Origin of the sequence: Saccharospirillum alexandrii (assembly GCF_043641555.1) — a bacterium.
GTDB lineage: Bacteria > Pseudomonadota > Gammaproteobacteria > Pseudomonadales > Natronospirillaceae > Saccharospirillum > Saccharospirillum alexandrii_A.
In genome coordinates, this window is the sequence record NZ_JBHZRJ010000002.1 from 919319 (window position 1) to 962416 (window position 43098).

At 57.4% G+C, this 43098-nt stretch carries 42 protein-coding genes and 1 tRNA gene (1 of these 43 running past the window's edge); 23 read left to right on the top strand and 20 right to left on the bottom strand.

The window, feature by feature from the left end; genetic code table 11:
* The 4 genes in view from glnD to dapD are tightly spaced (at most 41 nt apart) and all read left to right on the top strand, a layout consistent with a single transcriptional unit that may run on beyond the window.
* Nucleotides 1-84: the end of a [protein-PII] uridylyltransferase gene (gene glnD / locus ACHUE7_RS10155; RefSeq protein WP_394169843.1), read on the top strand. It extends 2598 nt beyond the left edge of the window; 84 of the gene's 2682 nt are visible here — the last part of the coding sequence; the start codon falls outside the window, past its left edge; its stop codon occupies nucleotides 82-84.
* Complete coding sequence (gene dapC, locus ACHUE7_RS10160) at nucleotides 81-1268, top strand: succinyldiaminopimelate transaminase (RefSeq protein WP_394169844.1); 1188 nt, start codon at nucleotides 81-83, stop codon at nucleotides 1266-1268. The genes glnD and dapC overlap by 4 nt, the downstream gene beginning before the upstream one ends.
* A gap of 41 nt (nucleotides 1269-1309) precedes the next feature.
* Complete coding sequence (locus tag ACHUE7_RS10165; RefSeq protein ID WP_394169845.1) at nucleotides 1310-1663, top strand: arsenate reductase; 354 nt, start codon at nucleotides 1310-1312, stop codon at nucleotides 1661-1663.
* Between the two features lie 39 nt (nucleotides 1664-1702).
* Nucleotides 1703-2734, top strand: coding sequence for a 2,3,4,5-tetrahydropyridine-2,6-dicarboxylate N-succinyltransferase (dapD, locus tag ACHUE7_RS10170; RefSeq protein WP_394169846.1), 1032 nt, complete (start codon nucleotides 1703-1705; stop codon nucleotides 2732-2734).
* A gap of 199 nt (nucleotides 2735-2933) precedes the next feature.
* On the opposite strand, the gene ACHUE7_RS10175 is transcribed toward dapD, so the two are convergent.
* Together ACHUE7_RS10175 and ACHUE7_RS10180 are read right to left on the bottom strand one after the other, a co-directional pair.
* Nucleotides 2934-3722 carry a DeoR/GlpR family transcriptional regulator gene (locus ACHUE7_RS10175; protein ID WP_348477857.1) on the bottom strand — a complete coding sequence of 263 codons (789 nt, stop codon included), beginning with the start codon at nucleotides 3720-3722 and terminating at the stop codon, nucleotides 2934-2936.
* Between the two features lie 6 nt (nucleotides 3723-3728).
* Complete coding sequence (locus tag ACHUE7_RS10180; protein ID WP_394169847.1) at nucleotides 3729-4619, bottom strand: hypothetical protein; 891 nt, start codon at nucleotides 4617-4619, stop codon at nucleotides 3729-3731.
* Between the two features lie 198 nt (nucleotides 4620-4817).
* On the opposite strand from ACHUE7_RS10180, the gene ACHUE7_RS10185 reads away from it, so the two are divergent.
* A complete protein-coding gene (locus ACHUE7_RS10185) occupies nucleotides 4818-5399 on the top strand; it encodes a superoxide dismutase (RefSeq protein ID WP_127554816.1) in 582 nt (193 codons plus the stop codon).
* A gap of 81 nt (nucleotides 5400-5480) precedes the next feature.
* Here ACHUE7_RS10185 and ACHUE7_RS10190 read toward each other — a convergent pair whose 3' ends face one another.
* Nucleotides 5481-5795, bottom strand: coding sequence for a YqcC family protein (locus tag ACHUE7_RS10190; RefSeq protein WP_394169848.1), 315 nt, complete (start codon nucleotides 5793-5795; stop codon nucleotides 5481-5483).
* A 437-nt stretch (nucleotides 5796-6232) separates the two neighbouring features.
* Between ACHUE7_RS10190 and ACHUE7_RS10195 the strand changes: the two genes are divergently transcribed.
* The 3 genes from ACHUE7_RS10195 to moeA all read left to right on the top strand — a co-directional run bounded on the left by ACHUE7_RS10195 (nucleotide 6233) and on the right by moeA (nucleotide 9011).
* Nucleotides 6233-7267 carry a DUF3549 family protein gene (locus ACHUE7_RS10195; RefSeq protein ID WP_394169849.1) on the top strand — a complete coding sequence of 345 codons (1035 nt, stop codon included), beginning with the start codon at nucleotides 6233-6235 and terminating at the stop codon, nucleotides 7265-7267.
* Nucleotides 7264-7695, top strand: a complete 432-nt coding sequence (locus tag ACHUE7_RS10200; protein WP_394169850.1) for a YchJ family protein — start codon at nucleotides 7264-7266, stop codon at nucleotides 7693-7695. The genes ACHUE7_RS10195 and ACHUE7_RS10200 overlap by 4 nt, the downstream gene beginning before the upstream one ends.
* Before the next feature lie 83 nt (nucleotides 7696-7778).
* Entirely contained in the window at nucleotides 7779-9011 is a 1233-nt protein-coding gene (moeA, locus tag ACHUE7_RS10205; protein ID WP_394169851.1) for a molybdopterin molybdotransferase MoeA, read from the top strand.
* Nucleotides 9012-9115: 104 nt separating this feature from the next.
* Here moeA and ACHUE7_RS10210 read toward each other — a convergent pair whose 3' ends face one another.
* The 3 genes from ACHUE7_RS10210 to ACHUE7_RS10220 are packed head-to-tail and all read right to left on the bottom strand — an operon-like array spanning nucleotide 9116 to nucleotide 11004.
* Nucleotides 9116-9667 carry a biotin transporter BioY gene (locus ACHUE7_RS10210; protein ID WP_394169852.1) on the bottom strand — a complete coding sequence of 184 codons (552 nt, stop codon included), beginning with the start codon at nucleotides 9665-9667 and terminating at the stop codon, nucleotides 9116-9118.
* 9 nt (nucleotides 9668-9676) lie between these two features.
* A complete protein-coding gene (locus ACHUE7_RS10215; protein WP_394169853.1) occupies nucleotides 9677-10309 on the bottom strand; it encodes an energy-coupling factor transporter transmembrane component T family protein in 633 nt (210 codons plus the stop codon).
* Nucleotides 10306-11004: an energy-coupling factor ABC transporter ATP-binding protein gene (locus tag ACHUE7_RS10220; RefSeq protein ID WP_394169854.1), complete on the bottom strand. Its 699-nt coding sequence runs from the start codon at nucleotides 11002-11004 to the stop codon at nucleotides 10306-10308. The genes ACHUE7_RS10215 and ACHUE7_RS10220 overlap by 4 nt, the downstream gene beginning before the upstream one ends.
* A 197-nt stretch (nucleotides 11005-11201) precedes the next feature.
* On the opposite strand from ACHUE7_RS10220, the gene ACHUE7_RS10225 reads away from it, so the two are divergent.
* Nucleotides 11202-11963, top strand: a complete 762-nt coding sequence (locus tag ACHUE7_RS10225; protein WP_394169855.1) for a sulfite exporter TauE/SafE family protein — start codon at nucleotides 11202-11204, stop codon at nucleotides 11961-11963.
* A 34-nt stretch (nucleotides 11964-11997) separates the two neighbouring features.
* Here the strand turns inward: ACHUE7_RS10225 and ACHUE7_RS10230 are convergent, their stop codons facing one another.
* The 5 genes from ACHUE7_RS10230 to ACHUE7_RS10250 form a co-directional block, all read right to left on the bottom strand.
* Nucleotides 11998-12861, bottom strand: coding sequence for an alpha/beta hydrolase (locus tag ACHUE7_RS10230; protein WP_394169856.1), 864 nt, complete (start codon nucleotides 12859-12861; stop codon nucleotides 11998-12000).
* A 162-nt stretch (nucleotides 12862-13023) separates the two neighbouring features.
* Nucleotides 13024-14508 (bottom strand): 2-methylcitrate dehydratase, encoded by a 1485-nt coding sequence (locus ACHUE7_RS10235; protein ID WP_394169857.1) that lies wholly within the window; start codon nucleotides 14506-14508, stop codon nucleotides 13024-13026.
* Nucleotides 14509-14584: 76 nt separating this feature from the next.
* Nucleotides 14585-15709, bottom strand: coding sequence for a bifunctional 2-methylcitrate synthase/citrate synthase (prpC, locus tag ACHUE7_RS10240; RefSeq protein WP_394169858.1), 1125 nt, complete (start codon nucleotides 15707-15709; stop codon nucleotides 14585-14587).
* Between the two features lie 102 nt (nucleotides 15710-15811).
* Nucleotides 15812-16702: a methylisocitrate lyase gene (prpB, locus tag ACHUE7_RS10245; protein ID WP_348477843.1), complete on the bottom strand. Its 891-nt coding sequence runs from the start codon at nucleotides 16700-16702 to the stop codon at nucleotides 15812-15814.
* A complete protein-coding gene (locus ACHUE7_RS10250; RefSeq protein ID WP_348477842.1) occupies nucleotides 16699-17358 on the bottom strand; it encodes a GntR family transcriptional regulator in 660 nt (219 codons plus the stop codon). Before ACHUE7_RS10250 ends, prpB begins: the two co-directional genes overlap by 4 nt.
* Before the next feature lie 199 nt (nucleotides 17359-17557).
* On the opposite strand from ACHUE7_RS10250, the gene ACHUE7_RS10255 reads away from it, so the two are divergent.
* Nucleotides 17558-18232, top strand: coding sequence for a hypothetical protein (locus tag ACHUE7_RS10255; protein ID WP_394169859.1), 675 nt, complete (start codon nucleotides 17558-17560; stop codon nucleotides 18230-18232).
* 4 nt (nucleotides 18233-18236) lie between these two features.
* On the opposite strand, the gene ACHUE7_RS10260 is transcribed toward ACHUE7_RS10255, so the two are convergent.
* Nucleotides 18237-19682 carry a sensor domain-containing diguanylate cyclase gene (locus ACHUE7_RS10260; RefSeq protein WP_394169860.1) on the bottom strand — a complete coding sequence of 482 codons (1446 nt, stop codon included), beginning with the start codon at nucleotides 19680-19682 and terminating at the stop codon, nucleotides 18237-18239.
* Nucleotides 19683-19993: 311 nt separating this feature from the next.
* Here ACHUE7_RS10260 and ACHUE7_RS10265 point away from each other — a divergent pair, with 311 nt between their 5' ends.
* Nucleotides 19994-21232: an MFS transporter gene (locus ACHUE7_RS10265; protein ID WP_394169861.1), complete on the top strand. Its 1239-nt coding sequence runs from the start codon at nucleotides 19994-19996 to the stop codon at nucleotides 21230-21232.
* 5 nt (nucleotides 21233-21237) lie between these two features.
* Here the strand turns inward: ACHUE7_RS10265 and ACHUE7_RS10270 are convergent, their stop codons facing one another.
* A complete protein-coding gene (locus tag ACHUE7_RS10270; RefSeq protein WP_394169862.1) occupies nucleotides 21238-21573 on the bottom strand; it encodes a chaperone modulator CbpM in 336 nt (111 codons plus the stop codon).
* A complete protein-coding gene (locus ACHUE7_RS10275) occupies nucleotides 21570-22541 on the bottom strand; it encodes a DnaJ C-terminal domain-containing protein (RefSeq protein WP_394169863.1) in 972 nt (323 codons plus the stop codon). Before ACHUE7_RS10275 ends, ACHUE7_RS10270 begins: the two co-directional genes overlap by 4 nt.
* Before the next feature lie 204 nt (nucleotides 22542-22745).
* On the opposite strand from ACHUE7_RS10275, the gene ACHUE7_RS10280 reads away from it, so the two are divergent.
* Nucleotides 22746-23786, top strand: coding sequence for a GGDEF domain-containing protein (locus tag ACHUE7_RS10280; RefSeq protein ID WP_394169864.1), 1041 nt, complete (start codon nucleotides 22746-22748; stop codon nucleotides 23784-23786).
* A gap of 15 nt (nucleotides 23787-23801) precedes the next feature.
* Here the strand turns inward: ACHUE7_RS10280 and ACHUE7_RS10285 are convergent, their stop codons facing one another.
* On the bottom strand, nucleotides 23802-25133 hold the full coding sequence (locus ACHUE7_RS10285) for an amidase family protein (protein ID WP_394169865.1): 1332 nt from the start codon (nucleotides 25131-25133) through the stop codon (nucleotides 23802-23804).
* A gap of 49 nt (nucleotides 25134-25182) precedes the next feature.
* Complete coding sequence (locus tag ACHUE7_RS10290) at nucleotides 25183-26679, bottom strand: adenylate/guanylate cyclase domain-containing protein (protein WP_394169866.1); 1497 nt, start codon at nucleotides 26677-26679, stop codon at nucleotides 25183-25185.
* Nucleotides 26680-26786: 107 nt separating this feature from the next.
* On the opposite strand from ACHUE7_RS10290, the gene ACHUE7_RS10295 reads away from it, so the two are divergent.
* Nucleotides 26787-27380 (top strand): nitroreductase family protein, encoded by a 594-nt coding sequence (locus tag ACHUE7_RS10295; protein WP_394169867.1) that lies wholly within the window; start codon nucleotides 26787-26789, stop codon nucleotides 27378-27380.
* Between the two features lie 137 nt (nucleotides 27381-27517).
* Nucleotides 27518-27605, top strand: a tRNA-Ser gene (locus ACHUE7_RS10300).
* A 292-nt stretch (nucleotides 27606-27897) separates the two neighbouring features.
* Here the strand turns inward: ACHUE7_RS10300 and queF are convergent.
* Genes queF through ACHUE7_RS10315 form a run of 3 tightly spaced genes read right to left on the bottom strand, consistent with a single transcriptional unit; the run spans nucleotide 27898 to nucleotide 30452 of the window.
* Complete coding sequence (gene queF, locus ACHUE7_RS10305; protein ID WP_394169868.1) at nucleotides 27898-28728, bottom strand: NADPH-dependent 7-cyano-7-deazaguanine reductase QueF; 831 nt, start codon at nucleotides 28726-28728, stop codon at nucleotides 27898-27900.
* Between the two features lie 24 nt (nucleotides 28729-28752).
* Entirely contained in the window at nucleotides 28753-29523 is a 771-nt protein-coding gene (locus tag ACHUE7_RS10310; RefSeq protein WP_394169869.1) for an ABC transporter permease, read from the bottom strand.
* Nucleotides 29520-30452, bottom strand: coding sequence for an ABC transporter ATP-binding protein (locus ACHUE7_RS10315; RefSeq protein WP_394169870.1), 933 nt, complete (start codon nucleotides 30450-30452; stop codon nucleotides 29520-29522). The genes ACHUE7_RS10310 and ACHUE7_RS10315 overlap by 4 nt, the downstream gene beginning before the upstream one ends.
* A gap of 167 nt (nucleotides 30453-30619) precedes the next feature.
* Between ACHUE7_RS10315 and ACHUE7_RS10320 the strand changes: the two genes are divergently transcribed.
* Both ACHUE7_RS10320 and ACHUE7_RS10325 read left to right on the top strand, forming a co-directional pair.
* Nucleotides 30620-31507 (top strand): TIGR01777 family oxidoreductase, encoded by an 888-nt coding sequence (locus tag ACHUE7_RS10320; RefSeq protein WP_394169871.1) that lies wholly within the window; start codon nucleotides 30620-30622, stop codon nucleotides 31505-31507.
* A 90-nt stretch (nucleotides 31508-31597) separates the two neighbouring features.
* The gene (locus tag ACHUE7_RS10325) at nucleotides 31598-32209 is read left to right on the top strand and encodes an HAD family hydrolase (RefSeq protein ID WP_394169873.1); all 612 of its coding nucleotides are present in this window, start codon (nucleotides 31598-31600) and stop codon (nucleotides 32207-32209) included.
* A 5-nt stretch (nucleotides 32210-32214) separates the two neighbouring features.
* Here the strand turns inward: ACHUE7_RS10325 and ACHUE7_RS10330 are convergent, their stop codons facing one another.
* Complete coding sequence (locus tag ACHUE7_RS10330) at nucleotides 32215-33234, bottom strand: asparaginase (protein ID WP_394169874.1); 1020 nt, start codon at nucleotides 33232-33234, stop codon at nucleotides 32215-32217.
* Between the two features lie 153 nt (nucleotides 33235-33387).
* On the opposite strand from ACHUE7_RS10330, the gene ACHUE7_RS10335 reads away from it, so the two are divergent.
* The 7 genes from ACHUE7_RS10335 (at nucleotide 33388) to ACHUE7_RS10365 (ending at nucleotide 42814) form a co-directional block, all read left to right on the top strand.
* The gene (locus tag ACHUE7_RS10335; RefSeq protein ID WP_394169875.1) at nucleotides 33388-33840 is read left to right on the top strand and encodes a dCMP deaminase family protein; all 453 of its coding nucleotides are present in this window, start codon (nucleotides 33388-33390) and stop codon (nucleotides 33838-33840) included.
* Nucleotides 33841-33949: 109 nt separating this feature from the next.
* On the top strand, nucleotides 33950-34921 hold the full coding sequence (locus tag ACHUE7_RS10340; RefSeq protein WP_394169876.1) for an ABC transporter substrate-binding protein: 972 nt from the start codon (nucleotides 33950-33952) through the stop codon (nucleotides 34919-34921).
* Between the two features lie 444 nt (nucleotides 34922-35365).
* Complete coding sequence (locus ACHUE7_RS10345; RefSeq protein ID WP_246026184.1) at nucleotides 35366-36181, top strand: carbohydrate ABC transporter permease; 816 nt, start codon at nucleotides 35366-35368, stop codon at nucleotides 36179-36181.
* A gap of 3 nt (nucleotides 36182-36184) precedes the next feature.
* Nucleotides 36185-37036, top strand: a complete 852-nt coding sequence (locus ACHUE7_RS10350; protein WP_127554786.1) for a carbohydrate ABC transporter permease — start codon at nucleotides 36185-36187, stop codon at nucleotides 37034-37036.
* A gap of 2 nt (nucleotides 37037-37038) precedes the next feature.
* The gene (locus tag ACHUE7_RS10355; protein WP_394169877.1) at nucleotides 37039-39144 is read left to right on the top strand and encodes an alpha-galactosidase; all 2106 of its coding nucleotides are present in this window, start codon (nucleotides 37039-37041) and stop codon (nucleotides 39142-39144) included.
* A gap of 143 nt (nucleotides 39145-39287) precedes the next feature.
* A complete protein-coding gene (locus tag ACHUE7_RS10360; RefSeq protein ID WP_394169878.1) occupies nucleotides 39288-40505 on the top strand; it encodes an ABC transporter substrate-binding protein in 1218 nt (405 codons plus the stop codon).
* Between the two features lie 137 nt (nucleotides 40506-40642).
* Entirely contained in the window at nucleotides 40643-42814 is a 2172-nt protein-coding gene (locus ACHUE7_RS10365) for a LemA family protein (RefSeq protein WP_394169879.1), read from the top strand.
* Nucleotides 42815-43098 lie beyond the last annotated feature (284 nt).

Genomic DNA, 43098 nt, shown 5'->3' on the forward strand with positions numbered 1-43098 from the left:
AATGAACCGCTGCACGACTCCCATCGCGTGGCTGAATTGCAGAAACAACTGACCGAGACCATCGACCAGGGACAACACCCATGAATCCGTTAATGGCACGGCTGATGCCGTACCCCTTCGAGAAACTCAAGCAGCTGACAGCCAACATCACACCGGCCAGCCTGCCCGAGGTCGCCTGGTCCATCGGCGAGCCCAAACACGCTGCGCCGGAGTTTCTCAGCCCTGTTTTGAACCAGAACCTGGGGGGCTTTTCCCAATACCCGGCCACCAACGGATTGCCGGCATTGCGTGAAGCGATCAGCCAGTGGTGCCAGCGCCGCTTCCAATTGCCCGATGGCAGTCTAACCGCCGACAGAAACGTTCTGCCGGTCACCGGCACCCGCGAAGCGCTGTTTTCGGTGGTTCAGGCCCTGTTCGATGCCAGCTCCGCCAAACGCGACGTCTGGATGCCAAACCCCTTTTACCAGATCTACGAAGGCGCCACCTACCTGGCCGGCGGCGAACCGCGCTACCTGCCCTGCCTGGCAGAAACCGGCTACCTGCCCGACTTTAGCGGCCTGACCGACGCCGACTGGGACAACTGCCAGATGCTGTTTCTGTGCACCCCGGGCAACCCCTCCGGCCAGCCATTATCGCTGGAGCAGTTGCAACACCTGATCCGCAAAGCCATCAACCACGATGTGCTGCTGATCAGCGATGAATGCTACAGCGAGCTCTACCGCGATGAAGCAAACCCGCCGCCCGGACTGTTACAGGCCGCAGCGGCCATGGGCCACACCGACTATCGCAACTGTCTGGTGTTTCACAGCCTGAGCAAGCGCAGCAACCTGCCCGGCTTGCGCAGCGGTTTCGTGGCTGGCGATGCCCGCCTGATCGCCGAATTCCTGCGCTACCGAACCTATCACGGCTGTGCCATGCCGCTGCCACATCAGCAGGTTTCCATCGCCGCCTGGCAGGATGAAAGCCACGTTGCTGCCAATCGCGCGCTCTACAACCAGAAGTACCAGGCGCTGCACGACATCCTGTCCGACAAGATGCCGGTGCGCATTCCCGAGGCCAGCTTCTACCTCTGGCCCAATCTGGAGCGCGACGACACTCAGGTTGCCTGTGACTGGCTGGAACAATCCAACATCCGGGTCTTGCCGGGTCAGTACCTGTGCCGGACGATCGACGGCGTCACCCCGGGGTATGGGCACGTTCGCATTGCTCTGGTCGCCGAACTGGATGCCTGTATCGACGCCGCCGAACGCCTGCGCCGCCTGCTCTGACTCGCAGGCCACACCCTTGCACGAAAGGAAACCGAACCGCCATGATCCGTATTTACGGCATTCGCAACTGCGACACCATCAAGAAGACACTGGCCTGGTTTGCAGACCAGCAGCTCGAGATTGAGTTCGTCGACTACAAGAAAACCCCGCCGGACGAAGCGCTGCTGCGCACCTGGCTAACGCAGCTAGACTGGGAACAACTGGTCAACAAACGCGGTACCAGCTGGCGCAAACTGCCTCAAGAACAGCGCGACACCCTAACCGAGGCCGGCGCCATCGAACAGATGATCGCCAACCCGTCTTTGATCAAACGGCCACTGGTCGAGTATCAGGGCTCTGTGAGTGTCGGTTTCGATGAAGCGCACTTCGCACACTTGGCAGCGCGGGCTCGCTGACACTTTTAAAACGCTAAAACGACATTGAGAGGACAACACATGAGCTATTTTGCAGTGGCGATCGGCACCGCCACCCGAAACAAAGACGGCAAGATCATTGAAGCCTGGTACCCCCAACCGATTCTGACCCCGTCTGACGACCTGATCACTACTCTCAGCCAGGTCGCCAAGCTCAACGGCGGCAATGAAGCGCTGGTGGTCGAGAGCGCCCTGATGAGCCCCCTGGCCGATGGCTTCGACAAAGCCGGCTACCGCGAAAGCGCCCAGTTCTGCCGCGCTGCAGAAAGCAGCCGCCAGACTATCGTACTGACCGTACTGGAATCCGATGCCGCACCGGTGTCTGTCGCCGAAGGCTATCTGAAGCTGCACCTGCTGTCGCACCGCCTGATCAAACCCCACGGCTGTTCACTGGACGGCTTGTTCGGCCTGCTGCACAACATCGCCTGGACCAACGAAGGCCCGATCGACCTGCCAGAACTCGCCGACCGTCAAATGGAAGCCCGGCTGGCGGGCCGCACCCTGGATGTCCAGTGCGTCGACAAGTTCCCGAAAATGACCAACTATGTCGTGCCCAAAGGCATTCGTATTGCCGATACCAGCCGGGTTCGGCTTGGCGCCCACATCGGTGAAGGCACCACCGTCATGCACGAAGGCTTTGTGAACTTCAATGCCGGTACCGAAGCGGTATCCATGGTCGAAGGGCGCATTACCGCCGGTGTCATGGTAGGCGACGGCTCTGATGTGGGTGGCGGGTCATCGATCATGGGCACCCTGTCAGGCGGCGGTAAAGTCGTCATTTCATTGGGCAAGAACTGCCTACTCGGCGCGAACTCCGGTATCGGCATCCCGCTGGGTGATCGCTGCACCGTTGAAGCTGGCTTGTACGTCACCGCCGGCACCAAGGTGGCCATGCTCGACAACAAGAAACAGCTGGTCAAAACGGTTAAAGCGCGGGAACTGGCGGGTCAGTCTGATTTGCTGTTCTGGCGAAACGCCGAAACCGGTCGGGTAGAATGCCTGTCGAACAAAACGGCGATTGAATTGAACAGCGAGTTGCACAGTAATAACTGAGTTAAATATTTTATAGTTCGCAACCAAGTGAGTACCAGGTACCGGGTATACCTCTCCGGGGGAGTCCGCAGCATGGATGCTGCGGTCTAGGCCCCATGGAAGGGTTCACGCCGAGCGAGATGTCGCACCACCCGAGAGGTATGCCCGGCACCTGGTACGGACCCACGGCAGCAAGACAAACCCAAACTCCGAATTTTAACTAGTCGCAGACAAACAGTCTGACCTGATGCTCGGTGAGCAGATCCTGGAAGACTTTTGGGGGTGGGCTGTCGGTGTAAAAGGCGTCGGCCTGGGCAATGCTGCCCAGACGAACCATGGCCTGGCGGCCAAACTTGCTGTGATCGGCTGCCAGTAACACCTGGCGGCTATGCTCGATAATGGTTTGGGCAACGCGGACTTCCCGGTAATCGTAATCCAGCAGGGAACCGTCATCGTCGATGCCACTGATGCCGATGATGCCGTAATCGAGTTTGAACTGGCGAATGAAATCCAATGTCGATTCACCGACGATGCCGCCATCGCGGGCACGCACCTCACCACTGGCCACAATGACCCGAAAATCTTCCTTGCCGCTCATCAACGTCGCCACGTGCAGATTGTTGGTCACAATTTGCAGACCCTTATGGTGCATCAGGGCATGGGCGATGGTCTCGGTTGTGGTACCAATGTTGATGAACAGGCTGGCATGGTCCGGAATCTGGTCTGCCAGTGTGCGGGCGATGCGGTCCTTGGCAGACTGGTTCAGAATCTGCCGGTCGAAATACGGCAGGTTCTCCGTGGAATTAACCGGGCTGGCCCCGCCGTGAAACCGCACGATGAACCCGCTGTCTTCCAGTAACGTCAGATCCCGGCGGATCGTCTGGGGCGTTACGCCAAAGTCTTCGACCAGATCGTCGATGGTCGCATGACCCTCTTTCTCAACACGCCGCACTATGGCGGATTGTCTTGGATTCAGCGGTTTGTCCAGTCGGGCATCACGTAGTGTCATGCGAGCTTATTGCACCCCCCCGGGCATACGGTCTTCCAGCGCATCCACCCGCTCGCTGACAGCGACCAGGCGGCGATTGGCTTCCAGCCTGCCCGCGTCGATAGAGCGCAGAACCTCATTGAGTTCATCGACTTCATCTTGCAGCAGCTGCTGGTTCATGGTCGCCGTGCCCTGCTCAACCAGCAGGTTTTCCTGAGTCAGCGTCAACGACAGTAACCGCTCTTCCAGACTGGCCGGGTTCAGGTTCTCCAGGCTTGCCTGCAACTCGCTGAAGGCTTCAGACGTCTGGTCCAGTTCAGTCTGCAACGCAGCCAACGACTCCGACTGGGAACCATTGGCAACCGCCTGCTCCTCTAGCTGGCTGGATAGCGCTGCGAGCGCCTGTTCACGGGCCTCGATCTGACTTTGTACATTGGACTGCAGCTGCGCAATATTCTGCTGATTGGTTTCAATCCACTCCCGGTTACGCTCATTGGCGACTGCCCAGAGTTTGCGAATTTCGCTCATCTGCATATCGGTTTCAGCCTTGATGGCCCGAAACTGATTGTTGATGGCCGTTTCATTCATCACCACCGATTCATCGGTCTCGGTCATCGAACGCTGCACCGATACGATTCGGTCATCCGCCAGTTGTAGCCGCTCATCAAACATCGCCAGCGTCTGTTGCTGGCTATATGCCAATAGCCCAAGACCCGCGCTGATGGCAAACAACACCAGCACAAGCCCCCACAGCAGCGTTGGCGTATTGCCGCCACCACTGCGCGCTGACGGCTCTGAACGCCCCGCAGACGCAGTGTTGCGTGGTGTGGACGAGGCGGTCGTCGACTGACGACCGCGGATCTGATCACGGTCTGGTACCATTTTGGGCAGGTCACTGCCCGGTTTGGAGTCCGACATTGAAACAACCTGTGTATTAAATAAGTAGGGTCATTATAGGGACAGCCCCCCGATGAACAAGAGAGGCTCGGTAATTGTGCCCAATCGCATTAAAATAGCCGCCCGGTCGCACTTGAAACCGGCCCCAACCGACCAGATAGTACAGTCACGAATGACAACGTGCTAATACACCCATCGAAAAGACAGAGGGAGAACACCATGGCTTTTGAACTGCCAGAACTGCCGTACGCGATCAACGCACTTGAACCCCACATTTCCCAGGAAACCCTGGAATACCACCACGGCAAGCATCACAACACCTATGTGACCAAGCTGAATGGCCTGATCCCGGGCACCGAGTTTGAAGGCAAGAGCCTGGAAGACATCATCAAATCCTCTTCCGGCGGCGTGTTCAACAACTCCGCTCAAATCTGGAACCACACCTTCTACTGGCACAGCCTGAGCCCGAATGGCGGTGGTGCTCCTACTGGCGCCCTGGCTGACGCCATCAATGCCAAATGGGGTTCATTCGAAGCCTTCCAGAAGGAATTTGACGAAAAAGCCGTCAACAACTTCGGTTCAAGCTGGACCTGGCTGGTCAAGAACAGCGATGGCTCGCTGGAAATCGTTAACACCAGCAACGCCGGCACCCCTATCACCGAAGGCCAGACACCGATCATCACCGTCGATCTGTGGGAACACGCCTACTACATCGACTACCGTAACCTGCGCCCCAAATACCTGGAAGCGTTCTGGAAACTGGCAAACTGGGACTTCGCAGCAGAAAACTTCGCCAAATAAGGCGACGTTCAGCGAACCGTCCACCCGGCCCGCCTTGCGGGTACGGGCCCTGAAAGGTGGCTTCGGCCACCTTTTTTGATGTCAGGGCTTGCCCAGACAGCCATCAATCCGGTCAATAATCACCAGCAGCTGCTGAGTCGATCGCTTCTCAAACTTCAGCGCCTCTTCAGCATAAGGTCTTACCTGAGCCCCGGTGGGCAGCGGCAAATCAGCCTCAATCAACGCACGCAAGCGCTGCAAATAGATCCACTGCAACCACTCCGGCAAGGTTAGTGTATCTACCGCAAACGGCTGGGCACTTGCCAGCGCCTCGGGCGACGGCGGTACATCACTCCAGAACCCCTGCTCTCTCAGCTCCGCTTCCAGTTCGTCCAACAGCGTCGACAATTCAGACAAAAACCTTCCTCCCGTTCCGCGATACTCTGGCGGATAAGTAAAAAACGCGCAGTGTAGACGCCTGATCAGGTGAAGCAAAGCATCACTAAAACCTGAGCAGCATTTAGTAACAAACGGGCAACAATCCGAGTGTTGGCCATCGGGTAGGCCTCTCCGGGAAGTCTGAGGCATGGACTAAAACGCCTGGAGCGTTTTAGAACGAGCGAAGCGAGCCCAAAGGGTGAATCCCATGGAAGGGATTCATATCCCGAAGCCTAGGCCCCATGGACGGGTTCACGCCGAGCGATGTGTCGCACCACCCGTAGAGGCCTACCCGGTGGCCAGCACGAGTTCAAGGCAGAAGAGCCGACCCGACCAACAGGTTCAACCTCCGGGATTAATAACAAGACTCATATCCGGTACACTGCGCCACCCATGACCGATACCAGAGCCGCTGTATGAGCACCTCAAATACCCAGACCACACCCGGACTTGTTGATTTTCTCGAGCGCAGCGGCGCCCGTTACCGGGCCTTTGATCTGGGCAGTCAGTTGCGTAACCTCAGCAAGGACCAGTTTGCCCGGTTCGACCAGGGACAGCCCTACCCCTACCCGCATCTGAGTCATGCGTGGTTGATACTGCTGCTGTGGAACCCCGAGCAGCGCGAGCAACACAGCATCTGGTTTATGAAACTGCCACTGGACGAACAGGGTGGGATGCCCGCCGCCGTCATGACGGATGTTCTTGACCGGCTGTACCGCTCGCTCGCCACTGCTGACCCCAAAGAGCGCCAGCGCCTGCTGACCGACCACCCTTACCAGTTCACGCCCCCCGACCACAAAATGGCCGCACTGCACGCCCGTGCCAGCCGCATTCTGGGCGCGCCACCCAGTGCTTTTTACGCCGATGCCCAGCGACTGCTGACACAGGAAGGCGCATCGGAAGACTGGGCCAACATTGGCCTGCAAGGCCTGTTCGACGTGCTGGAACGGCGCAGCCCGGCCGATGAGCAAGCACTCACCCGCCAATTGCCCGCGATACCCGACTTCGCACGCCAACAGGTGCTGAACGCCCTCGAACACCACAAACCGGGTGTCGCCCTGACTGAACGCATTATCGAACTGGGACACCAGCATCAGGACGTCGCCACACGCGTCGCGGCGCTGCGCGCTCTGTCTCAAAGCCCGGCAACAGGCCTGGTAGACGCCTTCGTCAGCGACTCGCTGAACCACTTTAGCGACGAACTGGATGTGGTACTGGCCGTGCTCAGCCGGCACCCCGGCCTGCTGGCCAATACCGACCTGGCGCTGGTGGCACTGGACCGACTGGCCGAACTGGCCGATACAGACGGGTTTAACCGGGTCGTTCAGGGGCTCGCCTTGCAGCCCGGCTTGTCGGGCCTGATTTTACAGGCATTGCGCCACCCGCATCGCTCTGACGCGCTGGCAAGCGCTATCGGCCAACTGATCAATAGCACCCGGACGGTACAATGAGCGACGATCCCAACAAAACAGCCTCCGTTTCAAACCCTGTATCCGCCCACTGTCATTGCGGCCAGCCAGTACCCTATCTTAGCTGTTGCGGTCGTTTTCTTGAGGCCGGTGCCTACCCGCGTGATCCGGAAACGCTGATGCGCAGTCGCTTCACCGCCTACCGGCTGCAACGACTGAATTATCTGATCAGGACCTGGCATCCCGACACCTGCCCGGCGCTGACCGCCGACCACCTTGAGGGCACCGACTGGCAACGGCTGCAGGTCATCCGCAGCAAAGCGGGGTTAAAGAAAGGCTGGGTGGAATTCATCGCCCATTATGTGGACGAGCAAGACAAGCCTGAACAATTGCACGAGATCTCGGAATTCCGCAAAGTGAAAGGTCGCTGGGTCTACCATTCAGAACTGGAAAGCTGGCCCGGCGAATAGGCCCGGGGAGTGGTTTTTCACCGAACACCCGGCCACAATGCCCTGCTGCAACAGTACCGATTTATCCGCCGACGGAGCCTGATATGAGCTGTTACGACCTGCCCGGATTGTTGCCCTTTGACCAGGCGCTGACGCGGATGCTGAGCCAGTTAACCCCCGTAGAGGGCGAATCGACGCTGGCGATTACCGATGCAGTCGGTCGTGTAACGACCCAAGCCGTGCGGGCACAAATAAACCTGCCTGTGTTTGATAACTCAGCAATGGACGGTTATGGCCTGCGACATCAGGATGCCGTCGATGGCAAGCCGCTACCGGTCCAGGGCCGGGTGCTGGCTGGCGAGGCGCTGGACGACCCTTTAACATCGGGCCATTGCGTGCGCATCATGACCGGAGCCCCCATACCAGAAGGGTGCGATACGGTGGTAATGCAGGAGAATGCTCGGGTTACGGAGCAGGGCATCCTCTTTGACCCGCTGCCGGAACAAGGCGCCAACGTTCGTCTCAACGGCACAGACCTGCTCGCAGGTGACGTCGTCTTGCCTGCCGGTCATCGTCTGCGCCCTATCGATGTGGCACTGCTAACAAGCGTTGGCCTGGCCGACGTAACTGTACGCAGACGCCCGAAAGTCGCCGTCTTTGCCAGTGGTGATGAACTGCAACCGGCCGGCACCAGGCTCGCACCAGGTCAAATATACGACTCCAACAGACCGGGCCTGCATGCCATGCTCGTCAAACTCGGTGTCGAGGTATTGGATCTCGGCGTCATCCCCGACGACACAGATGCCCTGCGCCAGGCCTTCAGAACCGCCAATGAATCCTGCGATCTGGTGATCAGCAGTGGGGGCGTCAGCGTGGGCGAAGCCGACTTCACCCGCGACATCCTGGACGAAGAAGGCAATATTGAATTCTGGAAGCTCGCGATCAAGCCCGGCAAACCCCTGGCCTTTGGCCGCCTAAGCCAAGCCTGGTTTGTCGGCCTGCCGGGCAACCCGGTCTCGTCGCTGGTGACCTTTCACCTGATTGCAGTGCCTGCCCTTCGCTGCCTGATGGGCATGCCCCACCAACCGCTCGCACAACTGAACGCCATCACACGGGAACCCTTGCATAAAACGCCCGGGCGTATGGATTTTCAGCGGGGATATTGGGATCTTCAGGATGGCACGGTTCAGGTGCGCTCCACCGGCTCCGGCCAGGGCTCACACCAGCTAAGCTCACTGACCGAGGCCAATTGCTACATAGCGCTGGAGCAAGACCGCGGGCCGGTTACAGCAGGCGAGACGGTCACGCTCTGGTTGTTTGATGATGTTATGGCCTGACTCGAATTGGCTGCTGTTGCTTTTAACGACATTGTCAGTGTTTGCAAAGTGCGAGCGTCGGATGCCGGTGGTGCCTAACCAACCCGAACTCTGAGACTTGAGTATTAAGCCTGTCGGGTAGCCACTGCCCCGGGCAGCCCTTTGTAAACCGATTGAGCCACCAGCGCTGTCAACACGACTTTAACGCTGTCACCGGGCACATACACGGCCATCACCTGGACCGAACGCAACCACTCACTGCCCGTCACCCACTTGAACCCGACGATGCCAAAGACGTAGAGCACCAGTATCCCGCCGACAAAGGCTCCAATGCCCGCCGCGACCAGAATCGATTGGCGCTGCAGCAAACGGGCGATGTAACCAGCCACCAGTGCCGCCACCGGGAACCCGACGATAAACCCCGCCGTAGGGCTGGCAAAGACACCCAATCCACCGCGTCCACCCGACAGTAAAGGGGCGCCCAGAGCCACAACACCCACAAACAACAGCATCGACAGAAAGCCGCGCCAAGGGCCGAGCATCACACCGGCCAGCATGACGCCCAGGGTTTGTGCGGTAATGGGAATGCCGGTCACAAAAGGCACAGGCGGAATCAGGCCGAGGGCCGCGACAAGGGCGGCGTACAAGGCCATTTGCACAAGGGCTTGGTCTTTCACTGCTATCTCCTATTGGGGTTGAACCATTGAAACGGGGGTTTCGGGTGATCGCACACCGCCCCGGGCGGCGAGTGCCTGGGCAACGTGGTCGGACATGCGAATGGCATTGATCAGCATGGGGATCGCCAGGCGCCAGACCGCGCGGCCACCGCCACGCGATTTCCAGGCGTCGAGCAGACTGTTAAGCACCGCCATCAATACCGGTACAAAACGCACGAACAACGCCACGGTAAAGGCAATGCGGTGTGGCGCCACACCGACCCGCCTGAGGGGCGACAGCAAGGGCATCACCGCATCCATCATGGCGTCCATCCGCGTGGTGAGGGTGACCAGGTTGGCCAGCCAGATCAGCGTCAGCATGCGCAGCAGCATCAGAATGGCGGCACTGACAGACTGACTCCAGGTCTGCACCACGAAAATTAGAATGAACATTGGGAGAAGCGGTTTGACCACCCAGAGGTATGACCAGCCGGCCGGCCCCAGACTCCGGTACGCGAGAATGACTGCGATCAGCGCAGCCCCGGCGGTCCACAGTGACGTTAGCGCGTAGAGCGCAACGCTGGTTACCATCAGCACCAGTAATTTTAGCCCGGCTGGCTGCCGGTGCAGCCAGGATTGCCGGTGCACATAGAGCGTCATCATAAGCTGAACGCCCCGTTACAAGCGGCCCGGTAGTCGGCAATTACGGTCTCTGGGCTGCCATCCCCCCGAACCTGGCCCTGTTCAAGCCAGAGCACACGGTCAAACGCGGCCAGTACGTCGAGATCGTGGCTGATCATGATCAGTTGTTGCGGCAAGCCCAGAAGCCAGTCGGTCAGAAATTGACGGGTGGGTAGGTCCAGTGCCGAAAAGGGTTCGTCCAGAATCAGCACGGCCGGGTTCATGACCAGCACCGCCATGATGCAGACCCACTGCTTTTGCCCTTCCGATAGGGAGTGCACCGGCCTTTCAGCCCAATCGAGCCGGTGGTGTTCCCGCAAGCAGTGCTCGGCACGTTCACGCGCATCCGACTTGCTCAGGCCCTGGTTGCGCAGCCCGAACATCAACTCTTCAATCACGGTGGGGAAAATCAGTTGGTGGTCCGGGTTCTGAAAGATAAAGCCAACCTGGTCGGCCATGGCTTCAGGCCCCTCGACCGGGTTATGGCCCCGCACCTGCAAGTGGCCCTGGCTGGGTTGTAACAAGCCATTGAACAGGCGCACCAGAGAGCTCTTACCCGAGCCATTGTTGCCGATCAGGCCGATGCGGCGCTCGCTCAGCGTCAGGTTGAGGTCACTCAGCACGGTTTGATCGTCGCGCGTCAGAGTCACCTGGTTCAGCTCAATGGTCAGGGTCATGCCGTGTCGGGCCTGGTTCAAATTTGATACGGAGCATACCAAACTGAAAAATAATATAACCCCAGCATTTATCAAGTGATTACTATTTAACCTAATCATATCTTAATGCGCTGAACAACACTGCGTTGCCAAAGCAGGCACTGCGTCCGTGCACCAATACGGTACACTGTGCACCACTCTTTGGGACGCGACGACCGATGTACGAACTCACCCCCTTTTTCATTGCCCTGCTGCTTTCGACGGGCTTGTTGGCCGGCATCATCAACGTGATGGCAGGCGGCGGCTCCAATCTCACCCTGCCCGCGCTGATGGCGATGGGCATGCCCGCCGATGTGGCCAACGCCACCAACAGAGTCGGGGTTTTCCTGCAGGGCATCGTCGGGTTGCGCGGCTTTCATGCCAAGGGCAGGCTCGATACCGACGACAGCAAGGCGATTCTGATTCCGATGATGGCCGGCGGCGCCGTCGGAGCAGCCTGTGCCTCCTTTCTGCCCAACACCCTGCTTAAACCCATATTACTGATCACCATGATTACGCTGGCGGTGATCATGCTGGTGCGACCCAGCATTGTGATTCCCGGCCCCGATGAACAGCCCTACACCGTCAAGCAACGCCCCAGAGCGCGTTGGGGGCTGTTTTTAACCGGTGTTTACGGGGGCTTTGTTCAGGCGGGCGTTGGTTTTTTACTGATCGCTGCAGTGGCAGGCGCCTTGCGCTATGACCTGGTCAAGGCAAATGCCTATAAATTGCTCGGCACCGTCGCCTTCACCACCGTGTCGCTGGCGATCTTTATTGCCCGGGGTCAGGTCGCCTGGGTACCGGGCCTGGTGTTGGCGGTCGGCACCATGATCGGCGCTCAGCTCGGCGTACACCTGGCGATCAACGTCAGTCAGCGCACCATGAAGTGGTTTCTGCTGATCATGACACTGGCCGCCAGCGCGGCGGCTGTCTGGCTGTAAAGGCCGCCACCCGATTGGCCAGGTTTCGGGCTTGTCACCGAAGCTGCCGCAGGTAGCTTAACGTATCGTCAAAACCCGGGGACCGGTCACGCAAGCGCACCGAAAACGAGGCGACTGTATCGTTGTGATTGACGCCTTCATAGCGGTGCGTCTGCACCGGCACGCCATTGTGACGGTAGGCTTCCGCCAGATTAGGTAAATTGCGCGGGCGAACAATGCTGTCATCAAGCCCGTCGATCAACAGAGCTCGGGGGTCATCGGCGCTGACAAAATTAATCGGCTGCGTTTGGGGAATTCCGTCGGCTCCGCCAAAGAGGTCGATTAAATTCGGGTTCGACAGCGGCAGGAAATCATAGGGGCCGGATAACCCGACCCAGGCTAGAATCCGCGAACGCTCAACACCGACCTTGTTCAAATACTGCTCATCCAGCGCCAGCATGGCGGCGATGTGCGCCCCAGCCGAATGCCCCATCAGCACCAGTCCGTCATCAGCCAGGCCTTCGTTCACCGTCCAGGCAACGGCCTGCGCGCCATCTTCAACAAACGCTGGAAACGTCACCTCCGGGTACAGCCGATAATCCGGCACAACAACACGATACCCTGCATCGGCCAGCGCCTGAGCCACAAATCGATAACCTCCTTTGTAACCTTCCTGCCAGGAACCGCCATAGAAGAATATCAACGCAGGAGCGCCTGCTTCCGGTTCCGTCGGCTGGTAGACATCCAGCCTCTGGCGCGGCTGGTCACCATAGGCGATGTCGGCAGCGCGCTCATAGCCGTGGTGAGGCGTAATCAGATTAAGTGCAGGCAAGGCACACCCGCTCAGCAAGAGCGTCAGCGGAATCAGCCCAAAAAAAAGCCGGTACCGCCAGGTACCGGCCAGATCATGCAGAAACATCGAGGGGAACCTGAAATTGCGTATCTAAGCTACTATACGCTCTTCGGACGAATCCGGATGCGTACTAGCGTGCTAAATCTCAAGCTTAAGAGCTCGCTTGGATGACAAACGGCGGCCGGTGCGGTCCCCTGCCACCAACCGTCCCGAACATCGAAACTCGCCTTAAATCACCATCAGGTCCATAAAGCGGTGCACCGGGGTTTTCTGCAGGCGTTCGGCATCTTTGCACAACTCGAAGATTTCTGCGGTGCGGCTTGCCGGGAAACGGGTGGCCAGATTGGCCCGGAATTTCTGCTCCAGCAATGGAATGCCCTCGGCACGGCGACGACGGTGTCCGATGGGGTATTCCACCGCGACCTGCTCGGTACTGCTGCCATCCTTGAAAAAGACCTGAATGGCGTTGGCAATGGAACGCTTGTCCGGCGCGTGGTACTCGGCGCTGTAGCGCTTGTCTTCGACGATTTCCATTTTCTCGCGCAAGGCATCAATGTCCGGGTGGGCCGCGTGAAAATCATCTTCATACTGCTCAGCCACCAGGTTGCCAAACAACAGTGGCACCGCCGCCATGTATTGCAGGCAGTGATCACGGTCGGCAGCGTTCGCCAGCGGGCCGACCTTGCTGATGATGCGAATCGCCGATTCATGCGTGGTGATCACAATGCGGTCGATCTCATCGATGCGGTCTTTCACCTGGGGATGCAGGGTAACGGCCGCTTCAGCCGCTGTCTGAGCATGGAATTCAGCCGGAAAGCTGATCTTGAACAGGATCTGCTCCATCACGTAGCTGCCGTAGTCGCGCTGGAACTTGAACGAGCGGTCGGCCTCGGGTTTAACTTGCTGATCCTTATTTGTTTTACTGAACAGCACATCGTAAAACCCCCATTGTGGCGCAGTAAGCGCACCGGGAATGCCCATTTCACCGCGCAAGGCAATGTCGACCAAACGCACGGCCCGGCTGGTGGCATCGCCCGCCGCCCAGCTCTTGCGTGAGCCGGCATTAGGAGCATGACGGTAGGTGCGTAGCGCCTGGCCATCGACCCAGGCGTGCGACAGCGCACTGAGCATTTGCTCGCGGTTGGCGCCCATCAGTTTGGCCACCACCGCCGTAGAGGCGACTTTTACCAACACCACATGGTCCAGACCCACACGGTTAAAAGAATTCTCTAGAGCCAACACACCCTGAATTTCATGCGCCTTGATCATCGCTTCCAACACGGCGTCCATCGTCAACGGCGCTTCACCCCGACTGACCCGCACCTGCGACAGGTGATCGGCCACGGCCAGAATGCCGCCCAGGTTGTCCGAAGGGTGGCCCCATTCCGCAGCCAGCCAGGTGTCGTTGTAATCGAGCCAGCGCACAATGGCGCCGATATCCCAGGCGGCTTTAACCGGGTCAAGCCGGAGTTGCGTTCCCGGTACGCGCGCGCCATTAGGCACAACGGTACCTTCAACAATAGGCCCCAGGTGTTTGGTGCATTCAGGGAAGCGCAATGCCAGCAGGCCACAGCCGAGTGTGTCCATCAGGCAATTACGAGCGGTATCCCAGGCTTCGTTGCTGTGGATTTTGTAGTCGAGTACATAATCGGCAATGGCCTGTAAGACGTCGTCGTATTCCGGGCGGTTATTCAGGTCTACGTTGGAACTCATGGTCGGGTCCTGTTTCAAATAACATTGTACAAATAAAAAAAATGAGGCTAACAGTTCAAGTTTCTGCAGAGATCAGTTAGCGTTTTTCCAACGGCACAAAATCACGCATTTCCGGGCCGACGTAATCCGCATTCGGCCGGATAATCCGGTTTTTGGCGCGCTGCTCTTTAATGTGCGCCGTCCAGCCACTGACGCGGGCCATCACAAAAATGGGCGTAAACAATGGCGTTGGAATACCCAGGGCGTGATAGGCCGGTGCGTGGAAAAAGTCAGCATTCGGAAAGAGTTTTTTCTCGTCCCACATGACTGTTTCGCACCGTTCAGCAATGTCGTACAAATGGCTGTCGCCACTTTGTTCGGCAAGCCGTTTAGCCCAGGCTTTGATAATGGCATTGCGCGGATCGCTGGTGCGATAAACCGCATGGCCAAAGCCCATGATCTTTTCCTTGCGCGAGAGCATGCCCTGCAATTGCTGTTCAGCGTCGTCCGGGTCTTTAAACCCTTCGATCATCGCCATCGCCGCTTCGTTGGCGCCACCGTGCAGAGGCCCTCGCAAGGTACCGATGGCACCGGTCACTGCGCTGTAGATATCCGTCAGGGTACTGGCGGCGACTCGGGCAGCAAAGGTTGAGGCATTGAATTCGTGCTCGGCATACAGAATCAGCGACGCATGCATGACCGCGACGTGCACCGGATCGGGTATTTTCTGATGCAGTAACGTCAGAAAATGCTCGGCAATGCTGTCGGCATCGCTGAAGGTTTCTATACGGCGGTTGAAATGCGAAAAGTGATACCAGTAGCAGATGATTCCCGGAAAAGCGGCCAGCATGCGCACAATCTCGGCATCCTGATCATCGAAACTGTGTTCGGGTTCCAGCACACCCAGCATGGAGCAGCCGGTGCGCATCACATCCATTGGGTGAGCACTGGCCGGAATGCGCTCCAGCGTCTCGAGCAAAGCCTGCGGCAGTTCGCGTTTTTCTTTCAGACTGCTGGCGTAATCGGCCAGTTGTTCAGCTGTTGGCAATTCACCAAACTGCAGCAAATAGGCAACCTCTTCGAACTGGGCATTGTCGGCCAGGCTTTGAATATCGTAGCCCAGGTAGGTAAGGCCACTGCCTTCTTTACCGACCGTGCACAGCCGGGTTTCTCCGGCCACCTGGCCGCGCAGTCCGGCCCCGGATACGGGTTTGTCCACCATGATCAGCCTCCTGTACGTATCGTAATATCTGTGTTTTATATTGAGTTCTGAATCCGTTTTGAGCCTTCACCATAAGGGCTCGCGGAATACTTAACGCCTCAGCTATCGAGCGCTGCCTTCATTGAACAGGGCATCGAGCTTCGCTTCGAAATCGTGATAGTTCAGCACATCGTACAAATCCATGCGGGTTTGCATCATGTCGACCACGGCTTTCTGGTCGCCCTCTACTTTAATGCTCTGATACACCTCCAGTGCCGCCAGGCTCATCGCGCGGAAAGCACTCAACGGGTACAGCACCATGGCAACGCCGGTGCCGGCCAGCTCTTTCTGGTTAAACAGGGGGGTTTGCCCGAACTCGGTAATGTTCGCCAGAATGGGCACATCCATGGCATCGGCGAATGCCTTGTAGTCATCCAGGGTGTGAACGGCTTCAGCGAAAATGCCGTCTGCACCGGCGTCGACACAGGCTCGGGCCCGGTCGATGGCCGCTTGCAGGCCTTCCTGGGCAAAGGCATCGGTGCGGGCCATGACGAAGAAGTCATCGTCCTGACGCGCATCCACACAGGCTTTGATGCGGTCAGCCATTTCCACCTGGCTAACGATGGCTTTGTTGGGCCGGTGACCGCAGCGTTTCTGCATCACCTGGTCTTCGATATGAATGGCCGCCACTCCGGCCCGTTCCATCTCGCGAATGCAGCGGGCAATGTTAAAGGCACCGCCGAACCCGGTGTCGATATCCACCAACAGGGGCAGGTCACAGGCGCCGGTAATGCGCCGCGCATCTTCCAAAACATCATTCAGGGTAGTGACACCCAGGTCGGGCAAGCCAAAGGAGGCATTGGCCACCCCTCCACCCGACAAATAAATCGCCGAATGACCGGCCCGCTCTGCCAGCATGGCCGTGTAGGCATTGATGGTGCCAACGATCGGCAAGGGGGTTTGTGCCGCCAGAGCATCGCGGAAGCGGCGGCCGGCCGTGGTTGCAGCCTTCATAGCAGAGTCTCCTCAGTCGTTTGTTCGAGTACCCGGCGTGCCGAGCGAATGTGTCGTTTCATCAGCAACGAGGCGAGTTCCCCATCGCGTTGCTGCAGTGCTTCAAAGATGCGCTGGTGTTCTTCCAGTGCCTGGCGGGGTCGCCCGCGGCGGTGTGCAGACTGAAACCGGAACATGCGCACTCGCTGGTAAAGCTCGTCACACAACAGGCTGATCAGCCAGCGGTTACCGCTTGCCTGAATGATGTTGAAATGAAAATCCAGATCCCCTTCCTGCTGTATGTAAAACTGGTCGTTCTGGTCATCCAGGTAACGTTCGTGCCGGGCGAGTACCGCGCCCAGTTCCTGCAAAGCCTCGTCGGTCATGTTCTTCGCCGCCAGCTCACAGGCAAGCGACTCGAGATTTTCCCGAATCTGATACAGCTCGATCAGCTCCTGACGATCCACGCCGACCACCTGGGCTCCGACGTGCGGCACTTTGCGCACCAGCCGACGGCTTTCCAGACGATGCAGCGCCTCACGCAGCGGGCCCCGGCTAATGCCCAGTTCAGTCGATAACTCCGACTCGCGCAACCTTTCATTGGGCGCGATATCGCCGCGCACGATGGCTTCCAGCAGTTGCTGGTAAATGCGGTCAACCTGAGTGCGTGCTTCCATATATTGTCTACAATGAAACGATAATTAACCTATTAAACGGCTATAACGTCGTATTTTCAACCTTAATTGTAAACAATGAGACCAATGGACGACCCTCCATCGCTCGTTGAGTACCGAAGAGACTGTGGCCGGGGTCACTGACACCAAAACCTGTAATCCTCTATACTGCCCACAGGCTCCCAGCGACAGGACCAGCACCATGAGCGAGGCGCGTTACGACATCTATTTCCGGGGCGATCTGCTCGAGGGGTTTTATGCCGACTTCGTGAAAGCGGATATGGCGCAGCTGTTCAAGACAGACCCCGCCCGACTGGAGGCGTTTTTTTCAGGAAAGCCGCAACCGGTCAAACTGAAGGTAGACCGGCCGACGGCGGCCAAATACAAGGCAGCGCTTGAGAAGATCGGGGCCAAGCCGATTATTGTGCCCATGGGGGAAGCCATACCGGCAGGAGCCGCGCGCCCTGAGGTATCCGCGTCAACACCGCAACAACAGGGTTCCAACGCCGGGTCTGTTAACCAGCCGGTAACAGAGCCCGGCAGCACCTCCGACTGGACGGTCCTTCCGGCGGGCAGCGACATCGGCGAACACCGGGACATCCAACCGGTATCGGTCGATACTACAAGCTTCAGCCTTGCGCAGACGGGCGCCACCCTGGTTGAACACCCGGAACGCCCTACTCCTGTTCAGGTCGATATTTCAGGATTGTCGCTGGATGAACCCGGGGTCACCCTGGTGGAGAACCCGGAACGGCCGACGCCGGCCCAGGTCGACCTGTCCGGTTTGTCGCTGGATGAACCCGGCGTCACGCTGGTCGCCAGCGATCGGACTGTGCCACCACCGCCCCCGGATATTTCGCATTTGAAGCTGGAATAGCGACTCAGCGGTACCGACTGCGCTCGCGGTACCAGCGTTCCTTGTCGGCATACATTCGCTCGTCGGCCAGTTTCAATACGTCTTCCGGCGGCACCTGATCGGAACTGGCAAGGCCGACACTCATTTGAATGGGGGTTTCTACCTGGACACCGTCATCGGTGGTCAGGCTGATGTTTTTTTGTTTCACCTGGCGATCAATTCGCTGCATCAATGCTGTCGCTCCGCTCTCATCTTCACTGCGACACAGAATCACAAACTCATCACCCCCGTAGCGGAAGACTTGATCCTGATCGCGGCAGATGCTCTTTAGTGCATCGGCGACAAAGCGTATTAGCTCGTCTCCCGCAGCATGCCCATGCTGATCGTTGACGGCTTTCAGGCCGATCAGATCGATCAGAATCACGGAAAAGTGATCACTGGCATCGTCTTTCAGGCGGTTTTGCGCTTCCGCCAGTTCCGATTCCAGACGCCCTCGATTGTAGATCCCGGTCAGCGCATCCCGCTCCGCAGCGGCCTTGAGCTCAAGCGTCAACAGCTTGTTGGCAACCGCCGTGCCCAGTTGCTTGATCAGCAGTTGCAATGCCTGACGTTCCTCCTCGGAAAGGGTTGCTCCCTGTATCAACAGCAAGCCCTGAAACCGGTCAAAGCGCTCGCGCAAGGGAAACACAAAACTGCCGGTATGTTGATCGGTGGTATTCAGAAAGTACCCTTGCGGCAGGTGCTCTCTGGAGCGTGCCAGACGGCGCTTGAGAATGGTCTGCTGCTCCTCATCCAGATCCGGCGTGAAGACAGCAAAGTAAAGGCCATCGTGATCCCGCGGGTCTTTCAATACAAAACCGAACGACTGGTCCGGGTAGAGTCGTTGCAAAACATCCAGTGCGGCGACCACCAGTGACTCGAAGGATTCAACCTGATCATTCAGATCGCTCAATTCAAGCATGGCGCTAAAAACCACGTTCTTTTGCTCGGCGTACTTTTTAGTGCTCACCAGCCGGGATTTCTGGGTATAAAACACCCAGGCGATGCTGAATATATAGAGTTGAAGCGAAGCCATGGTCAGCACGTTGATTCCCATGGGAGCCTCCGGAGACCAAGCGACCCCTGAAAAAAAGGCTATCAGAGCAATACCCAATACAAAACAAATCAGAGCCAAGGCACACTGACGTATACCACCGGTCATGGTATTGTTAAGAATGACCGCAGCGAGCAAGGTAAAGGATATCCAGCCAGAAAAGTTGATGTGGGCACACCAGGCACCCAGCACCAGCCCGTCAAACATCATGGCGCGGCGCTCGCTGCTGACAGTCGACTGACGCCAGTGGTCATACCAGTACACAAGATGGGGGTAAATCAGAAAATAGAGTGCGGCGAGGGGCAGGTTCCAGTAAGACCAGCCTCGCTCCAGCGTCAACCACGCAATAGCAACAAAGGTGGCACCAAACCCCAGCACCCTCGGGGTATAGTTGACCCGAGTTAGCCTGGGCAGTCGATACTGAGTTGCTGAAGCAATAGACGTAGGCAGAGTGAAATCTCCAGTGACGAATCGCTACTTAGCCTTCCGTGCCCTAACACACCAGCCATTGAGGCCCGGCCCCAACAAAAAGGTGGCCCTGTGAAGACGCTTCGTTGCACCCTTGGCAGGGCCCGTCTGCGTTATACTGATGAATACAGTGTGGTCCATGCACCAGGCCGGGGCAAGCGGGCCACACATTGCATCCATGTAAACCTCGGGAACCATTGTGCACCAGCCTAATCCTACCCATGACAAGTAATCCGGGCGGCTCTGCCAAGCAACCACCGTCGCGTTCGGCACTCTCGTCCCCCATTTTCCGGGACTATTTCATTGCCACCAGTTTCGCCACCCTGGGGATCTGGATAGCCCGCTTCCTGATCGGCTGGAGCGTCTGGGAAGTCACGCTGTCTCCCTTATGGGTCGGTGTAACCAGCGCCATCCTGCTGGCCCCGACCTTTCTGCTGTCACCCATATTCGGGGTGATTTCCGATCGCATCGATCCGCGCGGTGGCGTCGTCACCACCGCATTACTCAACACCCTGATTTGCGTTGCCATTGCGGTGCTGTTTTTCCTGGATGCAATCAATCTCGCTGCGTTGCTGACTTCCGCTCTGGCGTTTGGGTGTGTCACCGCAGCCCATCATCCAATGCGCCTGGCCCTGGTGCCCAAAATTCTGAGCCGACACCTGTTGCCCAGCGGCATCGGAATGACGGCCATTGTCTTCAATGTCTCGCGGATCATCGGCCCGGCGCTGGGCGCTGGCATCATCAGCATTGCCAATGTCGGGGTTGCCTTTGCCCTCTCGGCCCTGTGTTTTTCCGGAACCCTGACGTTTCTGTTGCGCGTTCCAAAAGTCGCCCCGGCTGCCCGGGACCGCAGTATCAGCCTGCTGGGGGATCTTCTAGCCGGCTTTCGCTTCATTCGACAGGCGCCGCTGGTGCGACTGGTATTGCTCATGACGCTGACCAACGGCCTGGTTGGCCGCTCCGTGCTGGAGCTTCTGCCTGCCATTTCCGGTGAACTGACCAGCGGCAGTGCGCAGAACCTGGCCGTGCTGACTGGGGTCGCTGGTGCCGGCTCCATCATTGGCGGCGTTATTGTCTCGCGCCAGCGAGGCGACCTGGCCCGCATCAGCCGACTGGTGCTGATGGGCCTGGTGATCAGTTCGGCGGCCATACTGCCCTTGCTCAAGCTGAACAGTCTGGTGTGGCTGATCGGCATTATCTGCCTGTGTAGCCTGGCCATGACGGTCATCGGCACCGGTTGCCAGGCGCTGATCCAGATGATGATAGATGACCAGTACCGGGGGCGTGTCATGAGCATCTGGACAGTGGTCAGCATGGGTAGTCCAGCCATTGGCGCTCTGGTAATCGGGAGCCTGTCGGAATGGTTCGGTCTGGTACCCACTCTGGTCAGTCTGGCTGCCCTGGCCCTGGCTTTCAGCCTGAACCTTACCCGGCAACGCCGGCGGTTTGCCGATGTCTGAGCAAGCTACCTGACGCCCAACTGCCGCTCCAGGGAGTGCACCTGCTGTCGCAGAGCCTGCAATTCTTCAAGCAGGTCCATCGCCACTGCCACCCCTTGCCAGTCGAGATCCAGCTCCCGTTTGAGGCGAACCGCCTGATGCAAGGTCGGCACCACCGACACCTGAAATTGCCAGCGATCGGCAGCGACGGTTTCTGGTGCAATCAGCCCCAGTTCCACCAACTCAACCACCATAGTCTGCTTGAGTCCGCAACGTTCGCAAACGTCGTTCAAACTCAGCCAGACCCCGGATTCATGTAATTGTTGCTCATCGATAATGACGGTGGTGATGTCTTTGCTCATAACCCTTTCTCCAGCGATTTTCTGGGGTTAAACCCCGACTCCGCTTCGGCCAGCTCCCGGTACAGCGCTTCCGCCCTGGCCGAGTGATGGGCAGGCAAGGTCACCTGCACAGTAACGATCAGGTCTCCGGTCGGATTTCGACCCAGGCCCCTTCCTTTTAGGCGCAGCTTTTTACCGCCCACCGAGCCTTTGGGTATGGTCAGGTTGACCGACCCGGTGAGCGTCGGGACTTCTACCTTTGCGCCCAACGCAGCTTCCCAGGGGGCTAGAGGGAGCGTCAACAACAGATCACGCCCGTCGACCGCGAACAATGGGTGTGGCACCAGCTCAATCTCCAGAAACAGATCGCCAGCGGCACCCCCGCTGTGGCCCGGGCCACCCTGACCGGCCAGACGGATACGCTGTCCGGCAACGACGCCGGCCGGTATTTTCACATTCAGCGTTTTGGTTTTGTGATACATCTGCCCACGGGCATCGGCTGCCGGCATTTCCAGCTTCAGGGTGCGCTGAACCCCTTGCACCGCCTCTTCCAGAAACAGGGCCAACCGATGATGCATGTCCTGCCCGCGATGACTGAAAGAACGCCCTCCCCAATCACTGGCACCCGCCTGACGAAACCCGCTGCCAGCCATACCCTCTCCCGCCATGCCACCGCCAAAAACGGACCTGAAAAAGTCGCTGAATTGCCGGCTGGCTTCGTCGTCACTCATGCCGGCACCGGCGCCTGCAGAGCGGCGGCCACCTCCGGCAGCGCGCAAAGCCCTGATTTGATCGTATTCAGCTCGCTTTTCGACATCGCTGAGCACTTCGTAGGCCTCTCCGACTTCCTTGAATTTCGCTTCGGCGTCCTTTTCCTTGCTGACATCGGGGTGGTATTTTCTGGCCAGTTTGCGATAGGCCTGTTTGACTTCGGCCTGGGTCGCCTTGTCCGCAAGGCCCAGGACCTTGTAGTAGTCTTTAAATTCCATAATCTGAGCAATGCTCCTGAATCATCTAACCAACCGGACGGTTGGCATAGAGGGACACCCTGAATAAGTCCCCACAGTTAAGCCTCTGAAAGCAAAAACAGCAATGCCCGGGCTGGATTATGAAAAAGCCTCACCTGCAGCACGACTGTCAATTAGCCGCTGGAATGCTATTGTTTACAAAACGGAGCCTGAGACCTTTCCAGCGTGCAATTGGGTAGTACACCAGAACAGATCGAGTTAAAGCGCACACTGGTGCTGATGCGCTTTTTCGCGGTAGCCGGCAATATGATCATGGTGCCCTTTGCCTTACTGGCAGTCTGGCAGGGCCTCTGGATCCGGTTCTGGATTCTGTTGCTGGTCGTATGCGTGATCACCACCCTGGTCGTGACCGCCCATGTTCGCCAGCAGACAAGCCTCGCCAGAGTCGCACTGGCAAGCGTGCTGTGTCTGTTCGCCCTGTATCTTACTGTCTCTGGCGGCCAGGATGGCACGGGAGTCTACTTTGCCTTTACACTAATCCCGATGATGATCGTCATTGCAGGCTGGCGATGGGGCCAGATTCTGGGTGGCCTGTACACGCTGATGCTGATCGCCGCCATTCTGGTCGACTGGCCCTGGCTCTACCCCTATACCCTGGAAGCCGTGCCCCGCCTGATCGCCGCAACGCTGTTTATTGTATTGCTGAGCCTGCTGATTGAATGGACCCATGTGCAATCCTACCTGGCGATTAAACACACGGCTGATATGCACCGGAAGAACTCCCTGACCGATCCGCTGACTGGCCTGATGAATCGGCTTGGTCTCGAGCGGCAACTGTTAAAATGGGAACAGACTGATCAGCCGGCCGTTGTTGCACTGATCGACATCGACCATTTCAAAGCCGTCAATGATCGCTATGGCCACGACGTGGGAGACCGCGTGCTCTCCACCTTTGCCAAGGTTTTGCGCAACAACCTCAAGGAATCCGACAGCGTCTGCCGCTGGGGTGGCGAGGAGTTTGTGCTGGTGATGATTGGCCTGACAGAAGCGGAGGCGCTGCCCATCGTCGACGAACTGCGCAAACTCATCGCCAATCGCCGGTTTCAGTTCGACGAGCACCTCATCAGCCTGACTTTCAGTGCCGGGCTGGCGGCGTTTAACGGCGAATCGGAATTCAAACGCGCGCTGAAACTCGCCGACCAGCGGGTGTATCTGGCCAAATCCGATGGACGCAACCGTGTTTTCTCCGGCGAGAGCGACAACTGACGGGTTGAATTCTGCTTACTGGCACGCCAGCACAACCCGCTTTAGATGCTCATCCTGACCGGCAAGCCCCATTAGCTGAACGCCAATGTGTTGCCCAAGAGTATCCACCCCGGCGGGTACAGTAATAGCCGGGCTGTCGAGCAAACTGGCCACCATACTCAACCTGAGGCAGGCTGTATTGGCCGCCCGGTAGGCTTCATCGTCCTGTACCAGAGGCGCCAGTATGGGGGCCGTTTGCGCCACCGTCGGTGACAGCAACACAGCCGAACCCAACTGCTCTTTTAATGCCTGCTGCAGTGCGCGCCGCTCACGATACAAACACACCACATCGGCCGGAGAACGCTGCTCAAACGCCAGAATCCGGTCCCGAACCCGCGGGTCGAACCGGTCTGCAGGAACCTGTTCGAGCAATTCCTTGTATTCAGCGAGGGCTTCAAACCCACCCAGCCAGCCAAAACGGGCGGTTAGCTGATGACATTGGCTGACAACCGGCACGGCCTTGCGCACAACTCTGATGCCCATCGATTCCAGTTGATCGGCATACTTCCGTGCTGCCATACGGACAGCGTCTTCCAGTCCATCATCGTCCAGTGCCTGTTCATCCAGCACGACGGTTACCTGGTCGGATGACAGAGGCTGGCGAGGCTCGGTGACCTGGCCGCGAAAGGCATCATCCGTCGCCAGGCAGTCGTCCAGCGTTCGGGCGATGACGCCCGGCGTGTCCAGGCTGCGTCCCAGAGGCACCACGCCGCGGGTCGAGTGCTGGCCTGTGGTCGGCCGGTAAGACACCAAACCATTAAAAGCCGCGGGTATGCGCAGCGAACCGGCGGTATCGGTACCCGCCGCTACCGGAACCAGCCCCATGGCAACGGCAACGGCCGAGCCGCTGCTGGAGCCGCCGGGCACGCGGGGTTCACCGCTGCCAGGCGTCGCATCTGGTGTGCCGTAGTGCGGGTTCATGCCCAAACCGGAAAACGCCAGTTCCGTCAGATTGGTTTTGCCGATGCTGACCAGGCCTGCCTGGCCGGCCCGGTGCACAACATCGGCATCCCTCGACGCCGGTTCGCTGAACACCCGCCCCCCGGCGGTGGTGACTTCACCGGCCACATCAAACAAATCCTTCCAGGCGATCGGCACGCCATCCAGAGGGCCCAGACGACAACGATGCGCTTGTCGCCATGCCGATTGCTCCGCTTCGCGGCGAGCCCGGTCATGCAGAACCTTCAAATAAATGGCAGGGTATTGGTCTGCCTGTTGGAGCGCTTGTTCGGCTAGCTCGACCGGGCTCACCTCGCCTTGTGCTATGGCTTCCCCGAGTTGCAGTGCAGTTGGAAACTGAATTGACATGAGAGGGCTCCAGGGTCAGGCGACCGGAGCAGAACGCCGGTTGCTCCGCTCAGGGCGTAAGATTGTTGAGTGACTGTTTGACTTTGTCGATGGCATCCATGATGCGGTCGCGGTCATAGTTGCGCACTTTTTCAACGTCCATCGACAGCGAAAACCCTTCCAGATCCACTTCGGTGTAGCTGTGACGTGCCCCCAGATCCTTGCGGAAATCGACGACCTGATAGACCGGCACGGGACGGGAAAACCCCTTGGCATTTATCCGGCCTTTCTCGCGGCACAGAATGGTGTCTTTTATCAGGGCATAGGTTTCATAGGAAACCAGAATTTCACCGGGCTCAGCAGAGGATTCAAGCCTGGAGGCCAGGTTAACCTCTTTGCCGAGAATGGTGTAATCCATACGGGTTTCGGCGCCAAAGTTGCCCACGGTACAATAACCACTGTTAATACCCATGCGAATTTCCAATGGGTGCTGTATGCCCTGCGCTCGCCAGCGCTGTCGCAATATACGCATCAGCTTGCGCATCTCGATCGCCATGGATACGCAAGCCAGGGCATCCTTGCGCACCCCTTTGGATTCCGGGTCGCCAAAGAACACCATGATGGCATCGCCAATAAACTTGTCGATGGTGCCGCCGTATTTCATGACGACGCGACTCATTTCGGTCAGGTAGGTGTTGATCAGTTCGGTTAGCGCTTCGGCTTCCATCATTTCCGAAATCTCGGAAAAGCCTTTGATATCGGAGAAAAATACCACCAGCCGCTTGCGCTGGGTTTCCAGTTTCACATCCCGTTTGCCCCGGAAAATGGTCTCCCAGACTTGCGGCGACAGGTATTTCGACAACTTTTGAGACAGCCCCCGGTATTGCTGGCTTTGGCGCTGAAGCTCCTGTCGCGTCATTTTCAGGTAACGGGCTTGCTGCGCCGTGTAATAGGCATTCACACTGACATGCAGGCCCGCGCCAAAGGCCGCTATCACATTGGTCAGCACGGTGGTTTCAGTGAAGATAGGCTGCGGTTCGATTATGTACATCACCCCCGCGCCCAGTGCCACAAACAGCAAACACAGCACGTAAGACGAGGTTCGCCCCACACAGATGAAACTGGCATTGGCCATGATCAGCAACAGCATGGTCGGAACCAGCGGTGACCCCATGGCAACCAGGATGGCACCGATAAAAAACGCATCGAACAACATCAGCGTATAACCGACATGCTTCGGGAAGCGCCGGCGCATGGGAAGGCTGAGAAAGCGGATCAGGGTTGGGTACAACAAACAGAACCCGACAATGATCGAGAACTGATTGGAAATCTGGCCCGCATACAGAATACTAACCAGGGTGCCGGCCAGAGTCAGGTAGATCAGCGAGCGGGAATTGAATTCGGCCGAGATCGGCAGAACGGTAAAATCATCGGTCAGTTCAATATCGGCAACCGATTGGGTATCTGCACCCCGGGAAGGCACCTTGCCTTTCGGGTCTGTTGCCCGACGCCCTCGAATGGGGGCCGACGGCTTGGGTGTGCCATTCTTTTTATTGTCAGTGGCCATGTGCCGTTTCTGCATCCCGTAGCAACCCCAGTAGGCTCAAGGGCTTATGTTAAACGAATCAGATGGGTACGATAACTGAAAATGTGCGTTAAATCACTGAGTGGACCATGACCCAAAGCCCCGACTCCAAAGCTCCGGCACAGCCGGCACTTGCCCTGCTACAGCAGCGCGTTTCACACCCACGGCTGACCGACCCCGGCCCCAGCCAGGCACAAATGGCCGACCTGTACAGGGCCGCGATGCGCGCACCAGACCACGCCTGGCTGCGCCCCTGGCGATTCATTGAAGTCAGTGGCAACGACCGCACTCGCCTGGGAGAGTACATGGCCCACAGCGCCCGGCAAGACGACCCCGACCTGGCCGACAAGCAATACCAGAAACTCCTCAATAGCCCTCTGCGGGCGCCCCTGGTGCTGATCGCCTGGGCAAAGATAAGCGAACACCCCAAAGTCCCAGCGATCGAACAGGTACTTGCCACCGGCGCCGCCGTTACCAACCTGATCAACGCCGCCCACGCCCTCGGCATAGGTGCCGTCTGGCGCACCGGCGCACCAGCCTACAGCCCCGCGCTCAAGCAGACCCTCGGACTGACGGCAACCGACCACATAGTCGGCTTCATATACCTCGGCACGCCTGCAGGCGAAGACAAGCCCGTTCCAGCCCTTAACCCCGCCGATTTCATCAGCCCACTACCGACTTAAGCAACCCCGCACAGCGCGGTCATAGGGACCGCGCTACTTCAGACCTAACTGGTTGTTTTACCTCAAAAACTTGCAAAACCACCAGCCATCCTATAACCTTCGCCGCCGTTGTTTGCCACTGCGCAAACAACCGATATGGTGAGGTGGCCGAGTGGCTGAAGGCGCACGCCTGGAAAGTGTGTATACGGAAACGTATCGAGGGTTCGAATCCCTCCCTCACCGCCAGATTCCACAAAAAAGCCCCCGCTCCGCAAGGAGTGGGGGCTTTTTTGTGGAATCTGGCGGTGCGGGCGGTGTGGACGAACCCTCCGGTTCGACTGAACGCCAGGAGCGTTCAGGGCCGCCAAAGGCGCACGCAGTGCGGGGCACACGGATGTGCCCCGGCCAATCCCTCCCGGGTCGGCCTCCGCTACCGTGCCAACTCATCTCCGCAGGGAGTGGGGGCTTTTTAGTGGAATCCCGGCCGCTAAGGCGATATGGATGAACCCGCCCGTTACAGTCCTAACCAATAAAACGCTTACTGCCGAACCAACCGCCGATTATCCACCACAAACCCGTCATCATTCGACCGATACGGATTAATATCCAACCCACCCCGTCGAACATACCGTGCATAAACGGTCAACCGCTTGCAGCCACAATGCTGGCTTAAATCCTGAAATATCCGCTCAACGCATTGTTCATGAAACTCATTGTGCTGGCGAAACGAAATCAGATACTTCAGCAATGATTCACGATCGATGCGCGGGCCGCGGTAATCAATGACCACACTGCCCCAATCTGGCTGCCCTGTTACCAGGCAATTGGATTTCAGCAGGTGGCTGTGCAGCACTTCCTCGACATCCCGGGTAGCGTCTGCTTGCAACAAATCGGGCTTGGTCTGGTAGTGTTCAACCTCGATGTCGAGTTCATCCAGGCAATCACCAGGCAAAGTGGTGATGTCTGCACTGTGACCCATCTGATTCAGGGGTACCAGCGTTACCCTCACCGGCGCTCCGGCGGCTGACGACAGGTCACGTTCCAAAAGATCGGCCACGGCGCGCACGCTGTCAAACCGGGTCTGATTAAACGAATTCAGATACAGCTTGAACGATTTTGACTCAATCAGCCGCGGAGACTCGGCCGGTATGAATATCTCACCCATAGCCACCAGCGGCTTGCCGCGATTGTTCAACCAGGACAACTCATACGCATTCCACACATCAACGCCACGAAAGGGAAGCTGTTGCGAGTCGATGCCGATTTCATCACGCTTGCCCTGTCGCTCTATCGGAAACAGCAGGCTCGCATCGTAGTGATCGATGTAGGCGCTGGTCTTTCCCAGCGGCGAAGCTTCAGGGGTAGCCATGGTCAGTCTCCGTCGTCGAACATTTTAGCTGCGCAGGCCTCGCCCGGTGTGCAACAGGTAGAGTGCCCAGCTCATCAGCAGGGCAACAAACATCAGCAACATTCCATAAGCCGCCAGCACCGGTATGTCGCTGTGCCCGATAATGCCATATCTGAAGGTGTTTACCATGTACAGAATCGGGTTGAGCTTGCTGACCCATTGCCAGAAGTCGGGCAACAGTGACACCGAGTAAAACACACCGCCCAAATACGTCAGTGGCGTCAGAATGAAGGTGGGCACGATGGTGACATCATCGAACTTGGTGGCAAAAATTGCGTTGATGAGACCGGCGGTTGAGAAGACAACAGCCGTCAGCAAAATAACACTGATCGTGACAAAGGCATTGTGCACTTGCAGGTCGGTAAACCACAGGCTCAGTAGCGTCACAATAAAGCCACAGGCCAGCCCACGGGCAACACCGCCGACCACGAAGCCGAGCATAATGACCCAGTTCGGAACCGGTGCCACCATCAGCTCTTCAATGGATTTTTGAAATTTGTTCGAGAAAAAGCTGGAACTGACGTTACCGTAACTGTTGGTGATAACGGTCATCATGATCAGGCCGGGGACGATGAACTGCATGTAATCGTAACCGTCCATGGTACCGATCCGGCTACCAATCAGATTGCCGAAAATAATGAAGTACAACACCATGGTAATGGCCGGTGGCAGCAAGGTTTGCATCCAGATACGGGTAAAACGGCGAACTTCTTTATAAACAATGGCCGAAAAAGCGACCCAGTACGGATGATTCACGCGTCGGCCTCCTGTTTGCTGTGGGTGGTCAGGTCAACAAAGAGTTCTTCTAGCCGGTTCGTCTTCGGCCGAATGCTGACAACCTCCAACCCCTTGGCTTCCAACTGGGAAAACACCTCATTCAGAGTTTGCTCACGACTCAGATCAAACTCGATGCTGTGCTCGTCCAACAGCCGGCTGCTGAAACCATCCAGTTCAGGGGCAATGGTCAGTGTGCCCCGCACATCGACCACATAGGTCGAACGTTGCTTGCCTTTCAACAGGGTTTTTGTTGGTGCCTGCGCCACGATTTCGCCGTTATCGATGATGGCGATGTTGCGGCAGAGGCTTTCCGCTTCTTCAAGATAGTGGGTCGTCAGAATAATGGTGGTACCCTGCTTGTTCAGCCGCTTTAGAAACGCCCACATGGACCGGCGAATCTCGATATCGACGCCCGCGGTCGGTTCATCCAGAATCAGCATGCGGGGCTCATGCACTAGCGCCCGGGCAATCATCAGGCGTCGTTTCATGCCTCCGGAGAGCATGCGCGCCGGCACGTCGCGCTTGTCCCACAAATCCAGCTGTTTCAGGTAGGTTTCAGACCGGGCTTCGGCCAGTTTGCGCTTGAGACCATAGTAGCCCGCTTGCTGGATGATGATGTCCTGCACTTTTTCGAAGGAATTGAAGTTGAATTCCTGAGGCACGACACCGAGGCTGCGCTTTACGGCTTCTCGCTCGGTCGCCAGATCAAAGCCACACACCTTCACAGTGCCTTCGCCTTTATTGACGAGAGAAGACACGATGCCCAGGGTGGTCGATTTACCGGCCCCATTAGGGCCGAGCAGGGCAAAAAAATCGCCCTCTTCAACGCTCAGGTCGATGCCCTTCAGGGCGACAAAACCATTGTCATAGACCTTGCGAAGCTGTTGGATTTCGAGCGCTTTAGTCATGAAAGTCCTGTTCTGGTAGTCAGTCGCCACGCGGCGCCAGTATCAACAGGGTGATCGTGGTGGCACGGCGATTGAATCTTTGCTGCTATGCTGGGTGATCAGGCAACCTGACCGGCAATGTGGTGCGTATAAGTGGTTGCTAAAGTCATTATTTCAATGGAGCCAAGATGAAAGTCCTGATTACCGGTGTCACTGGCCTGCTGGGCTCGCAACTCGCGCGGCATTATTCCCAACACGGACACGAGGTCTGGGGACTGGTACACAGCACTCCCGTACCCAGTGATCTGGCCAGGTACTTAACCCAGGTTCGGGCGCCCAGTGAACTGACCGGAGATTTTGACCTGGCCATCAATCTCGCCGGGGCCAGTATTGCCGGAGGGCGGTGGTCGGCCAAACGCAAGCAACTATTACGAGACTCGCGCATCGGCTTCACCAACTCCCTGCTCGCTCCGCTATCGGCCGCACAATACCGCATAGACCACCTTATTAGCGGTTCCGCCATTGGTTACTACGGTTCCACCACTGAGACAGTTACGGAACAGTCATCAGCCGGGTCTGATTTTTCCGCCCGCATGGTGGCTGACTGGGAAGCCAGTGCTCTGGCAAGCCAGGCGCACATAGACAACATTACCCTGATCAGAACCGGTCTGGTGCTCAGCAACCGGGGCGGGTTGTTGAAACAGCTGGCGTTGCCTGCCCGGTTGGGTCTGGCGGCCAGACTGGGCAAGGGGAATCAGGGTCAATCCTGGGTTCATGAAGCCGACTGGCTCGCAGCGGTCATCTGGTTGCAGGAACAGCGCCATACCGGAGCCTTCAACCTAACGGCACCCGGGCCGGTATCACAGGATACGTTCAGCCGCACACTGGCCCGGCAGTTGCACCGCCCTTATTGGCTGAAAGTCCCAGCTGCGCCTTTGCGCTTGGGTATGGGCGAACTGGCTGACCTGGTGCTAAATGGCCAATGGGTGATCCCCGCCCGGTTAAAGGAGCAAGGCTTCAACTTTGCATTTCCGGATCTGGAATCGGCCTTGCACGATCTCTTTGGCGCGCACTGATTAGCGTCCCTATTTGCCGTATACTCCCGCCCTTCAACAGCCCGGCTGACTGTAAATAAACCGGGCTACTACGTCGTTCAGGAACTCACAATGTTTGATGTCACGCCGTTTCGCGGCCTTGTTTTTGATATGGATGGCACCCTGGTCGAAAGCGGCCCGTTGCATGAAATCGCCTGGCGGGAAACATTAGCCAAGTACAATCTTCCGGTAAATGCCCGGCTGATGCATAGCCTGGCCGGTGTTCCCACGCGTGAAACCTTGCTGCGGGTAGCGGCGGAAACCGGGCATCCATTGAGTGCTCCAGTGGAGGAGATGAACGCCTTCAAGGAGGCTCTGGTCGCCGATTTGGCCCCCCGCTACGTTAAGGCCACACCACTGGCAGAGCTGGCCCGCCAGCAGTTTGGGGTCTTGCCCATGGCCGTGGGAACCGGTGCCTATACCGCCGAGGCGCGGGGCATCCTGAAGCACTGCGGTATTTTATCGTTATTCGACATCGTCGTCGGTGCCGATCAGGTAACGCACCCCAAGCCAGCAGCGGATACCTTTCTGGCCTGTGCTGCCCACCTGGGATGCGAACCGGGCGACTGTGTTGTCTTTGAAGATGCAGATCTCGGGCTTGAAGCCGCCAGGGCTGCCGGCATGACAGCGGTGGACGTACGGACTGAGTTTCAGTTCATCAACGACTACTTCCTGGCCGGCTAACGCCTCTATGCCCGCCGGGAAAGCGGTGACAGACTGGAAAAACTCGTGTCGACCGGTCGCCAGTAACCGGTCAGGCGCTGGTTCCAGTTACGGATTTCCGGCGCCATTCGCATGTCACTAACGGGCAGCCCGAGCCGGGCCAGTATAGCCGTGAGGGCGGTTTCGGCCGCTGGCGCTGATCCAGTATCCATTTTCAGGGCGATGCCGGCATTCAATTCCGGAATAGCCGCGATGTAGACCCCTTCGGCACCCACTTTAAGAAACGCTCTGCCATTCAATTCCACCATCACTTCACTGCAATAACGACCGGTACCGGCCACCATCACAGGTTCGCTGACGGCCGCGTCGTACAGTTGCAGGGCGGCCTGCTGATACATGCCTGGCAGCTGATCCGGGTCGCCAAAGCGGGCAAATCCAAGGGCCAGGTTTTTCAGTGGCATGGCCCAGGTAGGAACGCTGCAGCCATCTGGCGCCATGGGCGCCCCTTCGAGACGGGCATCGCAACAGGTTTCAATGCACTCGCGAATGGCGATTTGCACCGGATGATCCACTTCAATATAGCCCTCAATGTCCCAGCCCATATGACGGGCCATGGCCAACATGCCGACATGCTTGCCAGAGCAGTTGTTGTGTCTGGCTCCCGGCGTTTGCCGATCCCAGGCCAGGTCGATCAGCGCCTGCTTTTGCATAGGCCAGTGTGCGCCACATTCCAGCGCCGGCTCGGACAGCTCCAGCTTTTCCAACATGGCCAGGGCCGTGTTCGTGTGAAGCGCCTCGCCGTTGTGCGAGGCGCAGGTCAGCGCCAGTTCCGCTGGCGTAAAGCCAAAGGCTTTGGCGGCACCACTGGCCACCATGGGTAACGCCTGGAATGCCTTAATCGACGAGCGCGGATACGTCAGCGCATTCACATCCCCCACGGACCACAGCGTCTCGCCGCTGCTGCGCACGATAACTGCCCGTCCGCGATGGGTGCTTTCAACGGCATCACCACGAACCACTTCGACCAGAACAGGGTTGGCTGACATGAATTTGAACTCCAGCGACTAATAACAACGAAAGGACGGTCACAGTACCAAAATTCGGCAGAGACGAGTACGAATTACCGGATCCAACGGGACAGCATCGCGCCACACCGGTAAACTGATTCACGGTACTTTCCCGGCAAAAAGGAGCAACGTATGGCGAGCAAGTGGGCACAGCGGTTTTTCCAGATGGCGGAGCTGGTCGGCTCCTGGAGCAAAGACCCGTCTACACAGGTGGGTGCAGTGATAACACAAGGCAACCGGGTCGTGTCACTGGGCTTCAATGGTTACCCGCACGGTGTGTCAGACCGTGCCGACACCGATGACCGCGAGATGAAATACGCCAAGACCATTCACGCCGAGGAAAACGCCATCCTTTTTGCCAAGCGGGATCTGGCCAACTGTGAAATCTGGGTCACGCACTTTCCCTGCCCAAATTGCGCCGCCAAGATCATACAAACCGGCATTACCATGGTGCACTGCCCGGTTCAGACCGAAGACTTTCTGTCGCGCTGGGGAGAAAAAATCACCATCAGTGAATCCATGTTTGAAGAAGCCGGGGTCCAGGTACACTGGGTCAAGGAACCCCTCACGGACCCGTCGAGCTAACGTCCTCCTACCAATAACCTAGGTTTGCCCGGCGGCGGTTTCGTTATGCTCAGGCTCCCTGTCAGAGCACTGCTGTTCTGCAGAACAACAATAATAGCGGGAGCCAAAGATGATAAGAACAACCTGCCTTGCCCTATTGTGGCTAGTCTGCACACCGTTGTGGGCGGCGACGGTTCTGGTGATTGAGAGTTACCACCCCGAATACCCCTGGGACGCCGACTACCTGAGATCGATAAATGAAGTGTTGGGGGCCAGCAATACCATCGAAACGTTTTATCTGGATACCAAACGGCTACAACCTGCCGAGTTCGATGCACGAGCAGACCAGCTTGCCGAGCAAACATTGGCATTGGCGCCAGACGTTATTCTAATGGGTGACGACAACGCCCTCGCCTACATGGGCCCGCGCCTGAAAAACGCGGGCATTCCGATTGTGTTTTTTGGTGTGAATGGCACTCCGGAGCAGTATGACCTGGGTGATATGGAGCTGCTTACCGGCGTACTCGAGCGCCCCCTGTTTCGCCAGACGGTGCGCCATCTGCGCAAGGTATTAAGTCAGAAAGACCGCTTTCTGGTGCTGATGGACGACTCCGAAACCATGCGCAATGCCGTCAATGAAGCCTGGGGAGACGTTCGCGAAATCGACATCCAGGGCAGCCAGCTAGACCTGCTACTGACCAATGACGCCGAACTCTGGCAGGAAGCCATACTCACGGCTCATGAAACCTACGATGCGGTGATCTTTGGCACACACCACACCATTCGCTACCGAGACCAGCGCTACGCTGAACCCAGCGATCTGATGGCAATGGCTTACGGGGAGTCCCGGGTTCCCCTGTTCGCGTTCTGGGACTTTTTTGTCGGTGAGGGCATGACAGCAGGCGGCTATGTGCTATCGGGCTACGATCAGGGTAAAACAGCGGCGCGGATGGCCGACCTGATTCTTCGGGATATTCACCCTGGCAGCATTCCCATCATTCGCGGCGAGACAGGGAACTATCTGTACAGTCGGTCGGGCATGGAACGCTGGAACATCCGATTGTCGACCCTGACGGCGACACAGACGACTTTCATCGACTGACACATCACTGCCAAGGCGCCTTCAGTCCTGATCGCGCCGATTTCACCCTCGCTCCACTCGCATAGCGCTCCTACTGCTACCTGACAAGCCCTCATCCGGGTTCCAATTCATTCTAAACAGCCACTACCAGCAGAGGCACCCCTTGGCGCCTGAAACGAGCAGTATTCCATCTCAAGAAAACGATTTCAGTCATCTTGCTGTGCGGGTAGGTCCTCACTATGCGGGGCTATCAGCCTTGTTCTTCAAGCTTGATCACTTTCTTAAAAAATTTTCTTGAAAACGTTACCAAGCGTGCTCATACTCTCTTCCAATCTAGAATTAAAAGCGTCGGTCACAGTCGCTAAAAATAACCACAAGAAAGTAAACGAGGTATTGCACGTGCAGGAGACATCTGGTCAAAGCAGATGGCATGCACTGACGCCATGGCTGTTTATGTTGCCTGCCATGTTGCTGTTCGCTGTTTATGTCATCATTCCTATCTTTCAAAGCATCTGGATCAGTTTTTTCGACTGGGACGGCATTGGCGATAAAGTCTTCATCGGTTTTGGCAACTACGCAGAACTGATGGACGACCCCCAGTTCTGGACAGCCCTGTGGAACAACGTCCTCTGGCTGCTCTTTTTTATGCTGGCCGTTCCCATCGGCCTGGGCGTCGCTCTCTTTCTGAACCAGCAGGTGCTAGGCATTCGCGCCGTCAAATCGTTGTTTTTCTTTCCCTTTGTTATCTCCCAGGTCATCGTCGGGGTGGTCTTCTCCTGGTTTTACGACCCAAGTTCCGGCCTGCTGCAAGACATTATCGGCATCTTCGGGTTCGAGCCCCTGCCCATTCTTGCCAGCGAATCCATGGCCACCTACGGCATCATTGCCGCCGGTCTCTGGCCACAAATCGCCTATACCATGATTCTCTACCTTACCGGCCTCAATAACCTGAGCCCGGACCAGATCGAAGCGGCCCGTATGGACGGTGCCCACGGCTGGAGCATGCTGTGGAAAGTCATCATTCCGCAATTGCGCCCGGCGACCTTCATTGCCGTGGTGGTTACCGTCATCGGTGCGCTGCGCTCCTTTGACCTGGTCGCTACCATGACCGGTGGTGGCCCCTATGGCAGTACCACGGTATTGGCTTTCTTTATGTACGAGCAGTCCATCTTCAGTTACCGCATGGGGTACGGTGCCGCCATCGCAACCGTTCTGTTCCTGCTGATGCTGGTGTACATCGCATTTTTCCTGTGGCGCATGCTGCGTGCGGAACGAGGATAAGACATGTTTCCGACTCCCATACAACAAACGTCCCGCTTTACCCAGATCAGCTACAAGGTCGCGCTGCCGCTGACCATCCTGATCTGGCTGCTGCCACTGGCCGCCATCATGATGACCTCGGTGCGCTCCATTGCCGACATCAATGCCGGCAACTACTGGGGCTGGCCCGAGCAGTGGATGCTGATCGAGAACTACACCGAAGTCTTCGCCCGGACTAACATGGGTCGCTACCTGCTGAACAGTGTGCTGATCACAGTGCCGGTCATGATCTTTTCGGTCGGTCTGGCCACCATGGCTGGCTTTGCCCTGGCCAAGTACAAGTTCCGGGGGCGCATCGCCATCTTTGCCGTCTTTATCGGCGGTAACTTTGTTCCGTTCCAGATTCTGATGATCCCGGTTCGCGACCTCACCATTCAAACTGGCCTGTACGACACCATCTGGGCGCTGATTATCTTCCACACAGCCTTCCAGACCGGCTTTTGCACGCTGTTTATGCGTAATTTTATCGTCGGCTTACCGGATGAATTGTTTGAATCCTGCCGCCTTGAGGGCGCCAGTGAATGGCAGATTTTCACCAAGATCGTGCTGCCGCTGGTTCGGCCAGCACTGGCGGCCCTCTCGGTGCTGATTTTCACCTTCATCTGGAACGACTACTTCTGGGCGCTGGTGCTGGTTCAAAGCGATGAGGTCAGGCCAATAACCGCAGGCATCAGTGCGTTGCGAGGCCAATGGCTGGCGTCCTGGCAACTGATTTCAGCGGGCTCCATTGTGGCTGCACTGCCACCAGTAATTCTGTTTTTCGCCATGCAACGCCACTTCATTGCTGGCCTGACGTTGGGCGCAACCAAGGGGTAAACATGACGGTTCACGCACTGCATTCAGAGCGGTCTACCCTGCTGATCGAGGCACAGTCTGACGATGCGCCTGTCGTTCGCTACTGGGGCGCCCGACTGCATCAGTTGCCGGACCCTGTATTGTGGCAACCCGCGCTGCCCCAGGCAGGTTTGGATGAAGTCCGGCCATTGAGTATCGCGCCGACATTGGCCGACGGTACCTTTCTGGAACCCGCCTTGCGTTCGCATCAGCATGGCCAGGGCTGGGCCGAGCAGTGGCAATTGACCGCCACTCAGGCAACAGACGCTGAACTGGCCTTCGTGCTCGTCAGTCGTTCAGGCCTGGTCCGGCTCAACTGGCAGGTCACCCTGGATACAGCAACCGATGTACTGTCTATACATACTACCCTGACTAACCAGAGCGATGCCGAGCTCGCCCTGGAGCAGTGGCTGACCACCTGGCCACTGCCTCGTGAGCACAACGACGTTCTGTCGTTTACAGGCCGCTGGGTCAACGAATTTCAGCCGCGCCGTCAAGCACTGCCCATTGGCGCACTGGAACTGACCAACCTCAAAGGCCGTACCTCGCACGACCACTTTCCAGGTCTGCTCACCGGGACTCCGGGGTTTACGTCGGAGCAAGGCGACGTCTGTGCATTTCACTTGGGCTGGAGCGGCAACCACCGCCTGCGCGTTGAACGAAATCAGCAAGGCCACACCCAGTTTCAGGCCGGAGCGCACTTGCTGCCCGGTGAAATACGGCTCGAGCCCGACGCGCACTTTACCGCGCCGGTACTCTACGCCACCCGATCGTCATCCGGCTTCAATGGTATCGCTGCTAATTTCCAGCAATTTGTACGCAGTAACCTCCTGAACTGGCCCGGCAACGGTCCGCGCCCGGTTCATATCAATACCTGGGAAGCGATTTATTTCGATCACACCCAGAAGGCGCTGGATGACCTGGCCGAGGCCGCCGCTGCCGTTGGTGCTGAGCGTTACGTACTCGACGATGGCTGGTTTCAGGGGCGTCGCGACGATACATCGGGGCTTGGCGACTGGACGGTCAACGAAAGTATCTATCCGGAAAAACTGCACCCTCTTGCAGCAACCCTGCAACGCACCGGTCTTGGGTTCGGTCTCTGGGTTGAGCCTGAAATGGTAAACCCGGATTCCAACCTGTATCGCAATCACCCGGAATGGGTGCTCGCCATCAATGGTCAGCATCAGCCTCTGGCGCGTCAGCAGCGGGTATTGGATCTGACTAGGACGGAGGTTCAAACCTACCTGTTTGAACACCTGAGCGCTTTGCTCAGCGAATACCCCATTACCTACCTTAAGTGGGACATGAATCGCGACCTGGTACAGGCAGCTGATGCTCGGGGTCAGGCTGCGACCTTCCGCCAGACAGAAGCCCTCTATGCCTTGCTCGCAAAATTGCGTAATGCGCATCCGGAGGTCGAAATTGAATCCTGTGCGTCCGGCGGTGCCCGAATGGATTACGGCATTCTGCAGCATACTCATCGATTCTGGCTGAGCGACTGCAACGACGCGCACGAGCGGCAACGCATGCAGCAATGGGCCGCCCTGTTTTTTCCGGCCGAAGTGCTCGGCAGCCACATTGGTCCACCGCACAGCCACACCACAGGCCGTCAGCACACGACAGAGGTTCGAGCGGGGACCGCCCTGTTCGGACACATGGGCATCGAATGGGATGTTCGTCATCTCAACGATGCAGACCGACAAGCACTGACAAACGCCATTGACCTGCACAAGGAATGGCGACCAATCATCCACAGCGGGATTCGCCGTTCCCTGCAGCCTGTAGATCCGAATCAGATCGCCTTTCAGACCGCTGCTGCACCGCATCACCTGATCAGTGTGTTTCAGCAAGACATGCCCGAGTTGTCGGTTCCCGGGTCACTGCGACTTTTAGCGCTACAGCCCGACAAACGTTATCGACTCTCGATCATCCTTCAGTGCGCAAAAACAGGCCACTTGATGAAAACACTCCCAGCCTGGATGACCCGGGATGCGGTAAGACTAAGTGGTGAAAGCCTGATGACAGTGGGGCTGCCACTGCCCGTCATGGACCCGGACAGTTTGCTGGTGCTGGCTCTGACTGAAGATTAAGTCAATCGATTTGATGCGCTGGCCCCGGCCAGCGACGCAAAAGAAAGCGCTCAAGCGCGAAGAACCGTGTCCCCGGTATACCGGTGACACATTGAAATGGGGCTCGCCCCAGATGTATCACAACAAAAAAGAAGGACGAGGCTATGAAACTGAAAACCTTACTGACAGCCAGTGCCATCGGGGCCTTATTCATGACCCAGGCCAGTGCTGGTACGCTAGTCATCAACTCCAACCAGTCTGACCCGGCGCCCAAGGCCGCCTGGGGAGAAATCATTGCCGATTTCGAAGCCGCCAACCCGGATATCGAGGTGCGGCTAAACGAATACGACCACGAGGGCTACAAAAGCGCGATTCGCAACTGGCTGGTCACCTCCCCACCGGATATCGTGTTCTGGTTCGCTGGCAACCGGATGAAGTACTTTGTCGACCGTGGTCTGTTTGAACCTGTTTCAGACGTCTGGGCCGACAACAACATGGATCGCACTTTCGCCTCCACTCGGGCATCCATGAGCGTTGAAGGCGAGCAATACGGTGTACCGGCCACCTACTATCAATGGGGTATTTACTACAACGCCGATATCTTTGATGAACTGGGCCTCAGCGAACCGCAAACCTGGGACGAGTTCATGAACGTCAACCAGACGCTCAAGGACAACGGCTACACCCCAATCACCATCGGTACCAAGTTTTTGTGGACGGCCGCGGGCTGGTTTGACTACCTGAACCTGCGCACTAACGGCCTGGATTTCCACATCGACCTGATGGACGGAAAAATCCCCTACACCGATGAGCGTGTCCGTGCGACCTTCGAAAACTGGCGCCAACTGATTGATGCCGGCTACTTCCTGGAAAACCACGCTTCTTATAGCTGGCAGGAAGCGCAAGCTCCCCTGCTTAATGGCGAAGCGGGTATGTACCTGATGGGTAACTTCCTCACGCCGAGCTTCCCGGAAGGTTCTAATTTCGACTTCTTCCAGTTCCCACAAATCGACCCAAGCGTCGGCATGTTTGAAGATGCACCGACCGATACCGTGCACATTCCTGCTCGTGCGAGCAACAAGGAAGACGCCAAGCGTTTTCTGGCTTACGTTGCGCAGGCAGACGTGCAAACCAAGCTCAACCTGGGTCTGAACCAGCTGCCGCCTAACGCCAGCGCTGAAGCCGGTGACAACACCTTCCTGCAGCAGGGTCTCGACATGCTGTCCAGTGCCGACGGTACTGCCCAGTTCTACGACCGTGATACCGATCCGGCCATGGCCGCTGAAGGTATGAAAGGGTTCCAGGAATTTATGGTTAACCCGGATCGTCTGGACGCCATTCTGACCAACCTGGAACGGGTTCGTCAGCGCGTCTTCCGCTAAGTTCGTTCACTGTCACACCTTTAGGCGACCTGCGGGTCGCCTTTTTTATGCCCGGATTTTCCGCAGCAGGCAGCGGTGTATAATCAGTAACACTTGTTTTACCATGATTCTGAAACAGGGAATCACAGGGAAGAACCATGGGTTATTGGCTAAAACGTTTGCTGGTACTGGTGCTGGGTTCACTCAGCCTGCTATTGGCAACACTCTGCTTTAACTGGGGCTTTACCGCTCTCAGCGAATCACGGCAGATGGAGCGGTTACCGCAGTCACCCATTGCGGTTCTTGCCAGCGGCCCTTATGCCGTGGCCGGTCGCACAGAACGTGAATTGAACGTGTTGACGGCGCCCTACTCCGGGCAATCTGTTTTGTATGTCCGGTATTTGCTGGAAGAGGAATACCGGGATTCAGACGGAGACCTGCGCACACGAACCCTCGACAGTGGGCAACGCAGTACCCGCTTTCAGTTGACGGACGACAGCGGCACTTTGCGCGTCGACCCGACCTTGTCGACCGGTAACATCAACTGGGACGTGCAACGCACCTACCGGGTACGCCAGGGCGATTTGATCTACTCGGAATGGACCCTGAGTGAAGGGCAACGAGCTGAGCTTCTGGGTCGTTTTCAGCCCTCGAACCAGACGCTGGTTTTCAACACTCTGAATTTTAATTTGCCTGCGACCATTACCGACTCCAGCTTGCAAGCTGCCGGTGGGCAAAGCCTGTTACGTGCGGCCCTGATCATCTCTCTGGCTGCCGGCCTGGTATCTGTCGGCATCGCTCTGATCCTGATCGGCCTGGGCATTCATCGCTTTATTCTCTACGTCAGCGCCATGACCGTGATCATGATCGTCTATCTCTGGGGCCAGGGCCTTTATCAGCTCGAACAAGACTGGCAACGTGCCGCCTCTCTGTACCAGACCCGAATGACGGCGCTCGGCTCCTCACCCACCCTGGAACAACGAACAGACCTGCTGGCGATGCGATTGTTAATAGCCCGTGGCGCCGAACCCTGGCCAGACCGGCTGTTCTTCCAACAGCTGGCGTCCGATTATTTTCCAGCGCCGGAGGGTCTGGATTCAACACGGCGACAGGCTGTTGCAGAGCGCATGGCGAATTATCCAGGCAATCATTTCGACAATGGCTGGGTGACTCTGCTAGCCAGTATTGGCAGCGCAGGCTTTTCAATCTTACTGCTGTGGCTGGGTATCAGGCGCATCAGGCTTAAGCGCCTAATTGAGCATTTGCCTACCGCTGCTACCACGGGGCTGAGCTATGGGCTGGCAGAACTCAAAGGGAAGGTCGACCTGCAGGCAGAGCCACTAACGTCGAAACTGACCGAAAACCCCTGTGTTGCCTTCCACTACCTGGAAGAAGAGAAACGCGGCTCGGGCAAAAAATCCCGCTGGGTCACTCTGGAAGAGATTGACCGTCGCCTGCCCTTTGAGCTGACCGATGAATCGGGCAGCGTCTGGGTCTACCCTGAAAAAGCCACCATGCATTATTCGGATACGGTAACTCGCCGCCAGGGCAGACGCCGTTACAAAGAATCCTGGTTACCGCCCGATGCCAAGCTCTATTGCCTGGGTTTCGCCGGGCTCGATGCAAACCGGTCAGACCGCCTGGCGTTGCAGCATGAAGACGAACAACCTTATATTGTGAGTACACTCGATGAGCAACGCCTCATCCAACGCAAAGGCGCCCAGGGCTTTCTGTTTACCTCCGTCAGCCTTGGCCTGCTGCTCAGTGCGTTCCTGATACTACTGGCGTACGCTGGCTCGCTGACGCCAGCCGACCTGCTGCTGACCGCCTTGCTCATTCCGGTGTTTCTGTTCCTGTATACCCTGGTTCTTCACTACAACGACCTGATCTTTCTGCGCAATCGATGCGACAAAACGAAAGCAGACATTCGCACCGTTCTGCAGAAAAGACACGATTTGATACCACGCCTTAATCAGGTTTTGCAGGGTTATATGAAGCATGAACAGGAATTGCAGACCGCACTCGCAAACCTTCGAACGGCTAGCCCTGAGATAGGTGACAGCCCTGATCAGATTGATCAATACAACGATCAGGTAGAGGCACTCAATCAACAGCTGATCGCCCGGTCGGAAGCGTATCCGGAGTTAAAGGCCAACACCCTGGTAGCAGAGTTTATGGAGCAGGTCGAAACCACCGAGAATTATCTGGCGTTGCTGCGTAATGGCTATAACGATGCCGTTGAGCTCTACAATACGCAAATACATTCTTTTCCCGACCTGTTGCTGGCCAAGGCATTTGGGTTTGATGAGAAGGCGTTGTTTAGACGATAACTCTGGCCTGGGATTGTTAGAGAGGTGTATTTGGCAGCTGGGATGACCTAATCGGGGTGCCAGGCAGTGCCCGTCATCAGGTATTCGAAATAAAAAAACCCCAGACCTTCTCAGGCCTGGGGTTGGTATTAAAACGGTTCGTCTGGTCCGGCACTCCGGTCTCGACTTGACGATGACCTACTCTCACATGGGGCGGTCCGACGATTTGGGACCACACACACCAAAAAGCGGGTCTCCCCATGCATAAAAAAACCCCAGACCTTCTCAGGCCTGGGGTTGGTATT

Coding starts and splice junctions, on each gene's coding strand:
- dapC (WP_394169844.1), top strand. CDS start 81: ATGAATCCGTTAATGGCACGGCTGATGCCGTACCCCTTCGAGAAACTC.
- ACHUE7_RS10165 (WP_394169845.1), top strand. CDS start 1,310: ATGATCCGTATTTACGGCATTCGCAACTGCGACACCATCAAGAAGACA.
- dapD (WP_394169846.1), top strand. CDS start 1,703: ATGAGCTATTTTGCAGTGGCGATCGGCACCGCCACCCGAAACAAAGAC.
- ACHUE7_RS10175 (WP_348477857.1), bottom strand. CDS start 3,722: ATGACACTACGTGATGCCCGACTGGACAAACCGCTGAATCCAAGACAA.
- ACHUE7_RS10180 (WP_394169847.1), bottom strand. CDS start 4,619: ATGTCGGACTCCAAACCGGGCAGTGACCTGCCCAAAATGGTACCAGAC.
- ACHUE7_RS10185 (WP_127554816.1), top strand. CDS start 4,818: ATGGCTTTTGAACTGCCAGAACTGCCGTACGCGATCAACGCACTTGAA.
- ACHUE7_RS10195 (WP_394169849.1), top strand. CDS start 6,233: ATGAGCACCTCAAATACCCAGACCACACCCGGACTTGTTGATTTTCTC.
- ACHUE7_RS10200 (WP_394169850.1), top strand. CDS start 7,264: ATGAGCGACGATCCCAACAAAACAGCCTCCGTTTCAAACCCTGTATCC.
- moeA (WP_394169851.1), top strand. CDS start 7,779: ATGAGCTGTTACGACCTGCCCGGATTGTTGCCCTTTGACCAGGCGCTG.
- ACHUE7_RS10215 (WP_394169853.1), bottom strand. CDS start 10,309: ATGATGACGCTCTATGTGCACCGGCAATCCTGGCTGCACCGGCAGCCA.
- ACHUE7_RS10220 (WP_394169854.1), bottom strand. CDS start 11,004: ATGACCCTGACCATTGAGCTGAACCAGGTGACTCTGACGCGCGACGAT.
- ACHUE7_RS10225 (WP_394169855.1), top strand. CDS start 11,202: ATGTACGAACTCACCCCCTTTTTCATTGCCCTGCTGCTTTCGACGGGC.
- ACHUE7_RS10230 (WP_394169856.1), bottom strand. CDS start 12,861: ATGTTTCTGCATGATCTGGCCGGTACCTGGCGGTACCGGCTTTTTTTT.
- ACHUE7_RS10235 (WP_394169857.1), bottom strand. CDS start 14,508: ATGAGTTCCAACGTAGACCTGAATAACCGCCCGGAATACGACGACGTC.
- prpC (WP_394169858.1), bottom strand. CDS start 15,709: ATGGTGGACAAACCCGTATCCGGGGCCGGACTGCGCGGCCAGGTGGCC.
- prpB (WP_348477843.1), bottom strand. CDS start 16,702: ATGAAGGCTGCAACCACGGCCGGCCGCCGCTTCCGCGATGCTCTGGCG.
- ACHUE7_RS10250 (WP_348477842.1), bottom strand. CDS start 17,358: ATGGAAGCACGCACTCAGGTTGACCGCATTTACCAGCAACTGCTGGAA.
- ACHUE7_RS10255 (WP_394169859.1), top strand. CDS start 17,558: ATGAGCGAGGCGCGTTACGACATCTATTTCCGGGGCGATCTGCTCGAG.
- ACHUE7_RS10265 (WP_394169861.1), top strand. CDS start 19,994: ATGACAAGTAATCCGGGCGGCTCTGCCAAGCAACCACCGTCGCGTTCG.
- ACHUE7_RS10270 (WP_394169862.1), bottom strand. CDS start 21,573: ATGAGCAAAGACATCACCACCGTCATTATCGATGAGCAACAATTACAT.
- ACHUE7_RS10275 (WP_394169863.1), bottom strand. CDS start 22,541: ATGGAATTTAAAGACTACTACAAGGTCCTGGGCCTTGCGGACAAGGCG.
- ACHUE7_RS10285 (WP_394169865.1), bottom strand. CDS start 25,133: ATGTCAATTCAGTTTCCAACTGCACTGCAACTCGGGGAAGCCATAGCA.
- ACHUE7_RS10290 (WP_394169866.1), bottom strand. CDS start 26,679: ATGGCCACTGACAATAAAAAGAATGGCACACCCAAGCCGTCGGCCCCC.
- ACHUE7_RS10295 (WP_394169867.1), top strand. CDS start 26,787: ATGACCCAAAGCCCCGACTCCAAAGCTCCGGCACAGCCGGCACTTGCC.
- queF (WP_394169868.1), bottom strand. CDS start 28,728: ATGGCTACCCCTGAAGCTTCGCCGCTGGGAAAGACCAGCGCCTACATC.
- ACHUE7_RS10315 (WP_394169870.1), bottom strand. CDS start 30,452: ATGACTAAAGCGCTCGAAATCCAACAGCTTCGCAAGGTCTATGACAAT.
- ACHUE7_RS10320 (WP_394169871.1), top strand. CDS start 30,620: ATGAAAGTCCTGATTACCGGTGTCACTGGCCTGCTGGGCTCGCAACTC.
- ACHUE7_RS10325 (WP_394169873.1), top strand. CDS start 31,598: ATGTTTGATGTCACGCCGTTTCGCGGCCTTGTTTTTGATATGGATGGC.
- ACHUE7_RS10330 (WP_394169874.1), bottom strand. CDS start 33,234: ATGTCAGCCAACCCTGTTCTGGTCGAAGTGGTTCGTGGTGATGCCGTT.
- ACHUE7_RS10335 (WP_394169875.1), top strand. CDS start 33,388: ATGGCGAGCAAGTGGGCACAGCGGTTTTTCCAGATGGCGGAGCTGGTC.
- ACHUE7_RS10340 (WP_394169876.1), top strand. CDS start 33,950: ATGATAAGAACAACCTGCCTTGCCCTATTGTGGCTAGTCTGCACACCG.
- ACHUE7_RS10345 (WP_246026184.1), top strand. CDS start 35,366: ATGTTGCTGTTCGCTGTTTATGTCATCATTCCTATCTTTCAAAGCATC.
- ACHUE7_RS10350 (WP_127554786.1), top strand. CDS start 36,185: ATGTTTCCGACTCCCATACAACAAACGTCCCGCTTTACCCAGATCAGC.
- ACHUE7_RS10355 (WP_394169877.1), top strand. CDS start 37,039: ATGACGGTTCACGCACTGCATTCAGAGCGGTCTACCCTGCTGATCGAG.
- ACHUE7_RS10360 (WP_394169878.1), top strand. CDS start 39,288: ATGAAACTGAAAACCTTACTGACAGCCAGTGCCATCGGGGCCTTATTC.
- ACHUE7_RS10365 (WP_394169879.1), top strand. CDS start 40,643: ATGGGTTATTGGCTAAAACGTTTGCTGGTACTGGTGCTGGGTTCACTC.